The organism is Bacillus sp. EKM202B (assembly GCF_011066025.1).
GTDB classification, from domain to species: Bacteria; Bacillota; Bacilli; order Bacillales; family Bacillaceae_G; genus Bacillus_A; species Bacillus_A toyonensis.
This window is the reverse complement of sequence record NZ_JAAMNK010000008.1, coordinates 57,672-115,342: the sequence shown is the minus strand read 5'-3', so window position 1 is coordinate 115,342 and position 57,671 is coordinate 57,672. Positions and strand designations below refer to the sequence as shown.

Genomic DNA, 57,671 nt, shown 5'->3' with positions numbered 1-57,671 from the left:
AAAATCCTAATGTCTTAATATTAGACGAACCGACAAATCATTTAGATGAGATGAGTACGGAATTTCTCATTAAACAAATAAAAAATATGAAAGGTACAGTTATCGTTGTATCGCATGATCGATATTTTTTAGATGTTGTCGCAACAAAAATATGGTCAATTGAGGATAAAAAATTAATTGAGCATAGCGGTAATTATACGAGTTATATGAAAGCACGTGAGCAAAAAAGACAGACGCAACAACGTGAATATGAAAAGCAGCAAAAAAAGATTGAACAAGTAGAAACACATATAAAAGAATTAAGTTCATGGTCACAAAAGGCACACGCACAGTCTACAAAACAAGAAGGTGTTAAAGAATTTTATCGTGTAAAAGCGAAGCGAATGGATGCGCAAGTTAAGTCAAAACGAAAACGTCTCGAAAAAGAGCTAGAGAAAACGAAAGTAGAACGTGTGAAAGAGGAGTACTCAGTTGAGTTCTCTATTCAAGCGAGTAAAAAAGTAGGAAAACGCTTTTTAGAAGTAAAACAATTAAAAAAAGACTTTCATGGAAAAATATTATTTGAAAACGTTAATTTTACAATTCAGCACGGTGAGAAGGTTGCGATTGTTGGACCAAACGGTAGTGGGAAAACAACATTACTAAAGATGATTATGGGAACGGAAACTGTGGAAGGAGAAGTATGGGTTTCACCATCTGCAAACATCGGTTATTTAACACAAGAAGTATTTGATTTACCACTTGATAAAACGCCAGAAGATTTATTTTTTAAAGATTCATTTGAAGAAAGAGGGGAAGTCCAAAATTTAATGAAACATTTAGGGTTCCAAGCTTCTCAATGGAAAGAGCAGATTGAACATATGAGCATGGGAGAACGAGTGAAATGTAAGTTAATGGTTTATATTTTAGATGAAAAAGACGTACTCATTTTAGATGAACCGACAAATCACCTTGATCTGCCTTCACGCGAACAGCTTGAAAATACATTAGCGGAGTATAATGGAACACTAGTTATCGTTTCTCACGATCGATATTTTCTAGAGAAAACAACTAACACAAAACTCGTGTTTTCAAATCATACGATACAAAAACAGCTAGAAGAACCTCCTAAAACAAGAGATGAAATTGAAGAGTTACGTTTAACGTTAGAAACAGAGAGACAAGAAGTATTAGGAAAATTAAGCTTTTTAACTTCTAATGATAAAGAATATAAAGAACTTGATGAACGATTTATAGAACTTACGAAACAGATTAAGGCGCTATAATTATTTAGGGGGATTAACATGGGAGCAGAGAGTTCAACTAAGTTATTTAGAATAGACTGTGGAGATATATATCTACAAGTGTTTACTATGAAAGATACTGAGAGTATTTATAAAATATCGAATCAACCGGAAATAGAAAAATTTTTGCCAGACTGGAAATCAACGAAAGAACAGAGGGTTAATTGGATTATCAATGATGAAATACCAGCAAATAAAGCATTTCTTGAGGCAGTGAAAACTACGAATAACATAGATAATCATATGTTAAAGCTAGGAATATTTAAGCAAGCTACAAATGAATTCATTGGATGGTGCTGCACAGGTATTAAAGAAGAACTCCCTTCACCAAACAGAGAGATAATGTATGCTATCTCAAGTGAATATCAAAATAATGGCTATGCTACAAAAGCGACTAAAGGCTTAATTGACTATTTGTTTAAAAAAACAAATGTAAATGTCCTCAACGCAATTGCTTTAATTAAAAATGTACCATCAAATAAAGTTATTGAAAAATGCGGATTTATTTATATGAGCCAACAGACGATAGAAAATCGACTATTTAATCATTATGTATTGAGTAAATCAGAGTGGATAAAAAATATAGCTCTTTGAAGGGAGCTATATTGCATATGAAATCAGTAAAAAAGCTTAGAGCTAAAACTCTGAGCTTTTTTTCGTACTATATGATAAGTTGTTATTCATTGTTTTGAAGTTGTATAGTTATTCTTTATAATATATTGCATGTTGCTAATAAAGAATACAAGTTGTTTCAGCGACTAGAAGTAAGAAGCATTGTATTCCATACCACTATACAAATATTATAAGATAGATATACATTGATTATATATTGGAAATAGATTTGTTATCAGTTTTTTCATTTATCTTACAAGCGTGTAAGATAAATGAAAGATGAATCAATATGTGCTATAAGACAATTCATTTACACTTTATAGTGAGCAGTGGAAATGAAGGGAGAATATAAATGGAAATTTTACATGCAAAAAGTATTAGTAAAGTATATAAAGGGAAAATACCTTTTAAAGCATTGGTAGATATTGATTTATCAATTCAAGAAGGTGAATTTGTAGGAATTATGGGACCATCAGGTAGCGGGAAAACAACATTATTAAATATGGTATCTACTATTGATTCTCCTACATCGGGAGAAATATTAATAAATGGTACAAATCCTTTTCAGTTATCATCAGACAGTTTAGCTTTATTTCGTAGGAAACAATTAGGATTTGTTTTTCAATCATTTAATTTACTTAGCACACTTACAGTGAAAGAAAACATTGTATTGCCGATGACACTAGATGGTGTATCTGTACAAGAAATGAACAAACGAGTGGAAGATATTGCAGAGAAATTAAATATTGCAGATATATTGAGTAAAAGAACGTTTGAAATATCAGGGGGGCAAGCTCAAAGAACTGCAATCGCTCGTGCTATCGTTCATAAACCACAATTATTACTTGCAGATGAACCAACAGGGAATTTAGACTCTAAATCTTCAAATGATGTAATGGAGATGCTAGATACTCTTAATAAAGAAGAAAAAGCAACGATGATGTTAGTAACACATGATCCGTATGCAGCGAGCTTTTGCAGCAGAGTTATATTTATTAAAGATGGTCAATTATATAATGAAATTTATTGTGGTGAAAGCAGGCAAGCCTTTTATCAAAAGATTATGGATGTCCTTTCTTTGTTAGGAGGGAAAAGGCATGACTTTTCGTCAGTTCGCGTTTAATAATATTTTTCGTAATAAGCGTACATATGCTGCTCATTTTTTAAGTTGTACATTTTCTATTATGATTTTCTTTACGTATGCCCTTTTGTTATTTCATCCTGATTTACAAGGGGAGTTGAAATCGACAAGTGCAACAATAAGTGCATTTGGTACATTAGGATTTACAGTTTCGCAAGGCTTGATATTTGTTTTTTCATTTTTCTTTATTCTATATTCAGTAAGTTCATTTTTAAAAACGCGTAAGAAAGAATTTGGCATTTTAATGATGCAAGGTATGTCAATGAGGCAGCTAAAGAAATTATTATTAATTGAAAATATGTTAATTGGGCTTGGGTCAATTTGTATAGGGATTTTCATCGGTCTCATATTTTCTAAACTAGTATTATTGATTAGTGCAAGTGTATTAATGATTAGTAATGGCTTACCTTTTTATATACCAGTGAAGGCCGTACTATTAACAGTCATCACATTTCTTTTCTTATTTTTAATCGTTTCGCTTGTTACTTTTAAAACGATAAAAGTAACGGAACTTGTGGAACTTATTCAAGCAGAGGAAAAGCCAAAGCCTGAACCGAAATTTTCCATTTTATTATCGCTACTTTCTTTAATTAGTATAGGCTATGGATATATTTCAGTATTTCGCTTTATCCCAAGTATTAATTTTATTACGCTCGGAATAGGTGTACTTCTAGTCATTATTGGAACGTACTTTTTATATACACAGTGTAGCGTGTATATATTGTATCTTGCTAAAAGGAGAGAATCTTTCTTTTTAAAGAGAACAAATATATTAACATTTTCAGAATTGATTTACCGTATGAAAGATAATGCAACGATGTTTTTTATAGTATCTATTATTTCAGCAGTTGCATTTACAGCAATAGGTACAACAGCCACTCTTGGTAATAGGAATTTAGTGTGGATGACAAACCCATATACATTTCTGTATGAAAGCTCTGAAAACAACAAATTAGTAGATAAACATCTCTCTATTATAAAAAAACATCTCTCTGATGCAAATATTCCGTACCGAATGGCTTCATCTTCAAGTAAATTTACAGAAAGTAACGTAAATGTATTGAAATTAAGTGAATATAACGAACTTACGAGAGCACTAGGGTACCAACAAGAAACAATTGAAAAAGAAGATGAAATTTTACTAATTCCTGGGAGGGTGTCACAAAAACAAGAATTTAAAAATGGTGACTATAAAAAAAATATTGAAGTTATTCAAGGTGATTGGACAAAGACATTTCGTGTGAAAAAAACTGTTGGGGATTTAGTTTTACCACATGATTCTAGTAGTATTTATATTGCTGTTCAAGATCATGTGTATGATGAAATTCCTCTGACGAGTAATCCACAAGATGAAAATATTCAACATCGTACTTATGGATTTGTTGTAGATGATTGGATAAAAACGAAAGAGATTTCAAATCAATTAAAGAGTATACTCGATAAAGATCTCGGGGACAGAGATTTCTACTTTGAAGCTTTAACATTAAACTTGTTGGAGGCAAAGCAAAAGAATGGTTTATTACTTATGGCAAGTGTTTTAGTCGGAATCGTTTTCTTTACATTTGCTGCTAGTTTTATTTATTTCCGATTATATACTGATTTGGACCGTGATCAACAACAATATAAAATGATTTCAAAAATGGGATTAAGTAAACGAGAGTTAAAAAAAGTTGTAACGAGACAGTTAGTATTAATGTTCTTCTTACCGATTGTTGTTGCGGTGATTCATACTGTAGTTGCGTATACGGCACTGCAACAATTAGTCAGTTTTTCTATTTTAAATAGCTCGATCGTTATTTTAATTTCATTTATATGTATACAAGTTTTATATTTCTTTATCACTCGTTGGCGTTACCTACAAAAGCTTTATAAGACTATGGAGCAATAAAGTGAAACTTTAATCAGTGGGGGTTTTCTTCATCCCCCGCTGATTATTAGCCTTCACCAATCGGGCTTTTACGGGCAGTTGATCCCCCATCTAACTTTTTTGCTCTCACTGAATTTTGAGGTGGGGGTCTTACTGCCCGTTAATGCGGGATAGAGGATATTAACTAATAAAATTACAGAAAAGCATGTAAAAAATGATATGAATTATGAAAGGAACCGTGATGAAAAGAACTTTAACTATTTTTATGTTAACTATACTATTTTTGATAAGCTTTAGTGCATGCTCTAAAAAGGACAACGCATTTCCTGCAAACGGTGTATTGATTATTGGAGATGAAAATAATATTTCACCAATTATTAATCGTTATCAGGAAATTACGAAAGAAAATGAAGTGTTTTCTGTGAAAAAAAGTGAAGTTGGAAATGGACATGTCTTAATTTTAAATGAATCTACAGCACTAGCGTTGATTAAAGAAAAAGTTTTTCGTAAACGAGATAATGACTCCGATTATATTATAGATACGTTACCGAAATTCTCAAAAGAAGGATCGCTACTGTTTACAAGTGAAGACGAAAAGACTATGAAAAGTATTAAAATAGAAGGAAAAGAGATTCCTGTTACATACGATAGTGACGCTTGGATAGGTAACAACCGTAAATATCCAACGCAATCGTATGTAATCGTAGCAAAAAATAGTGTATATAAGGAAATAAAAGCAAATGAAACGAAAATGCATCTTCTTCAATTTAAGAAATCTTTAGGTGACGAAAGACCTAAAATGTCGACAGATAATACAATGGTTAATGAAAATGTCAAAGTAAAAAAGCTAATTAAAGGTTTGGAAGGAGAAGTATCTTTTCAGTTTGTAACGATTGGAGAAAAATCTTAAAAAAGAGTTCGAGGTTGATAGAAACTTTATCAACCTCGAACTCTTTTTAGTTATATGCCATTTAGATTACATTACTTCATTTAATCGAGTCTCGTTTGTTTCCTCAATCACATTTGGGTTTTGAACCGAATTACTTTGAGCTTCTTTTTCTTTACGAGACTTTTGTAGCATTTCAAGGATGATCCATAATGGAACACCTTTATCCTTTAACATCTTCCATAAATCTAATTCGTTAAATTTATGCTCAGGCTGTTTCATTTCTTTTTCAGATGAACGAATATCGAACTTGATAGGATCATTTGCTTTCTTACCTTCAAGTTTAGTAGAAGAGATAGTATTATGCTCAAGGTTAGATGGAGTTATTTTAGTAGGTTGAGCTAATGTATGAATGTTTGATCCGATTTGCATGCTTTTTCCTCCTTTTCAAGCAATAAAATTAGTTTTCTTATGATTGTTAAATTCATGTAACATGAGGAAACTACATTCAATTATAAATTCAAATAATCAGATTTACAAGTTGTATTGTAAAAAGTAAATGTTTACTTGAATTAATATTTATCAACATTTGTGTATGTTTTCTATATATACAACGTATATAAAATACTTTACATTATGTGTAAGTTAAAAACTGAATGTGTCAATATTTTTCACGGAAAAATGAAAGCGTTTAATTAGGGGGAGAAAGTATGGGAAAGTTATTTTTAAAAGTATGTTTTTTCACATTAGTGACTGTTTGTTCATTCATAGCGAAAACAACTTACGCTGAAGAGAGGCAACAAAATAATTATCCTATCATTTTAGTGAATGGATTTGCTGGATGGGGTAGGGAAGAAATGTTAGGGGTAAAATATTGGGGTGGTGTTCATGATATACAGGAAGATTTAAAAAGAAATGGCTATACAGTACATACGGCTGCTGTTGGTCCTGTTTCTAGTAACTGGGACCGTGCATGTGAATTATATGCACAAATTAACGGTGGAATTGTAGACTATGGTGCGGCACACGCTGAGAAACATGGACATAATCGTTTTGGTAGAACTTATAGTGGATTTGCACCAAATTGGAGTGAAACAAATAAAGTTCATTTAGTTGGGCATAGCATGGGTGGACAAACGACAAGAACATTAGTGCAGTTATTAAAAGAAGGCAGTTATGAAGAAAAAGACTATGTGAAAAATCATCCGAACGCAAAGATATCACCACTATTTGAAGGCGGTAAATCGTATGTTCATAGTGTTACAACTTTAGCAACTCCTCATAATGGCACAACACTCGCGGACGGAAGTCTTCTATTGCCGTTCGTTAAAGATTTACTCATTACAGCTGCGAGTTTAGGAGGAAACAATAATTTATCATTATATGATTTTAAATTGGACCAATGGGGTATGAAAAAAAATGCTGGAGAGTCCTTCTTCCAATATACTGATCGGATTTTAAATAGTTCAATTTGGGAAAATACAAAAGATATTAGTCAATGGGATTTAAGTACTGATGGAGCAAGGGAGTTAAATAGTTGGGTAAAGACGCAATCGGATGTGTATTACTTATCGTATAGTGGACATGCATCACAAGCAGCACCTATAACCGGTTTACAACTACCTCATATTACAATGAACAAAGTGTTAATGGGGAATGCATTTTTCTTAGGTTCCTATGCAAGATTTGAAGAAAATCGCCCATTAATTGATACATATTGGTGGCAAAATGACGGTGTAGTAAATACAAATTCTATGATTGCGCCTTCAACTAGTATTGCTGTAAATAATAATGAGTTTTTACAGGTTGGAAAATGGAATCATATTGAAACGAAAGAAAATTGGGATCATTTAGATATGGTAGGACTAAGCGTTTCAGACACGTTAGGTTTTTCTAATATTCAAGAGTTTTATAGAACAGTTGCAGAAAAGTTATCACGGTTACCGCAATAGTTAATAATAAAGCGCTCTCGATGGAATTCGGGAGCGCTTTATATTATATTGAAAGAGGGATATGGAAGAAAAATATGGGGGGATATTATGAAAATACAAGTTGTTTTATCAGGATACGGGACAGTAGGAAGAGAGTTTATAAAATTGGTAAACGAAAAATATTTATATATATACGAAACATATGGAATCCATTTAGTTGTAAGTGGCGTATTAGGTAGAAATATTGCAATACATAATGAGGAAGGTTTGCCTATTCATCATTTATTAATGTATGGTAGCGGTACTGCATCAATTGAAAAGTATATAGAACATCACCCGAAAGACCGTGCAACAAGTGGGATAAGTGGTACTGTATTGGTAGAATCAACAGTTACAAATCTTAAAGATGGAAATCCGGGAAAAAAATATATAAAACAAGCGATTGAGAAACATATGGATATTGTTGCAATTTCAAAAGGTGCACTCGTTACTAACTGGAGAGAAATAAAGGCAGCAGCAAAAGAAGCGAATGTACGAATTCGCTATAGTGGCGCAACTGCTGCAGCACTACCGACATTAGATATTGGACAATTTAGTTTGGCTGGCTGCAATATTGAAAAAATAGAAGGAATATTAAACGGGACAACTAATTATATTCTTACAAAAATGTATGAAGAAGATGTTACGTTTGAAGAAGCACTGAAAGAAGCGCAAAATAAAGGAATTGCTGAGACGAACCCAATATTAGATGTAAGTGGTTCGGATAGTGCGTGTAAATTATTACTTTTGGCAAACAGCTTGATGGGTGTTGAGAATATGCTTACTGATATGCATATAAAAGGAATCGAAAATGTTACAAAACAACAAATTCGACATGCTAAGGAACAAAACAATTATATTAAATTAATAGCTTCAGCATATAAGGATATGGATGGTAAAGTGAATCTTAATGTAGAACCGCTTGAAATAGAAAAAGACCATCCACTAGCAAAAGTAAATGGAACTGAAAAAGGAATAACATTCTTTACAGATACAATGGGACAAGTTACTACAATTGGTGGAGCTTCTAATCCACGCGGAGCCGCAGCAGCTGCTTTAAAAGATGTAATTAACTTATATCGTAGAGATTTATAGAAGTAAAACTCACACCTTCAAAATTCGGATGGAGAAAAAAAGTTAGGTGGGAGCCTTTTTGCCCATATATGTCCGATTCGGGCTAAAAATCGGTGGGGGATGAATAAAATTCCCACGGATTAAAGTTTCACTTTATAAGACCGTACCGCTGTTAATAAAAAATACATATGTAGTGGACCTTTTGAGAATGAAATAAATATGCAAAAATAATTGCAGGGGGTAAGAAATTGTTTAAAGATTTTAAAGTTGTAAAAGATCGTCCCGTTTATATTCAATTAAAGGATTATTTTAAAAAGATGATTATGAAAGGGCATTTGCTCGGTGATCAAAAGATCCCATCAACAAGGGAACTGAGTGAATTATTATCAGTGAGCAGAAATACAGTACTCTCTGCTTATGCGGATTTAGAACAAGAAGGACTCATTTATGCAGTAAAAGGAAAAGGGAATTTCGTTGCGAAGGTGGATATATCTAACACCTCGTCTGTTGAAATAGATTGGAAAAATAAACTGAATACAGTTACCACATTAGCGGATGAATTAGACTTAATGAAGCATGGAGTTCGCTGGGAAAAAGGAATGGTTGTTTTTAATAGTATAGCCCCGGACGAAAAGCTATTTGATGTTGAAAATTTCAAAAGAGCTTTTCTTACTCGTATGTCCATTGAAGGGGATATCGTATTGAACTACGGATATGCAAAAGGTTACCGTCCGTTAATGAAATATCTACTTCATTACATGGAAATGAAAGGTGTAGATATTTCGAACAAAGATATTTTAATTACAAATGGATTTACAGAAGGATTAGATATTGTACTATCTTCCTTAGCAAAAAAATCAGGGCGTGTGATTTGTGAGAATCCAACTCACCATGCTGCATTGAAACTTTTTCGCTTACATGGACTTGAAGTTCATGGGATAGATATAAATGATGATGGTATTGATACGACTCAAGTAGAAAAAAGTTTACGTGAAAAGGATTTTGATTTTGCGTATTTAATTCCTTCTTATCATAATCCAACTGGTATTGTTACAAGTTCGGAGAAAAGAACGGAATTGATGAGGTTATTTTCGAAATATAAGGTTCCTATTATAGAGGACGGATTTAATGAAGAATTACGTTATTCAGGTTCACATTTATCGCCACTATTAACTTTTGCTGGGGCTGGTAATAATGTGATTTATATTAGTAGCTTTTCGAAGGTACTTTTCCCTGGTTTACGTGTAGGGTGGATTATTGCCGATAAAGAACTGATTCATTATTTAGAAAGTGTTAAAAGAGCAAGAACCATTCACACATCTACGTTAGATCAAGCTGTTTTGTTTCAATATTTACATGAAGGATATTTTGAAAAATATTTAAAAAAGGCAAGATCTGTTTACAAGAAAAAATATGAGTTAGCCGTTGGGGCTTGCAATCAGTATATTCCGTTTAAAAGGATGACTGGAGATGGCGGACTTCATTTGTTTATAGAGTTGGAAGAGAAAATTCACGCTCGCACACTTTTACAAAAGTGTTATGAGAAAGGTGTAACGTTTTCTCCTGGAGATGTTTTTTATTCTGATGGAGGGGGAGCGAATACATTCCGCTTAGGTTTTTCACGTTTGAAGGAGAAAGAAATAGTTAGTGGGATTCAAATAATTGGTGAAACTTTAAAAAATGAAACTTGGAGTTGAGAAAATGAGAATTGGCGTTATTATGGGAGGAGTATCCTCTGAAAAACAAGTATCAATTATGACTGGAAATGAAATGATTGCACATTTAGATAAAAATAAGTATGAAATCGTTCCAATTACGTTAAATGAAAAAATGGATTTAATTGAAAAAGCGAAAGACATTGATTTTGCATTGCTAGCATTACACGGAAAATACGGAGAAGATGGTACGGTTCAAGGGACGCTTGAGAGTTTAGGTATTCCATATAGTGGAAGCAATATGTTATCTAGCGGTATATGTATGGATAAAAATATTTCGAAAAAGATTTTGCGTTATGAAGGAGTAGAAACACCAGATTGGATTGAACTTACAAAAATGGCGGATCTAAAGCTTGATGATTTAGATAAGTTAGGATTTCCGTTAGTGGTAAAACCAAACTCTGGCGGCTCGAGTGTTGGCGTAAAGATCGTCAATGATAAAAATGAATTGATCTCAATGCTGGAAACTGTATTCGAATGGGATTCTGAAGTAGTAATTGAGAAGTATATAAAAGGTGACGAGATTACTTGTTCAATTTTTGATGGTAAACATTTACCTATCGTTTCAATTCGACATGCAGCTGAGTTTTTTGACTACAATGCAAAATACGATGATGTTAGTACAATTGAAGAAGTTATTGAACTTCCAACTGAAATTAAGGAACGTGTAAATAAAGCGTCATTGGCTTGTTATAAAGCATTAAAATGTAGTGTTTATGCAAGGGTTGATATGATGGTGAAGGACGGAATTCCATATGTAATGGAGGTTAATACATTACCAGGGATGACCCAATCAAGTTTACTGCCAAAAAGTGCAGATGCCGCGGGGATTAATTATAGTAAACTATTAGATATGATAATTGAAACTTCATTAAGAGTGAGGAAAGAAGAAGGTTTTTAAGATAATTATACAATTAAAACTTTTGATAGTTCCACGAAGTATGCTATGATAATTACAATACGACAACTAAATATTTATCCACTAGGGGGGCCTTTTGTAGGCTGAGATCAAACATAATTTTGAGACTCTTAGTACCTGATCTGGTTAATACCAGCGTAGGGAAGTGGGAAGACGATTATATTTAAAGAATACATTAATATTGTCTATTTCACTTTCTTTACGCCTGTAAAGAAAGTTTTTTTTGTTTTACAGATTTAATAACTGTGGATAAATACATATATTTTATACATTATTGGAGGAATTTAAATGACTTTTTCACAAACATTACGTAAAGAAGTAGATTCTATTTGGGAGGCAAGTTTTCATCATCCTTTTGTAAAAAAACTTGGTGAAGGTACGTTAGATTTGGCAAGTTTTCGTTATTACGTACTTCAAGATTCATATTATTTAAGTCATTTTGCTAGAGTACAAACTTTAGGAGCTGCAAAGGCTCTTGAATTAGAAACGACAGCTCGCATGGCACACCATGCTCAAAATACATACGAGGCAGAATTATCATTACATGAGAATTTCGCAAAGAAATTAGGAATTACGGAAGAAGAAAAAGGTCATTTTATCCCTGCCCCAACTGCATATGCGTATACTTCACATATGTACCGTGCGGCGTATGAAGGGCATTTAGGGGATATTATCGCAGCAATTTTACCTTGCTACTGGCTATATTATGAAATTGGTGAACGTTTAAAAGAATGTCAGCCAGAAGAGCCGATTTATAAAGAGTGGATTTCTGCTTATGGATCTGATTGGTTCCGTACTTTAGTTGAAGAGCAAATTACACGATTAGATACTATCGCTGAACAAGTGACAGAGTCTGATCGGAAGCGTATGAAACAGCATTTCATTATTAGTAGTCAATATGAATATTCATTTTGGGAAATGGCTTATACATTAGAAAAATGGCCAGTGGATACAGAAGTAAAAGATGTAATTGGATAAAGAGTAGAGGTATTGTTATACATATGTATGGATAATACCTCTTTATATGATTTCAAAAAAGGGGTATCGCAAAAAAGACGTATCAATCTAAGTGCGTCTTTTTTTCAATTTTCTTCAATTAGCAATTTCATGGAGAGCTTGCTGGAAAAGTAGAATGAAAAGTCCTAATCAGGGCTTTTTTTTGTAGGAATTTCTTAACCGTCATTGAATCCTGTCACTAGTAGGTGTTTTGACGCTACGACGGACTAGATCGATTATTCGGCTAGTGAAGTATATAAAAAAGTTAGGAATATCTGAAGGTGCTCTCAGAAAGTATATGGAAGTGTTATAACGAGAGGCATTTACAGTACAGAAAAATCTAAGCGGCATACGGGAATACATAGGATACGGCATCATGGTTATTGAGAAATGAATTGAACTTAGTAAGCATGAAGATATGACGCAAGAATTCACATTTTATAATTTCTATTTATAAAAATGAGCCCATAGTAAAAATAGGTATATGAACAAGGTGCATTGTCTAGTGATAGGTCATATTTTAAAGGTGTACGCATTGAACTTAGTTTATACCGCTATTTCTACTTAGATTTAACGAACAGAAATATAGGAAAGCATCGATGAGGTTAAAGTTTATAAACGGAGGTCATGAAAATGAATAAGTTTCAACAAGAACTACAAGCGTTAAGCCTTAATAATTACCAGTCTGGAAATATTGTGTATTGGGACCAGCAAAACCAATATCCATACTACTATTTTGAAGATGCTGCTCGTCGCTGTGGCGGTTGCGGTCGTTGTGGCGGTTGTGGCGGTCGTTGTGGTGGTGGTGGATTCCGTTGTGGTGGATTCCGTTGTATTGGTTGCTTTGGTTGTTTTGGTTGTGGTGGCTGTGGCGGTTGTGGTGGTTGTTCTAATTGTTTTAATGGTTTTAATGGTACCACTGATACTACTGGTACTATTGTAACATATGAATATTGATAAGAGAAAAAAGGAATCTACTTTGTAAAGCGTTATACAATTTTATAAAAGAGATAAATCAAAACAGACGTAGCATCTTTTAATTTAGAGAAATAATTTATCCAACCTTTTATAAACATTGTGACTTTATTTCAAATCAAAAATCGAATGTTTTTTATGTTCAATACCCTTGACGCAATCTTTGACTTTCGTAAGTAGATTTATTGCACCAGAACCAAAAAGAAGAGCTGCTATCAGCCCTTCTTTCTCTTTTCATATTTCTTACATAATTAAACTTAATCACAAATAAATTCTTACAACCTTATACACTTTTACAACCAAGACTAACAATCCACTTCCAATAAGAACAAAACCAATTAAAATATTTACGTTTCTGGAGTAAACATCCTGATCCAAAAAGAATTTTAAAAAATCCAATACATAATCTTTTCTCCCCGCATCTTTTACGATCTTTTGCTGTTATATCTGAGTTTCTACTCATCCTCTTAATTGATATGAACTTTGTGAAAGTCAGTATGATTGATGGAAATGAGCGTAATTTTAAAATATATTTATTCGGATTAACAAATTTAATAATCTATTTTTATTACTATTGATTAATTTTGGAACGTAACAAAACTACGTAACTGTATGTATAAAATGCACTGCTCTAGTATACAAAATTGAGAACATGGAATAAGGTTTTTTGTTTCTACAAGGTATTTTTATTTTACTGTATATTACGATTTATAGACTGTAAATCATTTTATTGTGATATAATTTGTTTTTGTCATTATGAATATATATGTTAGGAGTTTTTTTATGGAAATCGGTTCTGAATTAAAAAATGGTCGCCACTCATTTTTCGATGGTGGATTATTCAGCTTTATTGGTTGGAATATTCTCGGTGTACTTATTACAGTTTGTACCCTTGGAATTTGTTATCCTTGGGCTTTATGTATGGTTTACGGTTGGAAAATAAATCATACAGTAGTTAACGGGCACCGTATGAAATTCAATGGTTCTGCTGTTGGCTTGTTTGGTAATTGGATAAAATGGTTGTTCTTATCAATTATCACTCTAGGAATCTACTCATTTTGGGTTTTTATTAAACTTGAAGACTGGAAAGTAAAAAATACTACATTTATCAATTAAAAAACATTAGCTTTATAATACCAGTCTATAATGACTGGTATTTTTATTTATGGCATGAAAAACGCAAATATAGATAAATAGCCCATGCCCATCAACTTAAGAAATTGGTTGTTCCCCAAAACACACTAAATTCTCACAAATAACTGTTGTAGTGATATGAATTTTTCGTTTTGAGGATGCTTTAAAATATTGTCTTGATGGCATGGGATAGTACCAACAATATACGGATTTTACAGTATATGAAAAATTTAAAAAAGAAAAGATAATTTCTTATACGTTAAGGAAGCGTCGATTTATTAATTACTTCTTTAAGTGATGATTTTCGTCATAATGGTAGTGAGAGCGATGTGTAATAGAAGAGATACAGTGAAGTTTTTTAATAGAAAAAATTAAAAAAAGTGCTAATAAGTTTGCAAACGAACTTGCTCACATCTATACAGAATAGACACAAATTCTCGCTGGTATGTCGTCTTTGAAAATACTTTTCAATTTCCTACAAGATTAAACTGAGGAGGAGCACACACTATTAGGGGGAGCTCCAGCATTTTTGAAAAAAAAAGACTCGACCGTTTTTTGGTCAAGCCCTGTATTAAATTACAAGCTATTTCCCTTTAAGCACCAGGAATATTTGGAACTAAATTCTGAACGATTTTGATAAGATTATTTGTGATATCTTGTTGTTGAGATGTAAGTGTATCGGATCCATCAGTAAATACTGTAACGCAGATTGGACAAGCTTCGATATGAATTCCCAATAGATTAATAGCTAGACCACCTGGTATATCTACAGTAAGAATCGATGTGGAACCTTCAGGAGGAGTACAAGTCTCACAGTTAGTTTCAAGAGCCATAGAGTTACCTTCTTTCTTGATAGAGTTAATATATAAATATGTTCGAAGATACTCAAAGGACACAGGTATTTGTACAAGCCTCGAAAATTGTGTTAGTGACTCAGATTTACCCCCAATGAACTCAAATCCTTCAGGAGATGTTACAATTATTGGATTATTATCTGTATCGTGTACAATAAAAATCCCACCAATCTTGACGAATTCATCAATGATTCCTCCTGGTTGCATCATTTCCATGACGTCCAGATTAGTAATATTCCCTTGAATTCCGATCCAAACACACCAGTAATCCGCTGCCAGTTGTTTACCTGTAGTGTATTGATCTTTGATAATTGATGGAGATATTTGCACAACAGTATATTGAGTGAGTGACCAAAGTTGTTTGGCGAAATCATAGGAAGCAACATCATTCTCAAGCAGTAAGACGCCCTTACCAAAAACGAAAGTTCTACTAGGACAATTCATACTGGTTGTCTCAGTCGTAGAAACTGTTTTATTTATATCCAACGTATAATCATTGAATCCCTTTAAATTTGTCATTTGAACCACTGGTTCAGTAACCGTGAGACAACTATCCGAGCTCATGATTCCGTCTAATCTTGCAAAAATTTGAGCTTCCCCAGTATTAATTGCTGTAGTCAAACCTTTTGTTTCTTCCTCATTTGAAACTATTGCACTTGAAAGATTGCTAGAGTACCACTCTACAAGTTTTGTAATGTCCCTAGTTGATTTGTCAGAATACGTACCTGTCGCAGTAAACTGATGGCTTGAACTTGAACAAAGAGATAAAGTCTTAGGATCTATCTTGATGGAAACCAAGACAGATATTCTTTTTTCGTAACATTCTTTCTCTTTTGGGATAAACAGAATAGGAGGGTTAAATTGATTGGAAGTGTTCATTTGTGTTAGCCTCACTTTCTTTATCATACATTTAATCAATATATGTTACCAAGGAATTTAGCGAAAGGGGCAGTTACACACAATATAAGATATGGGTAAGTAAAGGGAGCTTTTTACTATAAAATAATAAGCGAATGATAATATTAATTAAAATGAACCCATTGGCTACTAGGTTAATACGATGTAACGGGAAGGAGATGAAAAAATGAATAATGGTCATTATGAATACAAAAATTCTTTTCATCAGTATTATCCAAACGAGTCTTATCCTTTTGTAATGGACAACAGAAATATAGATATGAGTAGAGGAGTAAGGCCACAACAATGGCAACAACTACAACAATGGCAACAGCAACAGCAACAACAGCAACAACCACAACAACAATATAAGTGTCAATGTGATGGGAAAGAAGCTCTTTGCGTTTCAATTCCAGTTCCAATTACAGTTGTTCTTTTGGGTACGAAACTCCAAGTTGAATTACCGTGTATTAGAATAACTTCCGAAGAAGATATTACACCAGTATTGAAAAAGTTGATAAAGTCCCTTGGTGGTTTTCTTGGCGGTTCAGGTAGCTCTTCGTCTTAAAAATACAACTTTACTTATTTATTCGGATAATAACAGCGTTTGTTTAAGCGAGGCGAAGTAGATTTGAATAGCAATAAGCAACTTTTGTGTCATTTGAACTATAACTATACACTTTGGCAAGGTTATGGTTGTTTTTAATTTTGGCAAAATAACGCTTCTTATTAAAATTTTCGGCCAACTTATGAGTAAAGTGACAGCATTATTGATTTTAAAAAATAAAAAAATCGCCTTACTAAAGGCGATTTATAATTTATTCATTTTGCATTCTTTTGATGATACATAAATATTTTTTAAAATTAAATGCAATGTTCCACATTAATGTGTTTCTGGATCTTTGTCTTTTTTTCTAAGACCAAATAATCCTAGAAGTCCCAATAAACCAAGCCAAGTCCAATTATTATTTTTATTACGATTATCATTTAAATCATTTGTCGTATTTACATTTCGAGTTCTCACATCATTATTAACTCTATTCGTGTTATAGTCATTAACTCGAGTTGTAATATTATTATCGTTAACTCTATTCGTATTATATCCATCGTATTCAGCATGGACGCTTGTACCAAAAACCGTAATAGTTAGTAAAAGGGCACCTAAAATAGATGAAAGTTTTTTCTTCATGATTTTCCCTCCTTTCGTATTTAATAATGTCTCCAGTTCCTTTAGACAATATTCGGTTGAAAATATATAAAACCATGTACATGTTCTACAATCAGATCAAGCATAATACCTAAATAAATTTCAATCGATTCTTTATGGCTGTTGTATTAAAGTAGTCTAGGGAAATAAAGGTTATTAGCGAATTAAAATAAGTGGCAGATTCATGACTGCTTTTTGGCAGTAAATGTGCCGGTTGTTTTGAAATCAAAGTGATATATTTGTATTGTGAGAAATGACGGAAAACATTGCTCGCAAAATTCCTTATAACTGAAAATGGATCGTCATAACCGGTGGCGATGGGTGTAGATTGGATGAACAGTTGTTTCTTGTTTTCACATTCAATTGCAATTCACGTTGTGTAAACGGAGAAGGTCTTTTGCTCTTCTTCCAGGGACTTAATAATGTTTGTGTAGATAAATGTAAACAACATTAGGTGGTTGGAAGAAGAATAAAACTTCATTTACCGGATTTATAGTTATCAAATTACTATGAAAGGGAAGTTGGTGCACAGTTGCCCTTTCATAATGAAAAAATAGTATATTACCTTTCTTAATGTACATATTAAGTAAAGTGTTTAATATCACACATAAAAGGCGGGGTAATATGAGTGAAAATAAGAAGAATGAAGAATTGAATAAGATAAAGAAGTATTATTTTAATGAGGATAATCAACCAGTAGCTGGTATAGAGTTAACTTTGCCGCCTGATATAGGAAGCATGTTAGACCCGAAATCAGTTAATGATGAAAGTAAAGATATTGATAATGAATAAGTTTAATTTAAGCATCCATTCGGGTGCTTTTTATTATGTAAAAAGATAAGGGCTGAGGGTAGATGGATAACGATTTACAAAATAAGATTGATGTACTCGGTCTTCAAGCTGTGGATGAAACAGCTTATAACAAAGATCTAAAACCCCATGAGGAAACATACAAGCGAGCGAAGATAGATATTAATCGTTTTAAAAATTACAAACTGTATGGTGGGGAACACATGCTTTATTCTATTGAATATATCGAACGAACTCCAATAGAAGAGTTATTAAAGCTCATAAGGCTAATGCAATATTGATAGGTAAAGGATAATGAAAGAATACAAAACCAAACAACAGAAGCGTAAGTTTTATGACAGTGGTGAATAGAAAAGTACACGTGAACAAGTGAAGAAGCGTGATAACTATGCATGCCAAGAGTGCAAGCGCAACGATTAGTAGCAACGGTATTATCTCAACCACCACCTTTAGATGGACAAAAAACCGCTCAAGTGGGAACTTTAGTACGGAGAGCCTTCCTTTTTTATATTTGTTTTTTGTAAAATTATTGTAAATCATAAATACATTATATAACTATATATTATATAATGTGTACGTAATATATTTGAGATGTTAGGGGTGATGTATTCGATAATTACGTGTAACTTTTAAAAGTATTATTGTAATAACGTATCATTGTAATAAATTGTTTTAAATTCTTCTTTTAGACTTTTAATTTTAAATTGTTTAGATTCAGTAATTGGTGTTTCTCGTTTTTTGATAATCAAGATAAATGAAGAGAGGAAGTACTCAATACATGGAAAAATTACGGTTATTAACATTTAAAAATATAGTAGAGCCACTTTTAAAGGAACATGTATCATTTATATATTTTCCTATTGAATGGCTAGACATTGTAGAGATACATTATAAGACATTTTTATTAACTAGTAAGTTAAAGCGTTTAAATGAAAGATTGTATGATATGTTTTCTGATATATTGTTTATTCAGCATAATCCGTATGTATTAAATGAAAATACGCCATGGATTGTGTCAAAAGAACCAATTAGGCAAGAACAACTTGATTATATATTTCAAAGTTGGTATGAGGTCATTCATGATTGGAAACCGAATCAATTAATGGAACCGCCAAAATATGAATGGCATGACGATTTGATTTCGAATGTAACAGTATTACATGATAGTGAAACGTTTTCTAAATGGGTACCCGCATTAATTTCACATGTTTTTTGTGTACAACCTATACGAATTGAGAATAAAAATGAAGAAATCTATTTTTCTCCACTTCGATCACAAAATATTTGTGAGGCAATGTCAGAGCCGATTAAAGATGAAAAAACACAAGACTTTTTCGCCTATGTATACCGATTTGAATGTATAACTCGTGGTGGTGAGAATATTCCATTATTAAAGGTTACAGTAGGTATTCGGAGATTCTACCAAGAATATAACCATCCCGATATCCCTTTACTTTTGCGACGAAAACGAGGCATGATATTGATTTCTACTTCAGAATTTGCATCAGATAATAAAAAAATGCGGTTTGTAAAGTTAAAAGTACAACAAGCTACAAACGGTATGAAATGGATTAAGTTATTTAGAACATTAAAAGATGATTTTCAAATAGATGGAGAAATTGAATTAGACCATATTATCCAATATCCGAAAGATTATATTGTCGGAACAAACAGAAGAGTATTACTTCCGTATAATGAGAGAATATATAAAGTGCAAGGTACTAAAAAAAAGCTAGGTATAAAAGTAAAGGAGAAAGGATATCTATTTAAAGAATTTCAGCGGAAATTCTCACATTTCACATTACTGCCAGAATGCAAAAGGGTAGCAACAAATAATGAAAATGAATTATTTCCTTTAGTTGCACCAAAAGGATTAGAGACCATAACATTAGAAATTTGGTCCGAAAATATAGTATTGGAAATAGAACAAGCATTATTTGATAGTGAAATAGTTTTAGCTAAAATAGGAGAAACATCTTATGTAGTAAATGCAGATTCACCAGTATTATTAAAGATTGTAAGATTTAATATGGAAAAAGTGTTACAAAATCCATATAAAATGCAGTATTGCCAAAAATATAAAACAAATCTTGTAGATGATGTTGTAAAAGCAGTTCATGCTACGGCAGGTAAGCGAAGTGATACGACGTTAGCATTAATTGCAATGAAGAAGTGTGATGGAAGAGAGAAGATTGATCCGAAACAAATTATTCGTGAAGGGTTTGCACGAACAAAACGTATTTCAACATTTATTAATTTATTTATAGGTCAAAGTGTATCTCGTGAAACAATTGTAACTAGTATTTTTAATTTATTAGAACAAAAAGGATTTTTGAAAGGCAATTGGAATAAGAGGAATTTACCTTGTACATATGTCAATTTATCAGTTGAACGAATCTCGAAGTTTGATTTCTTACCTATTATTTCAAAAATAAAAGGTAAAGAAATATCATATAAATTATATGGGGATACGGAGTCGGAGTGGCAACCGATCGACTATATGTTATTACAAATAAATAAACATAATGTATTTTTACCACAACCATCAAAAAGAAATGATGTGGGTGCCCGTTTTAAGGAATTTGTATCTGAAACATTAATGGGAATGTTACAACATGCGCAAAAGGAAAATGAACAAGTTTATTTCATTGTAGATGCGAATTTGAGAAAATATTGGATTAAAGAGTTGCAAAATGAAAAAATTAATATAGATATTGCACCTGAGATTATTCCAGATATATTAAAGGTTCCGAATTTAAACGTTATAAGAATAAATACTGCTTTTGATGTACCAAGCTTTGTTGTAATAGATCGTGAAAATGATATGGATAGAACTGGATTATATGCGGATCAAACAGGGATGTATTATAGCACTGGTGAATATCGATTAAATTGTAGTGACACAATTCAACAATATATACTTGAAATTCTACCATTAGGTGTAAAACATGTAGAAAGGGAATATATCGCTAAAATGATACATTTCATGTGTTGTAATTCAAGTATACTTCCGGAAAAAAATGTGCATATGCCATATTCTATGCATATGGCTAAAGTAATAAAGAGTTATGCCACTGATATAGATGCAAGAGAGTTTAAAGAATTCGATGATGAATTAGATGTTGATGTAATAAAGAGAGAAAAGAAAGATTCAATAGTGCTAATTTAAATAATAGTAAACAAATCCTGTTCATTATACCGATCAGGATTTGTCATTTGTTCATGTAAATATAGCTATCCTTTGTCATGTATCTTTTCTATTTTGTATTTACTTTATAAACATTCAGGATTAAGATGTTTTTTAGAAATACAAAAACTGAATCACATGGAAAATTAATTTTAAAACTTAATAGAAATTTGAAAGGAATGGGGAATTGTGAAGAAATTAGATGTATTATTAATGCTACTGAGCGGCCTCTTTCCAATTGCAGGAATGTTAAAGCAAATCCCTCTTGAACAATCTTTATATATTGGAGGACTTTTATTTTTTACTAGTTTCGGTAGTTACTTTGCAAAAAAGATATATTCACGTATATGTAGCTGGATAGCATATGCACCATTTATAACACTACTGTTAGTTATTTGGAATCAGGATATTTCAACAAGTGCTATAATAGCAAATGCCAAAATTGCCGCCTGTATCGCTTTAATACCTTGTATATTTCGCTTTCGTACATACGGGCTTACTTTAGGTTTATTCTCATTATGGGCCGCTTTATTATGGGATATAAAGGAAGTACAGTCGTTAGTCATACTTGAGCGTATGACGAGTTTAATGACAAGCAATTACGTATATCTTCTACTCTTAGCTGGAGGACTTATATTAGGTGGATTACTTGCGACGTTAATACACCGTAAAGAGAAGGATAATAATAAAGAAAATATAAATCTATTTCACCAAAAAAAGAAACGCAAAAAACTATCATTTAAGATGCCACTTCCAAGATTACCGAAATTTAAGATGAAATTATTTAAGTTTGGTGGAAAAGGTTCTAAACGTAAAACGCCAGAAAAAATACGTAAGCATAATTACGAAGAATCAGCTCCAGCTGCAACATATGAAATGTCGGAGCAAATAGATCAATATAAAGAAGAGACTGTTCAAGGACAAACGAGGATGGAACGTCGTAGAAATAGGTATAATGCATAATAAATTTCAGTAAACCTTTAATGATTTATCGTTAAATTGATAAATTATTAAAGGTTTTTTATGTAATTAAATATAGATTGCCAATGAGAAATTCATAGCATATTCTAAAGCTGAGGACTTAAATAAAATAATGGGAGGACAAAATGCTTATTATTACATATATTTCTGTCTGTATATTATTTTTAGTTAGTTTTTTACATATTTATTGGGCTTTCGGGGGTAAGTGGGCGACAAATAGTGTCATTCCAACTAAAGCTGGAGAAAAGGCGTTTACACCAGGTACAGGAATGACATTGTGCATTGCGTTATTATTAAGTATGGCAGCAATGATTTTATTACAACAAGCAAATATTGTTCATTTCGCAGTTCCAAATATTTTTGTTCAAATGGGATCCTGGGTTTGTATGGTTGTTTTTTTCATAAGAGTAATTGGTGAATTTCATTATTTTGGTATCTTTAAACGAAAAATAGGTACGCAGTTTGCTAGAATGGATACTGTTTTATATATACCACTTTGTGCATTTCTATCATTATCCTTTTTATTAACAATTATAAAGTGAACATAGAAAAGATAATCATGTAATGTATTTAGTATATAAAGATACGGATATTAAATAAGAGGTTTCTGTGCAATCAGAAACCTCTTATTTTGTGTGATTGTAAACATCGGTTATTTGGGAGCTTATTTATTTAATTAAGATAATAGAATGTTTACATTTGAAAGAAATGAATTGAGATTTAGTTATTGCTTCTATGAATGATACATTTTCTTCATTTTTTTTGTCCCTAAAATACAACTAATAATTGCGAGTAATGCATTTGAAGAAATAAAGTTTACAGTCCAATAAATTCCTGTTCCAGCGATTATATCGATAATTATAAATCTTTTAATTGCCGAACTTTTGACTACATGAAAAACAAATTGATTGTTATAGTTATCCAATGTTATCACATCCCTTATCTAATATATGACAAGGCATGCTTGTTCTAGTCTTCATGATAATATACAAAAAGAGTAATTAGCAGAAGCATATAAAGTAGTTATAAAAAAAGGATAACTATTGGAAGTTACATTCTTAAATTTAGTGAAAAAATAAAAATCATAATTTATCCTGCGTTATTGATGGAATATTATGTTTTACTTAAGAGGTTATGCGGAAAGTTTGAAGAAAAATTCTTTCATTAAAAGTACGATTCCTAGCAGAAACAAGACTTCAATTGAGAACCAAAACATACTTTTTTGAGGTTTTTTAAACTCCATAATAATTGATGAAAATAAAAAAATTGCAATCAGTATGATGATTAAGAGTCGGATTATATCAACCATTCATAACACTCCTATTATTTAATCAATACTACTATATAATCTTTTCCAAAGATATAGAATTCTAGAAACGTTTTATTATAATTTTAATAAATAGAATAAACGGTGTATATTATCTGTTTTTCTGCAAATTATTTCAAACGTGTAGTGGAAAGTGATAAATCCACGTTTAAATAAAAGGATGTAAGCGTATTCTTAGCGAATTATAGATAATTAAGAGAGGCGGTGACACTATGAAGTATGTAAAAGTCAGTATGAATGGTGGAAGTGAGCACAAATTCTCAATGACTTTAGAACGATTTGAAGAGCTTATTACTACAGAGAATGGATTATTAGAAAATAAATTAGTTTATATCGAAAATGTAATGATTAACCCTACTAATATATCTTCTGTGGTAGAAAAAATTGGTGTACCTGCTAAATTTATGGAAGTTTAAAGGGAATTAGATAAAAAACATCCATGGGGATGTTTTTTGTTTATAAATAAAGCAATTGTACAATGAAAGTATGAGCAGATTTTATTAGTAATCATGTAGGCTATTAAGAATGAATGGATATAGGAAGGTCTTTTCTAACGTGTTAGTTACTCCAATGTGTATGTATCTATTTGGCATCTAGACATTGTGCTTTTTCATGCACAATGTAATAAGTACAAGCATATAGTATGTAATAGGACAAGGTCTTCGTGTCCTACTAAATACTCAGAAAAAACCTCTAATCACATTAGAGCATCCAATAGCAGGTTGCTCTTATTTTTTATGAAAAATGTAGCTTCATAAAGGTTTCGTTTCAATTATAGTTTTCATTAACCTTTGATTTTAAACTTATCTTTAACGTTAATAAATATTATGGTTAATATAATAGCAATAATTAAATTAGACAAATAGAAATTTTGGTGAATCAGTAGTTCAAAGATGACATCGAATGTATACAATAAAGCGATAGCAGGTAATATACAAATAAATATAAATCTCCAATTTTTTAAATAATGTTTATAATTAGTAAGTACTTTCTCCATTCATATTGCTCCTATATTTTTTATTTTCTATATAATTATACATTTAAATAAAAAGATTTACAAAGTGTTTAAAAAATATTTAGCAACTAATGTAATTTTGGGAGATAGATAAGGAGGAAGCAAAAAATATTATAGATTTATAGATTGAGAGAAATATAGAGAAAGCTTTTGTTAAAAACTTAGATGGTAGCAGCAATCTGTGTAATAAACGATTTGATTTTAAAAAGGCTTTTAAACATCTAGACTAAAATGATACACTATAATCTACGTTATTTTAGAAATGAATAGAGGGATTTATATGATAGATAAAATTAAAAATGTTGTTGAGGATATGTATGAAGATGAAGCAAAACATTTACTTCAAAGTATTCTCATACAGTTAGATGTATTAGACGGGAATTATAGCGAAGATATGCTAAAAAATTTAACGAGTATCCCTAAGCAATTGACGAGTCATACAACTCAGGAAAAGAATTTAGAAGAAAGTACACACATTCATATTGCCTTTGATGATTCAACAGCCGGATGTTTAAAATATATGTTGAAACAAGAAGGGTTACACGAGGAGAATGTTGTTTCATACTCTGAATTCTTTTCTATTGGTCCCATACATCAATTACATATGAATGAAGGTCAATTAGCAAGATCACAGTGGTTATTAAATAACTTAACTTCTTATGATTGTTATTTTGAAGAAGAGTATTTACCAAGATTTAAGGAGACTTTAGAAGAGCTACATTCAATTCCGAATGAAACACCGATTACCATTTGGAAGGCGGATAATGCCCATGAGCATGTAGGGCTTTGTTTTGCAACTGCGCAATTAAAAGATAAGAAAAATATTCGTGTTATAAATACTTCTGAAGCGAGTAGAGAAATATTAAAACAAGATTATGATATTCGTGGAACTGGAGAATTATCTCCTGAAAGTTTAGCTCTTTTTCTAAAACGTTTTGTGGAATTTCCGTATTTAACTGAAGAGAAGCGAATGAAGTTTGCACATGAGTTTGATAGATTATCGCAAAGCATGGAGTTTTTAAGAGTTTGGAAAGACGATGAAGTGCATTCTGTACAAGAAGGTTACTTTGATCAATTCATTATTGAGTGTGCGAAAAATGTGGGAGCAGATAAAGAATTTTATAAAGCTCCGAGAGTAATAGGTGAAGCACTTGGTCTTGCAGATCAATTGGTTGGGGATACGTTTTTGGAATATCGCTTGAAAGAATTAATTAAGCAAGAAGTATTTGAATATGAAGGTTCATTAGATCAAATGCGTTTTTATAGTGTGAAGTTAAAAAAATAATAAATATATCCAGTGTATGAAAAAGTTCGTATTTTTAAAATGCGAACTTTTTTCAATTGAATTTAGGCTATACATAAGCTTCCTATAGTTAACGAATTACATATGAATGTTAAAGGAAATGAAAAGAAGGTGATTTGTTAATATGTATAATCAACAAAACTATCCATATGATCAAGGGATGTATTATAATCCACAAAACTACGGTTATGAATCTACAAATGAAGTGAGAGATATTGAACAAGAAGATTACAGACCAGATGATGCGGAAGATGCTCCAACGTCACCACCACCGTCACAAGCTCCGTCGTTACCGTCCACATTTGCTTCTCCTGCACAAGCAGGTAATATGAAATCATGGATGTGTAACTGTCTAGGAAGATGGGGCTATTTACGTTTACATCGATCTGGGCCTTTCGGAAGAGATTTATGGTTCTTTCCAACTGAGGTAAGAAGAAACGGGGTTTCAGGTTATACTTGGCAAGGTGGTCGCCGTCGTAAAGTAAGTTACCGATATCAACAAATTAGTAACTTTATGTGCTTCGCATAAAGAAAAGTGAGCGAGTAGAATACTTTTACTCGTTCACTTTTTTATTTTTCAATATACGAAGTAAGATTTTAATTAAAAATTTAAAATTTTCACGTTTTTATTAGAGTATAATGCATATGTTGGTTGATTTTCAAAAACAAGTGAGAGTGAGGGAATGCAATGTCAATGAAAAACAAAGTGGGCCTAAGAATAGAGGATGGCATTAATTTAGCTTCAGCTCAGTTTAAAGAAGATGCGTATGAAATTTATAAAGAATCGAGAAAAGTGCAGCCTATATTATTTGTAAATCAAATTGAAATCGGTAAAGAATGGCTCATTACAAGATATGAAGATGCTTTGCCGCTTTTAAAAGATAATCGCTTAAAAAAAGATCAGGCAAATGTGTTTCCTCAAGATACAAAGAACATGTATCTTTCCGTTGACAATAGTGATCATTTAACAACGCACATGTTAAATTCGGACCCACCTAACCATAGTCGTTTACGATCTTTAGTTCAAAAAGCTTTTACACCGAAGATGATTTCACAGTTAGACGGAAGAATTCAGAGAATAGCGGATGATTTAATAAGTGAAATAGAGCGAAAAGGTACATTAAATCTTGTGGATGATTATTCATTCCCATTACCGATTATTGTAATAAGTGAGATGCTTGGAATTCCAAAAGAGGATCAAGCGAAATTTAGAATTTGGTCTCATGCTGTCATTGCATCGCCAGAAACACCTGAAGAAATAAAAGAAACCGAAAAACAACTATCTGAGTTTATTACATATCTTCAATATATAGTTGATGTAAAACGAAAAAATCCAAAAGAAGATTTGGTTAGTGCGTTAATACTTGCAGAAAATGAAGGGCAGAAACTTAGTGCTCGAGAGCTATATTCAATGATCATGTTATTAATTGTAGCCGGACACGAGACAACAGTGAATTTAATAACAAATACGGTATTAGCACTTCTTGAAAATCCGAAGCAATTACAGTTATTAAAAGATAATCCGAAATTAATTGATTCAGCTATTGAGGAAGGATTGCGTTATTATTCTCCAGTTGAGGTGACAACTGCAAGATGGGCGGCTGAGCCGTTTCAAATTCATGACCAAACAATCCAAAAAGGAGATATGGTTATTATCGCATTAGCTTCCGCAAACCGTGATGAAACAGTATTTGAAAACCCAGAAGTATTTGATATTATGCGTGAGAATAACCGTCACATTGCTTTCGGACATGGTAGTCATTTCTGTTTAGGAGCTCCACTTGCTAGGTTAGAAGCAAAGATTGCTATTACTACTCTGTTTAAAAGAATGCCTGAACTACAAATAAAGGGCGATCGTGAAGATATTAAATGGCAAGGAAATTATTTAATGCGTTCTTTAGAGGAATTGCCTTTGACTTTCTAGAATAGTTAAAATGAGACATGCATACATTGAAAATGTTTTACATAGAGTATGTATGTGTAATTTAAATTCGAAACGGAAGGGTGAAACTATCCCAATGATCAACTAATTCTATTTTTAAGAGATCTTCGTTAAAAAACGAAATATTCTTCTGAATAGGATTAGTATGTACATATATAGAAAAGGGATGTGTTTCGCACTGCGAAAAATATAGTCTTTTCATATGATTTGTGCTGCCTCCTGTTCAGAACATGAAATAGGAGGCTTTTTTATGTCGACGACTATAGAACCGAAACAAAATCATGGGGTATCACAAGTATTGAAAAATCGATTTGTACAGGGAATTCTTGCATCAGCATTATTTTTACAAATAGGAATATGGGTTCGAAACTTTGCGGTATTATTGTATGTTATGGAAATGACGAAAGGTGATGCTTTCGCTATATCAATGATTTCAGTTGCTGAATTCGCCCCGATTTTTATATTCTCATTCATTGGTGGAACTTTTGCTGATAGGTGGAAGCCGAAGAGGACAATGATATGGTGTGAAACGTTAAGTTCTATTTCAGTATTCGCTGTATTAATTACACTTATGTTTGGAACGTGGAAAATTGTGTTTTTTGTGACGCTAATCTCTGCAATCCTTTCGCAGTTTTCTCAACCATCTGGAATGAAGTTGTTTAAACAACACTTATCGACGGAACAAATTCAATTAGCAATGTCGATATATCAAACGATTTTTGCGATATTTATGGTGTTAGGACCAATTCTCGGAACATTTATTTTTCATAGTTTTGGAATTTATACTTCAATCATTATAACAGGTATCGCGTTTTTACTTGCTGCAGGTGTATTGTTATTTCTTCCGAAAGATCTTGAAAACGAAGCAGAAAAGAAAGACATCACGCTGTTGCAGGAAATGAAGGATGGTATTAAATACGTCAAAAAGAAAAAAGCATTAACTTTACTTGGATTATGTTTTATGGCAGCAGGACTAGGAATAGGCTTAATTCAGCCACTAGGCATATTTATTGTAACTGAGCAGTTAGGGTTATCAAAAGAGAGTTTACAATGGTTACTAACAGTAAATGGCGCAGGGATGATTGTTGGCGGAGCTTTAGCGATGGTATTCGCGAAAAACGTTGCGCCGCAAAAAATGTTAATCGTAGGTATGCTTGGTCAGGCTATTGGAATTGGTATAATTGGTTACTCCACAAATTTATGGGTGACACTTACGGCACAACTTTTTAGTGGGTTAGCTCTACCATGTATTCAAATAGGTATTAATACACTTATTATACAAAATAGCGATACGGATTTTATTGGTAGAGTAAATGGCATTTTAAGTCCACTGTTCACCGGTTCAATGGTAGTAACGATGAGTATTGCTGGTTCATTAAAGGAGATGTTTTCGTTAAGTATGATGTACGAGGGGACGGCTCTACTATTTGTTATTGGATTATTGTTTATTTTACCTATATACAATTTAAAGCCAGTAATAGCAGTAGAAAGTGAAATGAATGGTAAAGGAAGTGCTGTGCAACATGAATCCTAATCCAAACGTTAAATACCCAATTGAAGGAAATCAAAACGTTCATTTTATAAAAAATACAATAACGAAATCTAATATACTTGTTGGTGACTATTCTTATTATGATGCGAAACATGGGGAAACATTAGAAGATCGAGTATTATATCATTATGAATTTATCGGAGATCGTCTCTTCATTGGCAAGTTTTGCTGTATTGCATCTGGAGTTACCTTTATTATGAACGGAGCGAATCATCGAATGGATGGATTTTCAGCTTATCCGTTTAATATTTTTGGGAATGGATGGGAGAAGTTTACACCAGATTTGTCTGATTTACCGTATAAAGGAGATACAGTTATAGGAAATGACGTTTGGATTGGTATGGATACAACGATTATGCCCGGAATTAAAATAGGAGATGGTGCAATCATTGCAGCGAAATCTGTTGTGACTAAAGATGTCGCACCATATACAATTGTTGGTGGAAACCCTGCAAATAAAATAAAAGAGAGATTTTCAAATGAAATAATAGAAGAATTATTGCAAATTCAATGGTGGCATTTTGACATTGAAAAGATAACTGAAAATATCGATGCTATTGTACGAGGGCATATAGAAACATTAAGAAAGCTAAAAAGGTAATAAAAAATAGATGACAAAGAGTATCATACCTCCGAATTTTGTTAATGATAATAGAACAAGGAGGTGTGATACTATGGCACAAGACGTTTTATGTGAAGTAAACAATTGTAAATTTTGGGCTAACGGTAATAAATGTAGTGCAGATGCAATTTATGTAGTTAGTCATAAAGGGAAACAAGCATCTACAACGGAAGAAACAGATTGCAAAACTTTCGATCCAGAATTGTAAATTTTTGAAGGGTAGCCAAATCGTGGTTGCCCTTTTATTAATACTAGTATTGATAATAAATCTCATTTTCATTCATTATTTTTAACTTTTTCTGTTATTTTTTTATATTTTCTTCATAAGTGATGTAATCCAACGTAGTTCATGCTCAATACGTGATTTAGTAAATTCAACAACTTCTGTAATAAAAGGTGAGACAACGTCAAGGGATTGGATGGCTGTAAGTTGTTTTTGAAGAACGTTTTGGCGCGTAGTTAAAATTTCTATTCTAGCCTCGTAATCAAGTTTGTCGAAAAGCGCGATACGTACAAGGACCTCAGTGTTGTTTGTCGCAATCTTTTCGGGGAATTCTCTTAACATTTCATAAAAAATTTCTTCTCCTGTTTCTGTTATATTGTACATATTTCGGTTTGGTTTTCCGACTTGTTTCTGTACATTTTTCATTATGGCTCCCATGTTTTCAAAACGCCGAAGAGTAGGGTAAAGCATGTTATGATTTAATTCAAAATTATTGCCTAACCGATTTTGAATATTTTTCTTTATTTCATAGCCATGTTTTGGCCCTGTTGTTAATTCTGCAAGTAATAAAATATCAACATACATAAAAAAGCCTCCTCATATATTTCTCAAGTTTTCATTTGAAAAGTTTTGCTATGTATATGTTAAACTAACATATGTTAGTTTATACAACTTTGAATTACCTACCTATCACTTTTATTGTAAAAGAAAAGGGAGGAAAGAACTATGGATTCACCTGAAAATGTTATTTTAGTTCATGAAATTTCAAAGCTAAAAACAAAAGAAGAGCTGTGGAACCCGTATGGATGGTATCAATTTATGAGGGATAATCACCAAGTACATTATGATGAAGAGCAAGATGTTTGGAATGTTTTTTTATATGAGGACGTGAATCGTGTTTTATCAGACTATCGCTTATTTTCAAGTAGAAGGGAGCGGAGACAATTCGCAATCCCTCCTTTAGAAACTAGAATAAATATAAACTCTACAGATCCGCCAGAACACCGTAACGTACGTTCAATTGTTTCTAAAGCATTTACTCCAAGAAGTTTAGAACAGTGGAAACCTCGTATACAAGCTATTGCAGACGAACTTGTAAAAAATATAAAAAAGTATGATGAAGTTAATATTGTTAATCAATTTGCTGCACCTTTACCTGTTACCGTTATATCAGACCTATTGGGAGTACCTACTACAGACCGTAAACAAATTAAAGAATGGTCTGATATTTTATTTATGCCGTATAGTAAAGAAAAGTTTAATGATCTGGATGCCGAGAAAGGGATCGCATTAAATGAATTTAAAGCATATCTTTTACCGATCGTTCAAGAAAAAAGATATCATTTAACCGATGATATTATTTCAGATTTAATACGAGCTGAATATGAAGGTGAAAGATTAACCGATGAAGAAATTGTAACTTTTTCATTAGGTTTATTAGCAGCTGGTAATGAAACGACTACAAATTTAATTATTAATAGTTTTTATTGCTTTTTAGTGGATTCACCTGGAATTTATCAAGAATTAAGAGAAGAACCTAAATTAGTTGCAAAAGCGATTGAGGAAGTATTACGCTATCGCTTTCCTGTTACATTAGCTCGGAGGATTACAGAGGATACAAACATATTTGGTCCTTTAATGAAAAAGGATCAAATGATTGTTGCATGGGTTAGTGCAGCAAATTTAGATGAGAACAAATTCTCACATGCTTCTAAGTATAATTTACACCGCATAGGAAATGAAAAACATTTAACCTTTGGTAAAGGTCCGCACTTTTGCTTAGGGGCACCGCTTGCACGTTTAGAAGCGGAGATTGCATTAAGTACCTTTATAAATGCTTTCGAAAAAATAGAGATATCTCCATCTTTTAATTTAGAAAGATGTATATTGAAAAATGAGCAAACTTTAAAATATTTACCTATTCGCTTAAAAACTCAATAAAACGTTCAACAAGGTACATTGTATTGTACCTTGTTTTTTTATTTCTCAATTGTAAAATTTTGGTGTGTTTTATAGTATGGAGGTGTGTGAAAAAAGCGTAGAGGAGGATGCTTATGTTAACGTGCAATGGGAGTAAAACGTTTCAAACATTTATTAAAGCTGTAACTGATTTAATAAATGGTGATTTATTAGAAGAAGAAATCGTGTGTAAAATTGAAACATTACTAGAAGAACTTTTAGAAAAGAAAACATGGCTTCCGTTAGATAAACAGAAGTCAAATTCGGCTCAATATGCACGACACTTACTGTATGAAGATCCATTAAAACGTTTTGAAGTATTAGCTCTCGTATGGAAAGATGGACAATCTACACCATTACATGATCATGATGGTACATGGGGAGTAGAAGGCGTTTTTTCAGGAAGGATAATGGTGCAGAACTTTGTTCAAACGAAGCAGCTTGGAAATTCACTTTCTTATTTAACACATACAGGAAATCTTTATTTGGGAGAAGGCGAAACAGATAAAGTAATTCCACCAGCTGATTGTCATATTCTAGAAATATCCGAAAATGAAAGCGTAATCACTATTCATATATACGGAAAGCGTTTAGAAAAGTTTAAAGTATATATCCCAACAGAAGAAAAAAATGTATATATGTGTGAGACAAAATATATTAGTTATAATTCATAGCATAAAATCCAAAGCTTTTCTATAAAAAGAACAGCTTTGGATTTTATTTTTAATTATTTCTTGACCTGAAACGCTTTTCATAAATTATAAATAAGGAGTACTTCACGAGATTCGTATGAAAACGATACCTTTTATTTAATAAAAACTCGTGTATTTATAGAAAGTGGTGAAGAAATAATGAAATTAATCGCAATTGATCTAGATGGAACTCTTCTTTCAGGGAATAAAATGATTAGTAAAGAGAATGCAGAAGCAATTCGAAAATGTCAAGAAGCTGGCCATGTTGTAGCAATTTGTACAGGACGTTCTATTGTGGATATTGAACGACTATTGTTAGAAGTTGGTTTGGAGTGTCCGATTATCGCAGAAAATGGTGCGCTTATATATAAAGATAAAAAAATGATGAAGAGATATCCAATTCAAAATATGCAGGCACTTGAGATTGTAGAATATCTTGAAGAGAATGGCTTGTATTATCAGCTCTATACTAATAAAGGTGTGTATGTACCCGATTATGGAGTAGAGAGTGTACGTAATGAAATCGAGTATGTGAAGAATGCAAAAGGAAATTTCGATTTGAAAGAGTTAGAAACGATTGCTGCATTATACCTTGAGCATACAGCATTTCATAGCACAGAAAGTTGTAAACCAATTGTAGAAATGGATATACATGTGCATAAACTTTTACCGTTTTCTTATGACATAGAGAAATTAAAAAAATTAAAAGAAACGTTTCTGCATAATACGGATTTAGCTATTACATCTTCCTATTGGCATAATTTAGAGATTAATCATCGAGATGCTCAAAAAGGAAATGGATTATATACTTTAGCAGAACATCTTAATATTCCAGTTGAAAACACTGTAGCAATAGGCGATGGCTTAAACGATGTTTCTATGATGGAGAAAGCAAATATATCAATTGCAATGGGAAATGCAGTTGAAGAAATAAAAGCGATGTGTAAATACGAAACGTTAACAAATGAAGAACATGGTGTCGCACATGCTTTATATAAATATGTAATGTAATAAAAAGAAAAAAAGAATCCAAAAAGATTCTTTTTTTCTTTTTATTAGGGGTAAGGTATTCTATGAGATTCATAGAAGCCTTATTACACCTCATTATATAGAATATATTGGAATAAATGTTTATATTTTTCATGAAAGTTGTGAATTTTTTGTGAATTTTATGATTATTATATTTTTATCCCGCATTAACGGGCAGTAAGACCCCTCACCTCAAAATTCAGCGGAAGCAAAGAAGTTAGGTGGGGGATGAACAAAACCCCCACTGATTAAAGTTTCACTTTATACTTCTACTAGCAGCGCATAACATTCCCATATTATTTTCTGTTTTTAATTGAAAAATAGAATTTGTTTGAATAATTATTCTACAGCTATATACCTAGGAGCACTTTCTTCGTATAATGAAGAAGTATGAATTTTGGATTTGTATAAATTTTACATATTGAGGTGAAAAAGGAATGAATGCGCGGCTAATGGAACTTATTGATGTGAGTACAATAGAAACCATGGCAGAACAATTTTATAAATTAACCAACATATCACATCAACTTCTTGATGCTGAAAACGAATGTATATTTTCATTTGGAATTAATGAAATGAAAGTATGTAAACTTCCAAAAATTGAAATCCCCCTTTTCTTATACAATCAATATTTAGGATCTTTTGTTGTATGGTCCAAACGAAGCGAAATTTTCAATTGCCAAAAATATTTTGAAATGCTTTCTAACCTTATTATAACTGGGGTGAAAAAAGAAGTTCAAAGTAAAAATATATCGTTACTTTCTCGAAAAGAGGAAGAACTACATACGATCTTACAAAACATGCCTGTTATGGTTGATGCGCTTGACTATAATGGAGATTTTGTTTTGTGGAATCGAGAATGCGAGATTGTAACAGGTTATACTGCTGAAGAAATAATTGGGAATCCAAACGCTCTTCAATTACTGTATCCTGACCATAATTATCGCCATCAAATACAAAATAAATTTTTGACTCGTGGAAAAAATTTTAGAGATTGGGAAATGAGTTTAACATGTAAAAATGGAGAAATTAAAACGATAATGTGGTCCAATATATCAGAGCAATTTCCTGTAACAGGATTTAGTTACTGGGCTGTTGGGGTAGATATTACACATTTAAAAGCAATAGAAGAGCAATTAAAACAACAAACCTCTGAATTAGAATTAATTTTCAAAGCTTTACCAGATTTATGTTTTTTAACAAAAGATGATGGGACAATTATAGATTATAAAGCAGGATCCCCTACAAAATTTTACGTGCCCGCAGAAGCTTTTATGGGAAAAAAGTTTTACGAAATATTACCGTCTCCAGTAGCACAGCAATTTCAAGAAGCAATTCGCCAATTGAAAGATGAAGGAAAGAATGTAATTGTAGAATATCCTCTAACAATTAATGGAAGTATTGATTTCTTTGAAGCTAGATGTTTACCATTATTACAAGATAAAATTATGATCATTGTCCGCGATATTACAGAGCGGAAAAAGGCAGAAGAATTGCTAAATAAATCAGATACACTTGCGGCAATTGGTCAATTAGCAGCCGGTGTAGCTCATGAAGTGAGAAACCCATTAACTGTAATTAAAGGATTTATACAGTTATTCCAAATTAATAAAGAGGATCAAGAGAAATATTTTGACCTTATGCTTTCCGAAATAGAAAGAATAGAAGCAATTCTCCAAGAGTTTTTGTCGATTGCTAAAACTGATGAAATAAATACAGAAAAGAAAAATATTTATCAAATTTTTAAAAATGTCGTATCACTAATTAATACAAAAGCAATCATGACAAATATTCAAGTTGAACTATTTACAGATTCCGAAGAGATAATCATTGAATGCTCAGAAAATCAATTGAAACAAGTTTTTATTAATATTTTGCAAAATTCAATTGAAGCAATGCTAAATGGTGGAAAAATTTCAATTCATATAAAAGAAATACATAAAAATGGTGTCATTATTAATGTAATAGATGAAGGAATAGGAATACCTGAAGAAAGAATTAAAAGATTAGGTGAACCTTTTTATAGTACGAAAGAAAAAGGTACCGGTATTGGATTGATGTTAAGTTATAAAATTATTGAAAGTCATCAAGGAACAATAAGTATAATGAGTGAGGTTGGTGTCGGGACAACTGTAACGATTTACTTGCCAAAAATGCAGAGTAAACAATCTCTATCAAATTGTGATGATAGATGTATTTCAATACGTTCTAATATTAAATCTTAAAATACTTAATACCCAATAACAAAGCTAAGCTTTTGTTATTGGGTATTTTTATATTTAATTTAGTAAACTTTACCTTTTCTTTATGTTTGTTTTAATTTCTATTAAGTTTTGAACGTTATATTTATATGCGTACAAAGTAATGTGTGGAAATTGTACATTACTTTTAATATAGAAAGCGTAAAAGTATTAAAAATGTTGTAAGGAGGAGATTATGACGAGGTGAAAAAGAAAGAGAAAAAGAGTGGTAGAGCAATACCGATGCGCTTAAATATTTTATTCTTTTGTGTATTTTTATTATTTTCTGCCATGATTATACAGTTAGGTAAAGTACAAATTGTCGATGGAGAGACATATAAAAATGAAGTAGAGAAGAGAGAAAATGCAACTGTAAGTCTTTCCGTCCCGCGTGGGAAAATATTTGATCGAGAAGGGAATCCAGTTGTTGATAATAAGTCTTTACGCACGATTACGTATACAAAGGTGAAAGGTGTAAAATCAGAAGATATACTAAAAACTGCAAGACAACTTGAGGAAATAATTGAAATGCCGCAAGAAGATATAGACAAGTTAACTGAGACGGATAAGAAAGATTTTTGGATGCAATTAAATCCAAAACTCGCACAAAATTTAATATCAAAAAAAGAAATAGACAAGTTTAGGGAAAAAGATATTACGGGTAAAGACCTAGATAAGAAAATAGAAGATTTAAGAAGAAAGCGTGTCACAGATAAAAATCTTCAAGAGTTAACAGCTCAAGATATAAAAGTGTTAGCTATTAAAAGTAAAATGACTGCAGGTTACCAAATGGCTCCTCAAATTATTAAAAAAGATGTGAGTGAAAAGGAATATGCAAAAGTTAGTGAAAATTTAGGAAATCTTTCAGGGGTAGACGCATCGGTTGATTGGGAGAGACACTATGTAAATGATGGCTTATTTCGTTCAGTCCTTGGAAACGTTTCGAATGCTGATGAAGGATTGCCACGTGAACGATTAGATTATTATTTAGTGCGTGATTATAGCCGAAATGACAGGATAGGGAAAAGTTACATTGAGCAGCAATACGAGGATGTGCTTCACGGCTCGAAAAAAGAAGTGAGAAGTGTAGCTGATAAGCAAGGAAATACAATGAGAATGGAAACAGTTTCTGAGGGGAAAAGTGGGAAAAATTTAACGTTAACAATTGATATGGAATTACAGAAAAAAGTTGAAGAGAGCATAGAAAAAATATTAAAGGCATATAAAGGTTCAGAATCAATGTTAGACCGTGCTTTCGTTGTAATGATGAATCCGAAAAACGGCCAAGTATTATCAATGGCTGGGAAAAAGCTTATAGAAAAAGACGGAAAAACGGAAGTAGAAGATTATGCTTTAGGTACGATGACAAGTTCATATGAGCTTGGATCAACTGTTAAAGGTGCAACAGTATTAACAGGATTTGAAACGAAAGCTATAACACCAGGTACATATTTTTATGATGCACCAATGAAGTTTAAAGGAACTAAGGAAAAAAAGTCTTGGAAAGAGTTCGGAAATATTGATGATCTAAGGGCGTTACAAGTTTCTTCAAACGTTTATATGTTTAATACAGCATTGAAAATTGCAGGTGTAGATTATGTGAAAAATAGTTCGTTAAATATTAAACAGGAATATTTTGATAAAATGAGATATTATTTCAGGCAATTTGGATTAGGTGTTCCAACTGGTATTGATTTACCGAACGAAACAGCTGGACAAATTGGTAAAAAAGATAATCAACCTGGTTTCTTACTAGACTACTCGATTGGACAGTATGATACGTATACACCACTTCAGCTTGTACAGTATATTTCGACTATCGCAAACGGCGGTTATCGAATGAAACCACAAATTGTTCAAGAGATTAGAGAACAAACCGCTCAAAAGGATGAAATCGGTAAAGTGATGCATGCAATAGAACCTGTTGTTTTAAATAGAATTGATATGAAAGAAGAATATATCAATCAAGTAAAAGAAGGGTTTAGAAGAGTATTCCAAGAAGGGGATGGAACGGGAGTAAGGGCGTTCCAAAAAGCACCGTATAAACCAGCTGGCAAAACAGGAACTGCACAGACTGTATACGGTGGAGAAAGTGATATTGGGAGAAATGAGAAAGGCGATCGTAGAGAATGCTATAATTTAACATTAGCAGGATATGCGCCATATGATGATCCAGAAGTAGCATTTTCCGTTGTAGTACCATGGGTTATACATGATAAGTCTGGTATTAACTCTGATATTGGGAAAGAAGTTTTAGATGCTTATTTTGATTTGAAAAATAAGCGATTAACTGGCGAAGCACCAAAAACTTATGATTCTAAAGAGAATTAATATATACGAAACGTCTCTAGCATTTATATGAACTAGAGGCGTTTTTACATACGAATAGGTTAGAAATGAGGTATATATGAAGCAATTAATTCTAAAAGATTGGAGAAAAATATGCAGCTATATTTTAATTATAATAGGCATTCTTTTTATTAATAAGTCATTTTTATTTTGTATGGTAGAAGGAATTTCAATGCAACCTACTTTGAATGAAAATAATCGAATACTAGTTAATAAGGCTAGTATCTATTTTTCTTCTTTTCATCATGGTGATGTTGTAATAATAAAAAAAGAAGACGAGCCTACATACTACGTGAAACGAATTATTGGATTACCAGGGGATAACGTACAAGTAAGAAACGATGTGGTATATATTAACGGCAAAAAGCGAGATGAGTTGTATATACAGTTAGATATGTCACAAGTATCAAATCGTTTTTCAAACTTTAGAGAAATGAAAGTTCCCACGCATAAATTATTTGTGTTAGGTGATAATCGAAATCATAGTAAAGATAGTAGGAATACGCTTGGACTAATTGATGAGTCAAATATAATAGGTAAAGTAAAAATGGTATATTATCCATTTGATCAAATAAAATGGTTAAAATAATTCTATTAACTATTCACGTTTTATAAAATAATTCATATATTGATAGCATAGGACAAGCAGAAAAGCTTATCCTAACCTCACAGAACACTCCTTATCACAGTTAGGCATCTACTTATGTAGATGCCTTTTCCGATGAATAATAATTATTTATCAACCTAAAGTAGTAAGCGAATTGGGACTATTAGGGGAAGATTGCTTGTAATAATTACAGTACGATTAATAAGAACATTGAATTGTAAGGAGTGAGAAATACGTGTTGAATATTTTAATAGTTAATTTTCCTGCAGAGGGACATGTAAATCCTACATTAAGTTTAGTAAAGGCTTTTACTGAAAGAGGAGATAAGGTACACTATATTACAACGGAAAACTTTAAGGAAAGGCTTGAAGTTTTGGGAGCTATTGTACATACTCATCCGGATTTATTAAAGGAGATTTCTATTGATAATGAAACTTCCTATGGATTAACAACTTTCTTTCATGTACATGTTCAAACTTCTTTATATATATTAGAAATTACGAAAGAATTATGTAAAAGCATAAATTTTGATTTCGTAGTTTATGATATATTTGGTGCCGGAGAGTTAGTAAAGGAATATTTACAAGTTCCAGGCATAGTTTCCTCTCCTATATTTTTAATTCCACCAGAAGTATTGGAAACCTTGCCTTTTCATCCAAATGCAGAAAAACAATTCCAACCCGATGAACTCTCTGAAAAGTTACTGTATCAAATGGAACATGAATTTGGAGTAAAGCCCAAAAATCATCTTCAATTTATGCAAAATAAGGGAGACATTAGTCTCGTGTATACAAGTCGTTATTTTCAACCTAATAGCGATTCGTTCGGAGAAAAGAATGTTTTTATTGGGCCGAGTATGATAAAGCGCAAAACAAATATAAAGTTTCCACTTGAATTGCTTTCAAAAAAGAAAGTTATTTATATTTCAATGGGAACACTTCTTGAAGGGCTCGAACCATTCTTTAATACTTGTATTGATGCTTTTTCAAATTTCGAAGGGATTGTAGTAATGGCGATCGGTGATAGAAATGATATTTCAAAAATTAAGCAAGCTCCAGACAATTTTATTATATCCCCTTACGTACCTCAATCAGAAATATTAAGTGAAGCAAATGTTTTTATTACACATGGTGGAATGAATAGTGTACACGATGCAATTCATTACAATGTCCCATTTGTGATAATACCGCATGATAAAGATCAACCAATGATAGCGCAAAGATTAACTGAACTTGAGGCAGCACATAGATTATTGAAAGAGCATGTTAATGTGCAAACTTTAAAAGAGGCGGTAACAGACGTTCTTTCAAATGAAAAGTATAAACATGGCATTCGAAAACTGAATGAAAGTTTTTTAGGGTGTGGTGGTTCCAAAAGAGCCATTGCAGTTATTGATGCTCTTTTAAATAAATAGTTCGGACAATATACAAGCATAGAGGCTCTACCTTTATGCTTGTATATTATTATCCAGCAAATTGTACAGCAGTATTTGCATGTAAAAAAGCAGTATCAAAAACAGGAACAGTAAGGTCATTTTGGGAAATAAGTAATGGTATTTCAGTACAGCCTAGTAATATACCTTCCGCACCGTTTTGAATTAATGAATTGGTAATTTGTATTAGTTTCTCTCTTGAAGTTTCTGAAATAATGCCTCTACTTAATTCGTTTAATATGACGTGATGGATAAAAGTTCTTTCTTCGTCATTTGGGATAATTGTCTCAATGTTATATTTTGCTAGTCGTGATGTATAAAAATCTTGTTCCATCGTTTGTTTCGTTCCTAATAGTCCGATACGTTTTATATTCTGTTCTACCATTTCTTTAGCACTTACATCACCGATATGAAGAAGTGGAATTGATATTGCTTGTTCTACTTCCTCAGCAAATAAATGGACTGTATTTGAACACATTAATAAACATTCCGCCCCGGACTTTTCAACCTTTTTAGCAACTGTGACTAATTCGTTTTTTACTTCTTCATATTGATGGTTTTGTAATAAAGTAGTTACTTCTCCAAAATCCATACTATATAAAACGAGCTTCGCATTTTGATCGTATTGAGAGAGTGTTAGCGTATTAATATGTTTATAGTATAGTGATGTAGATTCCCAGCTTAACCCACCAATTAAACCAATTACTTTCATCATACATTCCCCCTTGTAACAATTTCGAATCCATTATTTCATAATTCCGATAAGAATACAATGATTTAAAAACACTATTTAATAAAAAATAAAAATAATTAGAAAAGTGTTGAAATTTATCTTTCTTAGTGCCATAATACGAATTACAAATTAATACTTATCCAGAGAGGTGGAGGGAACGGCCCTAAGAAACCTCAGCAACCCCTATGTGCATTCATAGGAAGGTGCTAATTCCGCAGAGGACACGATGTGTTTTTTGAAAGATAAGAGGATTCTTGCACGTGAAAGAAAATGACCTCTTATGTAAGAGGTCATTTTTTGTTGTATAGAAAGGGAGTTTCGATGCATAATTCATTATTAAAATAAATATAGAGTAATGAAAGCTGACTAATTTGAGAGGAGAATTGAAATGAACAAATTATCAACAAAGTTAGTAGTAGCAATCGGAATCGGAGCAGCTTTATATGGGATATTAGGACTTTGGGGATTTACTATTGCACCAAATACATTTATTAAACCTGGATTAGCTATATTAACCATTTTTGGAGCGTTATTTGGTCCAGTAGCAGGACTGTTAATAGGACTTATCGGTCATACCGTAACAGATACGATCTCTGGTGGGGGGATTTGGTGGGGCTGGGTTCTGAGCTCAGGAATTATTGGTTTTGCGATGGGGCTCATTCAAAAAAGAAGTGGGTTTAATGTGAAAAATGGGTCGTTTAGTAAGGGAGATATTTCTTATTTAGCAATTACTGGTTTAGTAGGTATTGTCATTGCTATTATATTTGCTGGGGTATTCGATATTATCGTGATGGGAGAACCGTTTGACAAAATTGTTATACAAGTATTAGGGGCAACCATTGCTGATGTTATTGTTTTCTTAGTTCTTGGATTACCGATTACAATTGGCCTAGCAAAATCGAATAAAAAACATACACATTTAAAAATTGAAAAGTAGGGATGTTAACATGCAACCAATTATTTCGTTTGAAGAATTCAGCTTTCAATATAAGCATGCTGCGCAGCCTACTTTGAAAGATATTACATTTCATATCAACCCTGGAGAAAAAGTACTAATTGCTGGACGAAGCGGTTCTGGGAAGTCGACATTAGCTCATTGTATTAATGGGCTAATCCCATTTTCGTATGAAGGGATTAGTACTGGTAACGTATTAATTGCTGGTAAAGACCCGAGGAAAGGCAGTATTTTTGAACAGAGTAAGCATGTAGGAACAATATTACAAGATCAAGATGCTCAGTTTATTGGCCTTACAGTAGAAGAAGATGTCGCTTTTTATTTAGAAAATGAATGTGTAAATCAAGATGATATGAAAAAGAGTGTTGCAGACTCATTAACAAAGGTAAAGATGCATACTTTTCGTAAACAAAGTCCGCATGAATTATCAGGAGGACAAAAACAAACGGTTTCTCTTGCAGGTCTCTTAACAACAAATGCGGATATATTATTGTTCGATGAACCTTTAGCAAACTTAGATCCGCTAAGCGCCATACATACGATAGAACTTATGAAAGATATACATGCACAAACTAATAAAACAATTGTAATTATTGAACATCGAATAGAAGAAATATTAAAATTGGATTTAGATAAAATGATTTTAATTGATGAAGGTAAAGTCATTACGGTAGGGACTCCGGAAGAAATATTAGCATCAAATATATTGCCTCGTATTGGCTTAAGGGAGCCGATTTATATTGAAGCATTAAAGAGATTACATTTTGATAGTAATAATGCCGTAATATATCCACTGGAAAAAATTCAAAAGGAAAAAATTAGTGGCGTTTTAAAAGAATGGATGCAGAAGCAAGTTTTTTTAAAAGATGCTACTAAAAATAAAGAATTATTAAGAGTAGAGAATTTATCATTTTCCTATCCTAATAGACAAAGAGTATTGGAAAATATAAACTTTTCGATAAGTAAAGGAGAACTTATCGCTCTTTTAGGACACAATGGAGCTGGAAAATCAACATTAGCTCACAGTCTTATTGGTATAAATAAAACAAGTAATGCAGGGATTTTATTAGATGGAGAAAATATTAGTTCTTGGTCTATTCGTAAGCGTGGGGAGATGATCTCTTATGTGATGCAAAATCCAAATCATATGATTACACAACCTACTGTTTTAGAAGAGGTTTCATTCACATTAAAATTAAAAAAGTTTCCTAAGGAAGAAGTTAACTATAGAGCTGAAGAATCATTAAAAATCTGTGGTTTATATCCATTTCGTAATTGGCCAATTCAGGCATTAAGCTATGGGCAGAAAAAGAGATTAACTATCGCATCTGTATTAACAACAAATCCTAAACTTATCATATTAGATGAACCGACGGCTGGACAAGATTATTATCATTATAAACAGTTTATGTCATTTATTAGAAACCTGGCTAAAAAGGGAATATCCTTTATTTTTATAACACACGATATGAATCTAGCATTAGAATATGCAGACCGAGCGGTAGTTCTACATGAGGGAGAAATCATTGCGGATAATACTGCAACTACTGTATTAGGACATAAAGAAACGTTACAAAGAGCCAATCTAAGAGAGAGTTCTTTATTCGAGCTTGTTACATTTAGTGAAATTTCATGTCCAGAAAAGTTTATGGAACTTTATTGCAATGTTAGTAGGAGGGAGGAAAATGCATAATACATATTTTCGTCGTATGGATGGGGCTGTGAAATTAGTTTTGTTTATATTTTGTATGACGCTTACTTTTATGTTTTTTGATTTTCGCATATTACTAATTTTATTTATGTTTGGATGTATCGGACTCTTACTTGCTAAAATTCCACTTCGTAAAATTTTACTTATTTTTACTGTTATATTTACATTTAGTTTATTAAACACTGTTATGATTTTATTAATTACACCGACTCATGGATCTGAATTAACTGGATCGTATACTTCGTTTTTACATATTGGTTATGCAACAATTACATATGAAACATTATTTTATGCAGTTACACTTTCATTAAAATATTTTACGTTGTTACCATTTACACTTATCTTTATTTACACGACAGATCCAAGTGAATTTGTAAGTGGCTTAAGTAAACTTGGTATTCATTATAAGATTACATATGCAATAAATATTGCACTACGTTATATACCTGATATTCAGTCCGAATATAAAATTATTAAACATGCGCAAGAAGCGAGAGGAGTAGCTTTTGAAAAAGGGGAAGCGAGCTTATGGATTCGTATGAAAAACCGTATTTTAATTTTCTGGCCGCTAATCATTCATTCTCTAGAAAGAATCGATACCGTTTCAAATGCAATGGATTTAAGAGGGTTTGGAAAGAAGGATAAACGTACGTGGTTCTATACAAGTAAAGCGGAAAGTGGTGATTTCATTGCTTTATTTACAGGTGTTTTTATTTTAATGGTTGCAGTATATTTAAAATTAAATGTATTTCAAAACTTTTGGTATCCATTTTAAAGCACTCGTAATCGAGTGCTTTTACTTATTTTTAAGTAGACATGCTCAAAAAAGGGATATATACATAATGTATAATACGAACCAGTTAAAACGATCAACTACCTATTAGTTTTCAAACCAAAAGGAGGAAAAAATATGAGTTACGGTGGTTCTTGTGGTTTTGGTGGAGGTTTCGCTTTATTAGTTGTGTTATTCATTTTATTAATAATTGTAGGATGCAGCTGTTGGGGTGGAGGATACTAATTTTTAATTAGTCTTCACAAATGTAAACTTAAAAAACATAGAAGATACTTATGTATCGAGACAAAGAAAAAAGGAGCTATTATGCTCCTTTTTTCTTTGTTATATATTTTTATCTTTTGGGAATGTAATCGTTAAAGCCGTTCCTTTACTAACGGTACTTTGGATTTTTAAATTACCATGCATCGTTTCAATAATTTTAACAGCAACCATCGTACCTAAACCAGTACCTTTTGATTTTGTACTAAAATAAGGTTCGCCAAACCTGTTAATTTGCTCTTGTGACATTCCAATTCCGCTATCTTCAATTCGTATTATAACTTTATTATTGCTTATAGTGGAGGATATATTTAAGGTACCACCATTAGGCATTGCTTCAATACTATTTTTTATTAAGTTTAAAAAACATTGTTGAAAGTGCTGTTTATTACCAACAATAGTTGCCTTTGAGAAATCTTTTGTAATATGTATCGTATTCATATTACATAATGGCAATATCATATTAATAGCTCGATTTAACTCTTGGTCTATTGAAATATGATCTAGTTTTTCTGGTGCTGGTTTAGCAAACGTTAAATAGTCATCAATAATCTCTTGCGCACGATTTAATTCTTCAAGTATATGTTCAATGTATTCGTCCCTTGATTCAGGAGATAAATTTGGTGTTTTTAAAAGTTGTGTAAATCCCTTTACGACAGTTAAGGGATTTCTTACTTCGTGCGATATACTAGCAGCAAGTTGACTAACGATCTCCATCTTTTCCATTTTAATTAATTTTGAGCGCATAAATACTGCATCTTTTAAAACTTCATTAAAATAAACAATAAATAACATTAAAGTAGTCGGTAATAATATGAAATAAATAATATATAAATTATTTACTTCAAATTCTGATAATGTTAGTACAATCACAGTTGTAAATATTGCTAGGAAAAAAGTTAAAAACATAGCAAAAGCTACTTTAACCTTTCTATTGTATGTATTAAATTTTGTAGATGCGAATGCTGTTATGATGAACATTGTGCCATAAACAATAACTGTTAACATGTTAAATCCATAAAATAAAACTCTTGTAATTAATAAAATAGTAAACAATATAATGCCGACAGGGAATCCACCATAAAGTGTACCTATTATTACTGGGATTTGTCTTAAATCATGAATACAACTTTCATCCATATAGATAGGGTATCTCATACATAAAATAAGTGGGATACTCGTACAAAGAATAATAAGCAGTCTTTTATATTTCTTCAAATAGCGCCTGTTATCATATATAAAATAAAAAATAAATATACTACTTAAAATGTAAAGAAGATTATTTAATACATTTTGATTAATATAAACAAAGTCCATAATATTAGCCTCGTCATTCTGAATTTCCATTTCATATGTATTATACATGATAAAAGTATAAACTCTATATTTGTTTTAAAAATATAAGCTTATATCATTTTAGCACTAGATACTTTTAACCATGCTTCATAAAATTCTTTTACTGATGTATACCGTTCTGCACGGTTTTCATTCACAGCACGAGAGGCAACCTCATATAATTCTTTACTTGCATCCCATTTTATAAAGGAACGATCTTTTTCACCACCTAAAAGTGCGAAAGCTACCGCGCCCATATTAAATACATTTGTTTTTTCATCAATTATAGCGTTTAGCTCAAATTCTTCAGGAGACATAAAACGAGAGGAACCCCATAGTCTTCCCATTTTATTTATGTATGGTTTTTTAGAGTATAAATCAATATCACAAATCTTCGTCTCATTTGTACTAAAATTATGTAAAATACTACCGTCATAAAAATCTATAGCTACATAGTTTTTCTGTTCTACATGAGCATGGAAAGAAAAAATCGCATTCAATGAATAAATTCGTTCCACAACAGTTAAATGTCTAAATTTATAAAATGGAGAGTTTGGATTTTTATATTTCTCAGGAGGTGGGAAACTCCAATGTGGGTGAAGCGATTCCCCATCAAACCAATCAAATATTAAAACATATCCATTATGTACTGGAAAGTGTTCAATTAAAGTTATTAGTGATTCATGTTTTAATTCATCGTAAAGGGAAACCGATTTTATTAATGTTTCAATAGCGGCCTCTGGAGTTCCATTATATGCAATTGTTTGTGCTCCTGCATATTTAATAAATTTCTTATGACCATCCTTTTCTACACCAAAACATATATTACCCGAATCTTGTTGGTCAAAAACGGCAAATACAGTTCCTAATTTCAAAAGCCAATCAAAATTATGATGTTCTTTTAATTGTAATGTTACTTGATTCAACTGAATTTCAACTGGAATATCTTTCATAATGTACCTCGCATTTATTATAATAAAGTTGTATGTTTTAATATTCGACATATTTTGTGAAAATCCTATATTAATAACATGAAATTTTATAAATATAATGATAAAAGCTTTTTAGGAGGCAAATAAAATGGATCAAAAAATTATTATAAAATCCTATCAAAAAGACTGGCATGAAGAATACTTAAAGGAAAGATACAAATTTAATTCTTTATTAGGGGAAGAAATCGTTGCTATTGAACATATAGGAAGCACTGCCGTAGAAGGGTTAGGCGCTAAACCTCTTATTGATATGATGATTGGCGTAACGGATTTACAAATTACCGAAAAGTGGACTCATATCCTTTCGGAAATTGGATATGAGTATGTCCCAAAAGAAACACCAAGTTGGCGGTTTTTCAGAAAGGGGAAATGGAGAGCGGGTACTCATCATTTGCATGTTTATATTTATAATAGCGAGGAATGGAGAAATAATCTTTTGTTTCGAGACTTTCTAAAAAAACATGAATGGGCACGTAAAGAATATAGAGAACTAAAAGAGGGGCTTGCAGCTACATATCCTTTTGATCGTGTGTCGTATACAAATGCAAAAGCGCCATTTATTCGAAATATAATAGAATTGGCTAGAATTAATTAAAGTTAAATTTACAGTTTTTTATCTAAATAGTTTTGACAATAGTACTGATAAATCCTTCTTTTGCTTTTTAAAAGGAAGGATTTTCTGTTTTGTCATAAAAATATACTTTCTTTCTATTTATTGGAGACAGATTGTTTTATTTATTTCGATGTTTCTAGTACATTAAAAATATTAAGGGGGAATGAAACAATGAAAGCAATTATACATCAATATAAAAAAGGCTTAGAGGGGTTAGAATATAAAATTTTATCTGAATTAACTCCTAATGCTGGTGAAGTAAAAGTAAAGTTAAAAGCTACAGGGTTAAATCATAGAGACTTATTTATAATAAATAATAGAAAAGAAATGGATATACCATTAGTAATAGGATCAGATGGATCGGGCATTGTTACAGAAATCGGAGAAGGGGTTTCAAATATTTCACTACATACCGAGGTTATTATTAATCCTAGTATTGGATGGGATAGTATTGCTAATGTGCCAGAGTTACCTGAAGTGTTAGGTGGACCGAAAGATGGAACGTTTGCTGAATATGTAATTGTACCAGCTGAAAATGTAGTGGAAAAGCCGTCATATCTTACTTGGGAAGAATCCGGTGTTCTATCATTATCGGCATTAACTGCATATAGAGCACTTTTTACAAAGGGGAGATTGAAGTGCGGTGAACATGTTTTAATTCCAGGAATAAGCGGTGGTGTGGCAACCTTTTCCATGTTATTTGCGAAAGCAATTGGTGCAAAAGTAAGTGTTACTTCAAGGTCAAAGAACAAAAGAGTGATTGCTGAAAAATATGGTGCAGACTGTTCTTTTAATAGTTCTGGAAATTGGGAAGAGAGCTTGCAAGGAGAAAAAGTAGATTTAATTATAGATAGTATTGGTCCTGCGACGTTCTTAAAATATTTTGATGTATTAAAACCAAATGGAAGAATTGTTAATTTTGGTGCAAGCTCAGGAGATAAAATTGAATTGCCATTACGTGCATTATTTTATAATCAAATCGATATTATGGGAACATCTATGGGAAGCCGTGAGGAATTTAATGAAATGATTCAGTTTATAAAAAAACATAAAATTAAACCAATTATGGATAAAAGTTTTTCGTTAGAAGAAGCAGTTCAGGCATTAAATCGTATGGAACAAGGCGAACAATTTGGTAATATCGCTCTACGTATGGAATAAAAATATGATTTAACAACTAATATTTTTATATCAATATGGTATGTATTTTATGTATGTATAGATTTTTAATTTTGTTATTTAGAAAGGTTTTTTAACATTATATATTTTTAACGCATGTAAATAGTTACATAATTGTAAAATGAAAAATAGTAAAAACAAATAAAGTGAAAATCCAAATGTGACTAAATGTTGTATACTGTGTAAATCAAGTAAACTCGTATCTTTATTTTAAGAACGATGAGAAAAGTTAAGGAGAGAGTAACGTGAATTACACAGTATTTCAATGGATAAACAATTTAGCCGGTACATCTACACTATTAGATAAGGTAATGATTGTTATTACAAATAGCGCTGCATATGTGGCGATTCTATTTATGTTTATCTTATGGTTTCATAATGGAAAAAAAGAGAAAGCGATAAGAAAACAATACACAGTGTTATATACGACACTTTCTGTAATGATTGCATTATTAGTAAATGTTTTCATTCATGCGGTATATTACCATCCGCGTCCGTTTATATCACATGATGTGCATCAATTAGTACCACATGCAGAAAATTCATCATTCGTTAGCGATCATTCTGTACTTGTATTTTCGATTGCGTTCGTCTTTATGATTAGAGGAGAAAAACTTAAATATATAGCGCTTATTTGGGCGGTATTAGTTGGCATATCACGTTTGTATGTAGGTGTTCATTTCCCGTTAGATGTAATTGGTGCCGCTGTAATAACAATTATAACAAGCAGCTTGTTGTTGCAGAATAAACGAATATTTGAACCAATCGCAAAAATCGTTTTCAAAATGTATGCGTTGGTAGCAAAACGAATTCCTTTTTTAGCAAAATATAACCATATAGCTTAGGGTTAAAATCTACTATTTATAAGTTTGGTTTAAAAAAGTTCCCACCTTGGATATCCATAGGGGGAACTTTTTTTATTGAATAAAAGAATGGTATTGGAAATGAAATGTAGAAAGAACTGATGATTGTCAACAAGTAGTTAGAGTAAATAATGTAGGAAATATGAGTACAGTAAGGGGTGTAATAATAACATTATTATCGGTAATCTCAAATTTTTTTATTTAGGAGAGCTTTACATTATATATTATAACAGCCAGGTTACGAAAAATAGTTAAAAAGTTACGGTATCGATAATATAAGGACTACACCTACAACAGTCACGGCTATAATTTTAATTACTTCGCTCTTTACTTCCTTCTCCAAAACAATACCTCCCGACGCGTTTAAAAATCTATTGTAATAATACTATCATTAGACAACCTTATTTTTCCAATTAGAATATTCATGTTAAACACTTGAAGAAATTACTTATCTATATAGCAAATAAATGTTTTTAGTCTCTCTTTACACGATAAAGGAAAGCTAACTTTAAAAAATGTATTTTTATTTGAATATTCATTAATTTCACATACCGTAATATAAATGAATAAAATTAAACCCAAAATAATAATAGTTGGTTTTGTTTTAAAGGAATTAAACAGAAAACTTCGAAACATATAGTATCGAAAATAAAAACAAAAACTACATATTTTAAAGTGCATCTTCGCAGAAATCAATTACAAATGAAAGGAGATAAGTATGCATAAACTTCAAACGAATAAAGGTGCTCGATATATGATGATTGCTTTTATTGTTTTGTTTCTTACTATGCTTTTGCGTATATTCTATATACAAGCAGTAGGAGTCGTGCATAATGTGGATGTAAAAGATCTCGCGAATGAACAACATAATAAAAATGGAGTATTAGAAGCAAACCGTGGCACAATTTATGACCAAACTGGAAAGGTACTAGTACAAGATTCCGCAACGTATCGAGTTGTTGTGAATTTAAAAGGAAAAGATAAAGTGAAAAATAGTGATGAAACGGCACAACAATTAGCTGATGTACTTGAAATTGATAAAGAGGAAGTAATAAAAAATTTTCATGAAGGACGCACACAAGTTGAAATTGGAAAAATTGGTCGAAATTTATCTAGAGAAACGAAGGAGAAAATTAGGAAATTAAAAATACCGGGTGTATCTTTTATGCCTGAAAAAGCAAGAGTGTATCCAAATGAAGATTTTGCATCCTATATACTTGGTTTTGCTAGACCAGATGATAAAGGAAATACGGAAGGGAAATTTGGACTTGAAAAAAGTTTGGATAAATATTTGCGCTCTACGAACGGGAATATAGAATATGTAGGAACACGAAGAGGTATCCCACTTACAAATGACATAGGTAAAGTAGAACCTGCTAAACATGGAAATAACGTATATCTTACGCTTGATAAGCAAATTAATAGTTTTTTAGAAGAAGCGATGAACAAAGCACAACAACACTATGATCCTTCTATGTTAATAGGAATTATTGCAGATCCAAAAACTGGTAAGGTTTTAGCGATGTCTAGTAAGCCTAGCTATAATCCTAATAAAGGCGATATCGAATACTTTTTAAATGATCCAATTGCAAACGCATATGAACCAGGTTCAACAATGAAAGTGTTTACGTTAGCTGCTGCTATTAATGAAGGTGTATATAACGGGAAAGAATATTTTCAATCAGGAAAATATTCGGTTGGTTCAACAGATATAAAGGATCATAATGGTGGATTTGGATGGGGCTCAATTACATTTGATGAAGGCTTTGAAAGATCGTCAAATGTAGCTTTTTCTATTTTAGAAGATCAGTTATTAAAACCGAATAAATTTAAGCAATATATGAATAAATTTGGTTTCAATCAAAAAACAGGAATAGATTTACCCGGAGAAAGTAAAAATACATTATTATTAAACACACAAATCCAACAAGTTACAACTTCTTTCGGGCAAGGTTCCACTGTCACTCCTATTCAATTAATACAAGCCGCTACGGCAATAGCAAATGACGGGAAAATGATGCAACCATATATCGTTGATAAAGTTGTAAATCCAACAAACAAACAAGTTATTATGGAAAATCAACCGAAAGAAATTGGGAATCCGATAAAAAAAGAAACAGCGGACAAGGTAAGAAGCTTAATGGAGCGCGTTATTACGTCTTCAAAAGGAACTGGTACAATGTATAAAGTGGATGGTTATCCAATTGGGGGTAAGACAGGAACAGCCCAAATTCCGAACCCTGAAAATGGACGATATATGGAAGGGAAAGAAAATTATATTTTTTCATTTTTAGGAATGGCTCCAATTGATGACCCAGAGTTAATCGTATACTTAGCTATTAAGCAGCCAAAATTAAAGGGAGACGAGTATGGAGCTCAGCCTCTTGCTGAAATATTTAAACCAGTTATAAAAAATAGTTTAGAATATTTAAAGGTGAAACCATATACAGAAAAACAAATTGTCGATGCAACGAAGCAATCTCAATTAAAAGTACAAAGTTATGTGAATCAATCCATGGGGACAGTAGAAAAAAGTGCAGAAAAAGAGAAGCTACAGCCGGTTATTTTAGGAGAAGGAAAAATAATAAAACAATACCCACAATCTGGTGAGGTAATTAGTGAAGGAGATCGTATATTTCTATTAGGAAATAACGCAAAAATGCCAAATATAAAAGGTTGGTCCATGCGTGATGTTATGTATTTCTCTAAGCTTTTGAAATTAGATTTAAAAACTTCAGGGACGGGTTATGTAACAAATCAAAGTATTGAAAAAGGGAAAGATTTACAAGAAGGTGATACGTTAAAACTAGAATTAGAACCACCGCTACAACCGTTAGTAGAGGCAAATACGAATTAATTTGGACATTGTGAAGGGCCTATATATAAGAGGCTCTTTTTTTAGAGATTCTAGTAATTTCACGCACCGTAATTTTTAGAAAAAATAATAAATAAGACTGTTAACATTGGCATAACTTGAAATATGTAATTATTTATTATTTACAGTTAAATATATATGTGATAATATAGAAAAAATCAAATGCAGTGAAGAGAAGAGTAAATAAAATGAATTTTTCACAGAGAGCTCCATAAAGCTGAAAAGGAGCAAAAATTCTTTATTGAACCAAGCCTCTGAGCAGTACATCGGAATCTTTTATAAGAGGATGGTGTGACGGGAGCTCCCGTTATAGAGCTACGGTATAAGCATGAAAACAATGCAGTACCTGATAAGTTTAATATGGCGACATATTAATAAACTAGGGTGGCACCGCGATGATAAATCTCGTCCCTAAGACTATAAGTCTTGGGGGGGGGATTTTTTTATTGTTTTAAAACAATATGGAAAGCGGGGACCTAAAGTGAAAAAAATACTTAAAGATTGGAAATATCCTTTATTACTACTGTCCGGAGTTGGTATTGCGAATTTAGGTGCATGGATTTACTTAATAGCACTGAATGTACTTGTCTATAATATGGGTGGCTCAGCCTTAGCTGTTGCTACTTTATATGTAATTAAGCCACTAGCCGCTTTATTTACAAACGCTTGGTCAGGAAGTATGATTGATCGTTTAAATAAACGAAAATTAATGATACACCTTGATATATATCGTGCAATATGTATTGCTATGTTACCTGTACTTCCATCACTTTGGATTGTGTATGTATTCGTATTCTTTATAAGTATGGCCAGCGCGATTTATGAGCCGACTACTATGACGTATATGACGAAATTAATTCCAGTAGAGCAAAGACAACGTTTCAATTCACTACGTAGCTTAATATCATCTGGTGCATTTTTAATTGGTCCGGCGGTAGCGGGAGCTTTATTAATAGTGAGTACACCAGAGTTTACTATATATATGAATACTATAGCATTTCTCTTATCAGGATTAATTACACTACTTTTACCTAATCTTGATAAAAAAGAAGATTCTCATTCACCTAGTAATACAATATCTATTTCACTATTAAAAAAAGATTGGAACACTGTTATAAATTTTAGTAAAAAACATGTGTATGTCGTATGTGTGTACTTCTTATTCCAAGGAATGATGGTACTAACTACCGCAACTGATTCACTTGAATTATCATTTGCGAAAGAAATTTTATTGTTAACAGATAGTGAGTATGGCTTTTTAGTAAGTATTGGTGGAGCGGGCTGTATTTTAGGCGCCATAACAAATACAATTTTATCAAAAAGATTAGCACCTTCATTTCTAATTGGGATAGGATCATTATTCATCGCACTCGGATATTTAATCTACGCTTTTTCAAGTGGATTTTTAATAGCTGCTACCGGATTTCTTATTTTATCTTTCTCTATGGCATATGCAAATACAGGGTATTATACATTTTACCAAAATAACGTTCCTGTTCATATGATGGGACGGATTGGGAGTATATATGGGCTCTTTATTGCAGTAGTAACAATTTTTATTACAATATTGTCCGCTGTTGCAACGCAATTCATTTCTATACAACTTGTAGTCATTGTAGGAACATTAGGAATGCTGTTTATAACTATCGTATTGTGTGTATTTACTTTATTACCATCACAATTTAAGTGGGGTTCCGATGAATCAATAAATTCGAAATGAATTTTGTGTTCTTATTAATAATTTATCGTATTCAATTAAAGGGTTCTTTCCCCTTTATATGGAAAAATAATAAGGGGAAAGAACAATAAGGAAAGACAAGGGTGGTTGTCGTGATAAAAACAAAAGGGGAAATAGACAAAATTGTAAAAGAGATGTATCGGAATATAGATTTCTCTGGGGTAGTTTTAGTGAAAAAAGAAAAAAACTTAATCTATGAAGAGGCGTTTGGTTACGCAAATAGAAGTGAATGTATAAACAATACACTACAAACAAAATTCGGAATTGCTTCAGGATGTAAATTATTCACTGCAATCGGCATCTGTCAACTTGTTGAAAAAGGTGTAATTACTTTTCATACAAAGTTAAAAGATTGTCTACATATTAAATTTCCAAACTTCAATGATGATATTACAATACACCAACTTTTAACACATAGTTCTGGTATTCCAGATTATTTTGACGAAAGTATAATGGATAACTTTGAGGATCTTTGGAAGCAAACACCTATGTACCTTTTAAAAAGTTTAAAAGACTTTTTACCATTATTTCAAAACAATAATATGATGTTTGCACCAGGAAGTAAGTTTCACTACAACAATGCAGGCTTTATCTTACTTGGATTAATAATAGAAGAGCAAACAGGACTTGAGTTTGCGGAATATATAGAGCAAAAAATATTGAATCCAATTGGCATGAATGATTCCGGCTATTTCTCTTTAGATACATTACCAAAGCACACCGCTCTTGGATATATAAAAGATGTAAATAGCCAAAAATGGAGAACAAATGCATATTCCATACCGATAAAAGGTGGTTCTGATGGCGGTGCTTATATTACCGCACCAGACATGCTTAAGTTCTGGGAAGCATTATTTAACTATGAAATATTAAGCCAAGAATATACTAATTTACTTTTAACTCCTCACATTCAAGTAAATAATAATCAGTTTTACGGCTATGGAATATGGATTGAAACAAGACAAAATAATATTTTTAAATATCATATAATGGGCTATGATCCAGGTGTTAGTTTTCGCTCGGCTGTTTATCCAGACTTAGGAATTACATTAGTTATTCCTTCGAATAAAGGAGCAGGACCTGAAAAATTAATGAAAGAACTAGAAAAATATTTTTGAAAAAGTTAAAAGAGTTCATAATTGCATCTGCCTTGAAATGTACTCTGTATAAGTCTTCATTTTAATTATTAAATGAAGACTTTCTGTAATTGATTAACACTGTTTTATGATTGTATATCGATGTTTATATGTAATATTAAAGAGGCGGGAAAAATTTGTATATATTAAACGGTAGTATGTTTATTGTTTTTGGAGTCATCTCCTATTTAATTGTACGAAGTATTTTAATTGGGATGAAAAATAAAAAACATGTAAATTGGTGGAAAGAATTAATTCGTTTTCTATTCGTAGTATACATTTGTATGGTTGTTGCCGTAACTTTATTTCCTTTACCAATTGGTTTTCCTTCTAGTGCTGAAAATCTTAGTCGTTCAGTTAATATTATTCCCTTTGCATCAATTTTTAAGGATATTGGTCAAATAGGAAGTGCTTATGATGGTGATGTCCTATTTATGATCGGTCTAATCGTAAGAAATGTTGGTGGGAACGTTTTATTATTAATACCTTTAGGTTTTTTAGCACCAATTATATGGGATACATATAAAAAGATTAAAAATACTATTTTATTAGGATTTACCATATCAGTTAGTATTGAATTATTACAACTAATTGAGTCTTTATTTAGTGGATGGGCACGTATTACTGATATTGATGATGTGATCTGTAACGTTCTAGGTTCTATTGTTGGTTATTTTATTTATAAAATCACTTTAAAGCTAGCTGCTACATTTAACATGCAAGTAGTAGATAAAACTAGTTCTAAAGATGTTAAGTAATGATAAAGGTTAAACGAGTTTATGAATGTAATAATAAAGACGTACGAGTAATAAGTATGTCTTTTTATTTTTATAACTAATGAGTAAGATTGATGGGAAATTACATTCCACATTATACACTTTAAAGTAGCTATCGTATTTCAAGTATGGGATGAAAAGAGGCGAATATAATTTTCAAAGGCAAACAAGTATATAGGAGGACTCTTAATGGATATTCTACTTGTTATTCTTATAATTATATTAATGCAAGGTAAGGAATATAAAGTGAATATTAATCGTATTTGGATCATTCCGGCTTTGCTGTGCTTCGTAACAATCCAGTCCATTATTCATATGGGACAATTAAATATATTACAAGTACTACTATTTGTTGCAATGCTCGGTATTGGATTGGGTCTTGGGGTTATTAGGGGAAAAGCATTAACATTTCGATTAGATAGTGAAACAGGTCATGTATTACGAAAGGGAAATTGGTTAAGTACAATTATTCTACTTGTTATTTTAGGTGCAAAAGTTGTGATTAAGCAGAGTATGTTTTCTGGCAGTACGCATCAAACATTAACGATTGTAACGAATGCCTTTTTATGTATCACATTAGGTACTGTAATCAGTAGAAGATATTATATTTGGAAAAAATATAATGATTTAACACAAAAAGCGTAATTTCATTCTTCCCTTGTTTAACAATGCTATGAACGGTAATACTAAATAACATTGAACATTTACAACAAGGGATGATAATATGATATTCATTTACACAGACTTCGGTGGTACACATACAACTTCACTAGCTGCAGCGTATCATTTAAATAAATTACCAACTGATCGGAAGTTAACGAAAGAAGAAATATTAAATGTAGAGTACTTCAATAAATTAAAAACAGAAGATATGGGGAAAATTATTTTTCATGGAATAGACGAAAATGGCA

General features: G+C 32.0%; 54 protein-coding genes, 1 pseudogene, 2 riboswitches and 1 other annotated feature (2 of these 58 cut by a window edge). Of the genes and pseudogenes, 46 read left to right on the top strand and 9 right to left on the bottom strand.

Annotated elements, in window-relative coordinates:
- The 5 genes from abc-f to G9F74_RS12695 form a co-directional block, all read left to right on the top strand.
- Positions 1-1,265 carry the 3' portion of a ribosomal protection-like ABC-F family protein gene (gene abc-f / locus G9F74_RS12715; protein ID WP_016108501.1) on the top strand. It extends 364 nt beyond the left edge of the window, so the window shows 1,265 of its 1,629 coding nt (coding positions 365-1,629); its start codon lies off the left edge, out of view; the stop codon is at positions 1,263-1,265.
- An 18-nt stretch (positions 1,266-1,283) separates the two neighbouring features.
- Positions 1,284-1,877 carry a GNAT family N-acetyltransferase gene (locus tag G9F74_RS12710; RefSeq protein WP_016108502.1) on the top strand — a complete coding sequence of 198 codons (594 nt, stop codon included), beginning with the start codon at positions 1,284-1,286 and terminating at the stop codon, positions 1,875-1,877.
- Positions 1,878-2,247: 370 nt separating this feature from the next.
- Positions 2,248-3,018: an ABC transporter ATP-binding protein gene (locus G9F74_RS12705; RefSeq protein WP_000404264.1), complete on the top strand. Its 771-nt coding sequence runs from the start codon at positions 2,248-2,250 to the stop codon at positions 3,016-3,018.
- Positions 2,993-4,924 (top strand): ABC transporter permease, encoded by a 1,932-nt coding sequence (locus G9F74_RS12700; RefSeq protein WP_016108503.1) that lies wholly within the window; start codon positions 2,993-2,995, stop codon positions 4,922-4,924. The genes G9F74_RS12705 and G9F74_RS12700 overlap by 26 nt, the downstream gene beginning before the upstream one ends.
- A 220-nt stretch (positions 4,925-5,144) precedes the next feature.
- Positions 5,145-5,813 carry a lipoprotein BA_5634 family protein gene (locus G9F74_RS12695; protein WP_016108504.1) on the top strand — a complete coding sequence of 223 codons (669 nt, stop codon included), beginning with the start codon at positions 5,145-5,147 and terminating at the stop codon, positions 5,811-5,813.
- 66 nt (positions 5,814-5,879) lie between these two features.
- Here the strand turns inward: G9F74_RS12695 and G9F74_RS12690 are convergent, their stop codons facing one another.
- Entirely contained in the window at positions 5,880-6,221 is a 342-nt protein-coding gene (locus tag G9F74_RS12690) for a DUF3914 domain-containing protein (protein ID WP_001165487.1), read from the bottom strand.
- Between the two features lie 278 nt (positions 6,222-6,499).
- On the opposite strand from G9F74_RS12690, the gene G9F74_RS12685 reads away from it, so the two are divergent.
- From G9F74_RS12685 to G9F74_RS12655, 7 genes are all read left to right on the top strand, one after another.
- Positions 6,500-7,741 (top strand): esterase/lipase family protein, encoded by a 1,242-nt coding sequence (locus tag G9F74_RS12685; RefSeq protein ID WP_016108505.1) that lies wholly within the window; start codon positions 6,500-6,502, stop codon positions 7,739-7,741.
- Positions 7,742-7,828: 87 nt separating this feature from the next.
- Positions 7,829-8,854, top strand: coding sequence for a homoserine dehydrogenase (locus tag G9F74_RS12680; protein ID WP_016108506.1), 1,026 nt, complete (start codon positions 7,829-7,831; stop codon positions 8,852-8,854).
- A gap of 227 nt (positions 8,855-9,081) precedes the next feature.
- On the top strand, positions 9,082-10,530 hold the full coding sequence (pdxR, locus tag G9F74_RS12675; protein ID WP_016108507.1) for a MocR-like pyridoxine biosynthesis transcription factor PdxR: 1,449 nt from the start codon (positions 9,082-9,084) through the stop codon (positions 10,528-10,530).
- Positions 10,531-10,534: 4 nt separating this feature from the next.
- The gene (ddlB, locus tag G9F74_RS12670; RefSeq protein ID WP_002038752.1) at positions 10,535-11,449 is read left to right on the top strand and encodes a D-alanine--D-alanine ligase; all 915 of its coding nucleotides are present in this window, start codon (positions 10,535-10,537) and stop codon (positions 11,447-11,449) included.
- Between the two features lie 73 nt (positions 11,450-11,522).
- A riboswitch (TPP riboswitch) is annotated at positions 11,523-11,628 on the top strand.
- A 127-nt stretch (positions 11,629-11,755) separates the two neighbouring features.
- Positions 11,756-12,445 carry a thiaminase II gene (tenA, locus tag G9F74_RS12665; RefSeq protein ID WP_000144532.1) on the top strand — a complete coding sequence of 230 codons (690 nt, stop codon included), beginning with the start codon at positions 11,756-11,758 and terminating at the stop codon, positions 12,443-12,445.
- A 651-nt stretch (positions 12,446-13,096) separates the two neighbouring features.
- The gene (locus tag G9F74_RS12660) at positions 13,097-13,420 is read left to right on the top strand and encodes a heterocycloanthracin/sonorensin family bacteriocin (RefSeq protein ID WP_016108508.1); all 324 of its coding nucleotides are present in this window, start codon (positions 13,097-13,099) and stop codon (positions 13,418-13,420) included.
- A gap of 801 nt (positions 13,421-14,221) precedes the next feature.
- On the top strand, positions 14,222-14,554 hold the full coding sequence (locus G9F74_RS12655; RefSeq protein ID WP_016108509.1) for a DUF898 family protein: 333 nt from the start codon (positions 14,222-14,224) through the stop codon (positions 14,552-14,554).
- A 611-nt stretch (positions 14,555-15,165) separates the two neighbouring features.
- Here G9F74_RS12655 and G9F74_RS12650 read toward each other — a convergent pair.
- Entirely contained in the window at positions 15,166-16,305 is a 1,140-nt protein-coding gene (locus G9F74_RS12650; protein ID WP_016108510.1) for an Ig-like domain-containing protein, read from the bottom strand.
- Positions 16,306-16,510: 205 nt separating this feature from the next.
- Between G9F74_RS12650 and G9F74_RS12645 the strand changes: the two genes are divergently transcribed.
- Positions 16,511-16,891, top strand: coding sequence for a hypothetical protein (locus G9F74_RS12645; protein WP_016108511.1), 381 nt, complete (start codon positions 16,511-16,513; stop codon positions 16,889-16,891).
- Between the two features lie 315 nt (positions 16,892-17,206).
- Here G9F74_RS12645 and G9F74_RS12640 read toward each other — a convergent pair whose 3' ends face one another.
- A complete protein-coding gene (locus tag G9F74_RS12640) occupies positions 17,207-17,512 on the bottom strand; it encodes a WGxxGxxG family protein (RefSeq protein ID WP_016108512.1) in 306 nt (101 codons plus the stop codon).
- Between the two features lie 642 nt (positions 17,513-18,154).
- On the opposite strand from G9F74_RS12640, the gene G9F74_RS12635 reads away from it, so the two are divergent.
- The 6 genes and pseudogenes from G9F74_RS12635 (at position 18,155) to G9F74_RS12610 (ending at position 23,050) form a co-directional block, all read left to right on the top strand.
- Positions 18,155-18,322, top strand: coding sequence for a hypothetical protein (locus G9F74_RS12635; RefSeq protein ID WP_001293571.1), 168 nt, complete (start codon positions 18,155-18,157; stop codon positions 18,320-18,322).
- A 62-nt stretch (positions 18,323-18,384) separates the two neighbouring features.
- Positions 18,385-18,621: a hypothetical protein gene (locus G9F74_RS12630; RefSeq protein WP_000368156.1), complete on the top strand. Its 237-nt coding sequence runs from the start codon at positions 18,385-18,387 to the stop codon at positions 18,619-18,621.
- Between the two features lie 13 nt (positions 18,622-18,634).
- Positions 18,635-18,754: pseudogene (locus G9F74_RS12625) on the top strand (HNH endonuclease); the annotation flags it as partial.
- Positions 18,755-19,118: 364 nt separating this feature from the next.
- The gene (locus tag G9F74_RS12620) at positions 19,119-21,509 is read left to right on the top strand and encodes an RNaseH domain-containing protein (protein WP_016108513.1); all 2,391 of its coding nucleotides are present in this window, start codon (positions 19,119-19,121) and stop codon (positions 21,507-21,509) included.
- Between the two features lie 207 nt (positions 21,510-21,716).
- A complete protein-coding gene (locus G9F74_RS12615; protein WP_000732194.1) occupies positions 21,717-22,490 on the top strand; it encodes a DUF3959 family protein in 774 nt (257 codons plus the stop codon).
- A gap of 143 nt (positions 22,491-22,633) precedes the next feature.
- Positions 22,634-23,050, top strand: coding sequence for a DUF3995 domain-containing protein (locus G9F74_RS12610; RefSeq protein WP_016108514.1), 417 nt, complete (start codon positions 22,634-22,636; stop codon positions 23,048-23,050).
- A gap of 191 nt (positions 23,051-23,241) precedes the next feature.
- Here G9F74_RS12610 and G9F74_RS12605 read toward each other — a convergent pair whose 3' ends face one another.
- Positions 23,242-23,433, bottom strand: a complete 192-nt coding sequence (locus tag G9F74_RS12605) for a hypothetical protein (protein WP_000371056.1) — start codon at positions 23,431-23,433, stop codon at positions 23,242-23,244.
- Positions 23,434-24,047: 614 nt separating this feature from the next.
- Here G9F74_RS12605 and G9F74_RS12600 point away from each other — a divergent pair.
- Positions 24,048-24,251 (top strand): hypothetical protein, encoded by a 204-nt coding sequence (locus G9F74_RS12600; RefSeq protein WP_000878378.1) that lies wholly within the window; start codon positions 24,048-24,050, stop codon positions 24,249-24,251.
- 368 nt (positions 24,252-24,619) lie between these two features.
- Here G9F74_RS12600 and G9F74_RS12595 read toward each other — a convergent pair whose 3' ends face one another.
- On the bottom strand, positions 24,620-24,832 hold the full coding sequence (locus G9F74_RS12595; protein WP_000416829.1) for a hypothetical protein: 213 nt from the start codon (positions 24,830-24,832) through the stop codon (positions 24,620-24,622).
- A 298-nt stretch (positions 24,833-25,130) separates the two neighbouring features.
- Here G9F74_RS12595 and G9F74_RS12590 point away from each other — a divergent pair, with 298 nt between their 5' ends.
- The 6 genes from G9F74_RS12590 to G9F74_RS12565 all read left to right on the top strand — a co-directional run bounded on the left by G9F74_RS12590 (position 25,131) and on the right by G9F74_RS12565 (position 30,477).
- Positions 25,131-26,135, top strand: coding sequence for a DUF1835 domain-containing protein (locus G9F74_RS12590; RefSeq protein ID WP_016108515.1), 1,005 nt, complete (start codon positions 25,131-25,133; stop codon positions 26,133-26,135).
- 142 nt (positions 26,136-26,277) lie between these two features.
- Positions 26,278-26,682: a hypothetical protein gene (locus G9F74_RS12585; RefSeq protein WP_000282699.1), complete on the top strand. Its 405-nt coding sequence runs from the start codon at positions 26,278-26,280 to the stop codon at positions 26,680-26,682.
- A 159-nt stretch (positions 26,683-26,841) separates the two neighbouring features.
- Entirely contained in the window at positions 26,842-28,077 is a 1,236-nt protein-coding gene (locus tag G9F74_RS12580) for a cytochrome P450 family protein (RefSeq protein WP_000062110.1), read from the top strand.
- A 268-nt stretch (positions 28,078-28,345) separates the two neighbouring features.
- Positions 28,346-29,629 carry an MFS transporter gene (locus G9F74_RS12575; protein ID WP_016108516.1) on the top strand — a complete coding sequence of 428 codons (1,284 nt, stop codon included), beginning with the start codon at positions 28,346-28,348 and terminating at the stop codon, positions 29,627-29,629.
- Positions 29,619-30,248, top strand: a complete 630-nt coding sequence (locus G9F74_RS12570) for a Vat family streptogramin A O-acetyltransferase (RefSeq protein ID WP_001069238.1) — start codon at positions 29,619-29,621, stop codon at positions 30,246-30,248. The genes G9F74_RS12575 and G9F74_RS12570 overlap by 11 nt, the downstream gene beginning before the upstream one ends.
- Positions 30,249-30,321: 73 nt before the next feature.
- On the top strand, positions 30,322-30,477 hold the full coding sequence (locus tag G9F74_RS12565) for a DUF1540 domain-containing protein (protein WP_000046090.1): 156 nt from the start codon (positions 30,322-30,324) through the stop codon (positions 30,475-30,477).
- Between the two features lie 102 nt (positions 30,478-30,579).
- On the opposite strand, the gene G9F74_RS12560 is transcribed toward G9F74_RS12565, so the two are convergent.
- Positions 30,580-31,077, bottom strand: a complete 498-nt coding sequence (locus tag G9F74_RS12560; RefSeq protein WP_000289115.1) for a PadR family transcriptional regulator — start codon at positions 31,075-31,077, stop codon at positions 30,580-30,582.
- A gap of 141 nt (positions 31,078-31,218) precedes the next feature.
- Here G9F74_RS12560 and G9F74_RS12555 point away from each other — a divergent pair, with 141 nt between their 5' ends.
- The 7 genes from G9F74_RS12555 (at position 31,219) to G9F74_RS12525 (ending at position 40,782) form a co-directional block, all read left to right on the top strand.
- Complete coding sequence (locus G9F74_RS12555) at positions 31,219-32,433, top strand: cytochrome P450 (protein WP_016108517.1); 1,215 nt, start codon at positions 31,219-31,221, stop codon at positions 32,431-32,433.
- 113 nt (positions 32,434-32,546) lie between these two features.
- The gene (locus G9F74_RS12550) at positions 32,547-33,125 is read left to right on the top strand and encodes a cysteine dioxygenase family protein (protein ID WP_000954448.1); all 579 of its coding nucleotides are present in this window, start codon (positions 32,547-32,549) and stop codon (positions 33,123-33,125) included.
- 177 nt (positions 33,126-33,302) lie between these two features.
- The gene (locus G9F74_RS12545; RefSeq protein ID WP_000766360.1) at positions 33,303-34,154 is read left to right on the top strand and encodes a Cof-type HAD-IIB family hydrolase; all 852 of its coding nucleotides are present in this window, start codon (positions 33,303-33,305) and stop codon (positions 34,152-34,154) included.
- A gap of 455 nt (positions 34,155-34,609) precedes the next feature.
- Complete coding sequence (locus tag G9F74_RS12540) at positions 34,610-36,397, top strand: ATP-binding protein (RefSeq protein WP_000994068.1); 1,788 nt, start codon at positions 34,610-34,612, stop codon at positions 36,395-36,397.
- Between the two features lie 219 nt (positions 36,398-36,616).
- Positions 36,617-38,743, top strand: a complete 2,127-nt coding sequence (locus G9F74_RS12535; protein WP_165406228.1) for a peptidoglycan D,D-transpeptidase FtsI family protein — start codon at positions 36,617-36,619, stop codon at positions 38,741-38,743.
- A 76-nt stretch (positions 38,744-38,819) separates the two neighbouring features.
- Entirely contained in the window at positions 38,820-39,350 is a 531-nt protein-coding gene (lepB, locus tag G9F74_RS12530; protein ID WP_000811461.1) for a signal peptidase I, read from the top strand.
- 253 nt (positions 39,351-39,603) lie between these two features.
- Positions 39,604-40,782, top strand: a complete 1,179-nt coding sequence (locus G9F74_RS12525) for a macrolide family glycosyltransferase (RefSeq protein ID WP_000932110.1) — start codon at positions 39,604-39,606, stop codon at positions 40,780-40,782.
- A 49-nt stretch (positions 40,783-40,831) separates the two neighbouring features.
- On the opposite strand, the gene G9F74_RS12520 is transcribed toward G9F74_RS12525, so the two are convergent.
- A complete protein-coding gene (locus G9F74_RS12520; protein WP_000978599.1) occupies positions 40,832-41,515 on the bottom strand; it encodes an aspartate/glutamate racemase family protein in 684 nt (227 codons plus the stop codon).
- Positions 41,516-41,666: 151 nt separating this feature from the next.
- Positions 41,667-41,782: riboswitch (SAM riboswitch) on the top strand.
- A gap of 139 nt (positions 41,783-41,921) precedes the next feature.
- Here G9F74_RS12520 and G9F74_RS12515 point away from each other — a divergent pair.
- From G9F74_RS12515 to G9F74_RS12500, 4 genes are all read left to right on the top strand, one after another.
- The gene (locus G9F74_RS12515; RefSeq protein ID WP_016108519.1) at positions 41,922-42,470 is read left to right on the top strand and encodes an ECF-type riboflavin transporter substrate-binding protein; all 549 of its coding nucleotides are present in this window, start codon (positions 41,922-41,924) and stop codon (positions 42,468-42,470) included.
- A 10-nt stretch (positions 42,471-42,480) separates the two neighbouring features.
- Complete coding sequence (locus G9F74_RS12510) at positions 42,481-44,181, top strand: ABC transporter ATP-binding protein (protein WP_016108520.1); 1,701 nt, start codon at positions 42,481-42,483, stop codon at positions 44,179-44,181.
- The gene (locus tag G9F74_RS12505; RefSeq protein WP_000552028.1) at positions 44,174-44,974 is read left to right on the top strand and encodes an energy-coupling factor transporter transmembrane component T family protein; all 801 of its coding nucleotides are present in this window, start codon (positions 44,174-44,176) and stop codon (positions 44,972-44,974) included. Before G9F74_RS12510 ends, G9F74_RS12505 begins: the two co-directional genes overlap by 8 nt.
- 135 nt (positions 44,975-45,109) lie before the next feature.
- On the top strand, positions 45,110-45,217 hold the full coding sequence (locus G9F74_RS12500; protein WP_000120182.1) for a YjcZ family sporulation protein: 108 nt from the start codon (positions 45,110-45,112) through the stop codon (positions 45,215-45,217).
- Positions 45,218-45,316: 99 nt separating this feature from the next.
- Here G9F74_RS12500 and G9F74_RS12495 read toward each other — a convergent pair whose 3' ends face one another.
- Together G9F74_RS12495 and G9F74_RS12490 are read right to left on the bottom strand one after the other, a co-directional pair.
- Positions 45,317-46,618: a sensor histidine kinase gene (locus G9F74_RS12495; RefSeq protein WP_016108521.1), complete on the bottom strand. Its 1,302-nt coding sequence runs from the start codon at positions 46,616-46,618 to the stop codon at positions 45,317-45,319.
- Between the two features lie 41 nt (positions 46,619-46,659).
- The gene (locus G9F74_RS12490; protein ID WP_016108522.1) at positions 46,660-47,541 is read right to left on the bottom strand and encodes a serine/threonine-protein kinase; all 882 of its coding nucleotides are present in this window, start codon (positions 47,539-47,541) and stop codon (positions 46,660-46,662) included.
- A gap of 127 nt (positions 47,542-47,668) precedes the next feature.
- Here G9F74_RS12490 and G9F74_RS12485 point away from each other — a divergent pair, with 127 nt between their 5' ends.
- From G9F74_RS12485 to G9F74_RS12445, 9 genes are all read left to right on the top strand, one after another.
- Positions 47,669-48,175 (top strand): GrpB family protein, encoded by a 507-nt coding sequence (locus tag G9F74_RS12485; protein ID WP_000372152.1) that lies wholly within the window; start codon positions 47,669-47,671, stop codon positions 48,173-48,175.
- A 189-nt stretch (positions 48,176-48,364) separates the two neighbouring features.
- Entirely contained in the window at positions 48,365-49,354 is a 990-nt protein-coding gene (locus tag G9F74_RS12480) for a zinc-binding dehydrogenase (protein WP_016108523.1), read from the top strand.
- 263 nt (positions 49,355-49,617) lie between these two features.
- Entirely contained in the window at positions 49,618-50,217 is a 600-nt protein-coding gene (locus tag G9F74_RS12475) for an undecaprenyl-diphosphatase (protein ID WP_001110145.1), read from the top strand.
- A 736-nt stretch (positions 50,218-50,953) separates the two neighbouring features.
- On the top strand, positions 50,954-53,092 hold the full coding sequence (locus tag G9F74_RS12470) for a penicillin-binding protein (protein WP_016108524.1): 2,139 nt from the start codon (positions 50,954-50,956) through the stop codon (positions 53,090-53,092).
- A 176-nt stretch (positions 53,093-53,268) separates the two neighbouring features.
- Positions 53,269-53,526: a binding site (T-box leader), on the top strand.
- Positions 53,527-53,591: 65 nt separating this feature from the next.
- Entirely contained in the window at positions 53,592-54,830 is a 1,239-nt protein-coding gene (locus tag G9F74_RS12465) for an MFS transporter (RefSeq protein WP_016108525.1), read from the top strand.
- Positions 54,831-54,940: 110 nt separating this feature from the next.
- Positions 54,941-55,966: a serine hydrolase domain-containing protein gene (locus G9F74_RS12460; RefSeq protein WP_000598073.1), complete on the top strand. Its 1,026-nt coding sequence runs from the start codon at positions 54,941-54,943 to the stop codon at positions 55,964-55,966.
- Positions 55,967-56,121: 155 nt separating this feature from the next.
- Entirely contained in the window at positions 56,122-56,742 is a 621-nt protein-coding gene (locus G9F74_RS12455) for a VanZ family protein (protein ID WP_000275660.1), read from the top strand.
- 207 nt (positions 56,743-56,949) lie between these two features.
- The gene (locus G9F74_RS12450; protein WP_016108526.1) at positions 56,950-57,405 is read left to right on the top strand and encodes a CcdC protein domain-containing protein; all 456 of its coding nucleotides are present in this window, start codon (positions 56,950-56,952) and stop codon (positions 57,403-57,405) included.
- Between the two features lie 79 nt (positions 57,406-57,484).
- Positions 57,485-57,671, top strand: partial view of a DUF3189 family protein gene (locus G9F74_RS12445; protein ID WP_016108527.1) — the 5' portion only. The gene runs 320 nt beyond the window's last position; the window shows 187 of its 507 coding nt (coding positions 1-187); it begins with the start codon at positions 57,485-57,487; the stop codon falls past the right edge of the window.

Bases quoted from the DNA above. Each gene is read 5' to 3' on its own strand.
- G9F74_RS12710 (WP_016108502.1), top strand. From the start codon at position 1,284: ATGGGAGCAGAGAGTTCAACTAAGTTATTTAGAATAGACTGTGGAGAT.
- G9F74_RS12705 (WP_000404264.1), top strand. From the start codon at position 2,248: ATGGAAATTTTACATGCAAAAAGTATTAGTAAAGTATATAAAGGGAAA.
- G9F74_RS12700 (WP_016108503.1), top strand. From the start codon at position 2,993: ATGACTTTTCGTCAGTTCGCGTTTAATAATATTTTTCGTAATAAGCGT.
- G9F74_RS12695 (WP_016108504.1), top strand. From the start codon at position 5,145: ATGAAAAGAACTTTAACTATTTTTATGTTAACTATACTATTTTTGATA.
- G9F74_RS12690 (WP_001165487.1), bottom strand. From the start codon at position 6,221: ATGCAAATCGGATCAAACATTCATACATTAGCTCAACCTACTAAAATA.
- G9F74_RS12685 (WP_016108505.1), top strand. From the start codon at position 6,500: ATGGGAAAGTTATTTTTAAAAGTATGTTTTTTCACATTAGTGACTGTT.
- G9F74_RS12680 (WP_016108506.1), top strand. From the start codon at position 7,829: ATGAAAATACAAGTTGTTTTATCAGGATACGGGACAGTAGGAAGAGAG.
- ddlB (WP_002038752.1), top strand. From the start codon at position 10,535: ATGAGAATTGGCGTTATTATGGGAGGAGTATCCTCTGAAAAACAAGTA.
- tenA (WP_000144532.1), top strand. From the start codon at position 11,756: ATGACTTTTTCACAAACATTACGTAAAGAAGTAGATTCTATTTGGGAG.
- G9F74_RS12660 (WP_016108508.1), top strand. From the start codon at position 13,097: ATGAATAAGTTTCAACAAGAACTACAAGCGTTAAGCCTTAATAATTAC.
- G9F74_RS12655 (WP_016108509.1), top strand. From the start codon at position 14,222: ATGGAAATCGGTTCTGAATTAAAAAATGGTCGCCACTCATTTTTCGAT.
- G9F74_RS12650 (WP_016108510.1), bottom strand. From the start codon at position 16,305: ATGAACACTTCCAATCAATTTAACCCTCCTATTCTGTTTATCCCAAAA.
- G9F74_RS12645 (WP_016108511.1), top strand. From the start codon at position 16,511: ATGAATAATGGTCATTATGAATACAAAAATTCTTTTCATCAGTATTAT.
- G9F74_RS12640 (WP_016108512.1), bottom strand. From the start codon at position 17,512: ATGAAGAAAAAACTTTCATCTATTTTAGGTGCCCTTTTACTAACTATT.
- G9F74_RS12635 (WP_001293571.1), top strand. From the start codon at position 18,155: ATGAGTGAAAATAAGAAGAATGAAGAATTGAATAAGATAAAGAAGTAT.
- G9F74_RS12630 (WP_000368156.1), top strand. From the start codon at position 18,385: ATGGATAACGATTTACAAAATAAGATTGATGTACTCGGTCTTCAAGCT.
- G9F74_RS12620 (WP_016108513.1), top strand. From the start codon at position 19,119: ATGGAAAAATTACGGTTATTAACATTTAAAAATATAGTAGAGCCACTT.
- G9F74_RS12610 (WP_016108514.1), top strand. From the start codon at position 22,634: ATGCTTATTATTACATATATTTCTGTCTGTATATTATTTTTAGTTAGT.
- G9F74_RS12600 (WP_000878378.1), top strand. From the start codon at position 24,048: ATGAAGTATGTAAAAGTCAGTATGAATGGTGGAAGTGAGCACAAATTC.
- G9F74_RS12595 (WP_000416829.1), bottom strand. From the start codon at position 24,832: ATGGAGAAAGTACTTACTAATTATAAACATTATTTAAAAAATTGGAGA.
- G9F74_RS12590 (WP_016108515.1), top strand. From the start codon at position 25,131: ATGATAGATAAAATTAAAAATGTTGTTGAGGATATGTATGAAGATGAA.
- G9F74_RS12585 (WP_000282699.1), top strand. From the start codon at position 26,278: ATGTATAATCAACAAAACTATCCATATGATCAAGGGATGTATTATAAT.
- G9F74_RS12580 (WP_000062110.1), top strand. From the start codon at position 26,842: ATGTCAATGAAAAACAAAGTGGGCCTAAGAATAGAGGATGGCATTAAT.
- G9F74_RS12575 (WP_016108516.1), top strand. From the start codon at position 28,346: ATGTCGACGACTATAGAACCGAAACAAAATCATGGGGTATCACAAGTA.
- G9F74_RS12570 (WP_001069238.1), top strand. From the start codon at position 29,619: ATGAATCCTAATCCAAACGTTAAATACCCAATTGAAGGAAATCAAAAC.
- G9F74_RS12565 (WP_000046090.1), top strand. From the start codon at position 30,322: ATGGCACAAGACGTTTTATGTGAAGTAAACAATTGTAAATTTTGGGCT.
- G9F74_RS12560 (WP_000289115.1), bottom strand. From the start codon at position 31,077: ATGTATGTTGATATTTTATTACTTGCAGAATTAACAACAGGGCCAAAA.
- G9F74_RS12555 (WP_016108517.1), top strand. From the start codon at position 31,219: ATGGATTCACCTGAAAATGTTATTTTAGTTCATGAAATTTCAAAGCTA.
- G9F74_RS12550 (WP_000954448.1), top strand. From the start codon at position 32,547: ATGTTAACGTGCAATGGGAGTAAAACGTTTCAAACATTTATTAAAGCT.
- G9F74_RS12545 (WP_000766360.1), top strand. From the start codon at position 33,303: ATGAAATTAATCGCAATTGATCTAGATGGAACTCTTCTTTCAGGGAAT.
- G9F74_RS12540 (WP_000994068.1), top strand. From the start codon at position 34,610: ATGAATGCGCGGCTAATGGAACTTATTGATGTGAGTACAATAGAAACC.
- lepB (WP_000811461.1), top strand. From the start codon at position 38,820: ATGAAGCAATTAATTCTAAAAGATTGGAGAAAAATATGCAGCTATATT.
- G9F74_RS12520 (WP_000978599.1), bottom strand. From the start codon at position 41,515: ATGATGAAAGTAATTGGTTTAATTGGTGGGTTAAGCTGGGAATCTACA.
- G9F74_RS12515 (WP_016108519.1), top strand. From the start codon at position 41,922: ATGAACAAATTATCAACAAAGTTAGTAGTAGCAATCGGAATCGGAGCA.
- G9F74_RS12510 (WP_016108520.1), top strand. From the start codon at position 42,481: ATGCAACCAATTATTTCGTTTGAAGAATTCAGCTTTCAATATAAGCAT.
- G9F74_RS12505 (WP_000552028.1), top strand. From the start codon at position 44,174: ATGCATAATACATATTTTCGTCGTATGGATGGGGCTGTGAAATTAGTT.
- G9F74_RS12500 (WP_000120182.1), top strand. From the start codon at position 45,110: ATGAGTTACGGTGGTTCTTGTGGTTTTGGTGGAGGTTTCGCTTTATTA.
- G9F74_RS12495 (WP_016108521.1), bottom strand. From the start codon at position 46,618: ATGTATAATACATATGAAATGGAAATTCAGAATGACGAGGCTAATATT.
- G9F74_RS12490 (WP_016108522.1), bottom strand. From the start codon at position 47,541: ATGAAAGATATTCCAGTTGAAATTCAGTTGAATCAAGTAACATTACAA.
- G9F74_RS12485 (WP_000372152.1), top strand. From the start codon at position 47,669: ATGGATCAAAAAATTATTATAAAATCCTATCAAAAAGACTGGCATGAA.
- G9F74_RS12480 (WP_016108523.1), top strand. From the start codon at position 48,365: ATGAAAGCAATTATACATCAATATAAAAAAGGCTTAGAGGGGTTAGAA.
- G9F74_RS12470 (WP_016108524.1), top strand. From the start codon at position 50,954: ATGCATAAACTTCAAACGAATAAAGGTGCTCGATATATGATGATTGCT.
- G9F74_RS12450 (WP_016108526.1), top strand. From the start codon at position 56,950: ATGGATATTCTACTTGTTATTCTTATAATTATATTAATGCAAGGTAAG.